This is a genomic window from Mesorhizobium sp. PL10, from assembly GCF_053714315.1.
This window is the reverse complement of the sequence record NZ_JBSKBR010000009.1, coordinates 1-56737: the sequence shown is the minus strand read 5'-3', so window position 1 is coordinate 56737 and position 56737 is coordinate 1. Positions and strand designations below refer to the sequence as shown.

The window sequence follows — 56737 nt, the reverse complement described above, 5'->3', positions numbered from 1 at the left end:
GGTAGCCCGCGATCTTGTGTACGAACAAGGTGCCGGCGACGCCGCGTGGTTGGTTGATATCCGGCAAGGCGATGTCGTCGGCGACGATCGCCATCTCGACGCGAAACCCTTCGGCGCGCGCCTTCTCGGCCGCCAGGCCGAAATTGAGCCGGTCGCCGGTATAGTTCTTGACGATCAGCAGGCAGCCTGCCGGGCCGGTCACCGCGCGGATCGCCGCCAGCACGGCTTCGACGCTTGGCGAGGCAAAGATCTCGCCCGATACCGCCGCCGTCAGCATGCCCTTGCCGACGAAGCCGGCATGCGACGGCTCGTGCCCGGCGCCGCCACCGGAGACGACGGCAACCCGGGTCTTGTCCCAGTCGGCGCGCAGCACGACCTTGATCTCGGGATAACCGTCGAGGCGCGCGAGATCGCCGGAACCGATGGTCCGCAGCAGACCGTCGAGCGCCTCGGTGACGATCGTTTCCCTGCGGTTGAAAAAGTGCTTCATCGAATTCGTCCTGTATTCGTCAATCAGAAGCCGGTGCCGTACCCTTGGCGAGACACCGAAACCTCACATCAGCCCCATTCACATCAGTCTTTGCCCATCGGCGCCGAAATAGAGCGGCGAACGGTAGCGGATCACCACTTTATCGCCTTGCGCCAGATCCGTGTCGGGGTCGGTCAGCGTCACCAGCTTCTTGGCTCCGACCGTGACATGCAGGTGGTTTTGGTCGCCGAGATGCTCGACCCAGTCGACGACGCCATCGGCATGGCCGTTTGCCGCCTTCTCGATCGACAGATGTTCGGTGCGTGCGCCGACCGTCTTGGTGCCCGCCGGCGCGCCGCCATCGGGCAGCAACCCCGCCGGCAGAAGATTGATCGCCGGCTGGCCGAGCCTTGCTGCGACATGAAGATTTGCCGGCTCCGAATAGATCGTGCGCGGCGTACCGACCTGCACCAGAACGCCGTCGGCAAGGATGCCGATGCGGTCGGCCATGGTCATAGCCTCGATCTGGTCGTGCGTGACATAGAGCATGGTGGCCCCAAGCTCCGCCTGGATGCGCTTGAGTTCGAGCCTGAGATCGGCCCGCAATTTGGCGTCCAGCGATGACAGCGGCTCATCCATCAAATAGATCGACGGCTTGCGCACCAGGGCGCGGCCGATGGCGACGCGCTGCATTTCACCGCCCGACAGCTTGGTCGAGCGGTTGTTCAGCTTGTGGTGGATGCGCACCATCTTCGCCACCTCTTCGACGCGGCGGCGGATTTGGTCCTCCGGTATTCTCCGCGCCGGCGAGCGCAGCGGGAAGGCGAGGTTGTCGTAGACCGACAGATGCGGATAGAGCGAATATTGCTGGAACACAAAAGCGGTGTCGCGCTCGGCCGGCGACAGCATCGTCGCATCGTGGCCGCCAATATGGATCGTGCCGCTGTCGGGCCGCTCCAGCCCGGCGATCAGCCGCAGCGTCGTCGTCTTGCCGGCGCCGGTCGGTCCCAGCAGGACGACGAACTCGCCATCCTTGATCTGGAGGTCGAGATTGCTGACGGCGGCGTGCTCGCCGAAACTCTTCGTCACGCCTTTGATGTGTACGTCAGCCATGCTGCGCTCTCCCTTGAGCGGCGGTGTCGTGGATCGCGGTGCGCACGGCGCGGCCCGATCCCTTGTCGAACAGCGACAGTCGCGAGCTGTTCAGCGTCAGGCCGACATGATCGCCGGCGGCGAGCTGGATTTCGGCCGGCACCCGCGCCTTGATGATGCCGTCCGCCGTCTCCACGGCCACGATCTGCGTCGTACCGAGATATTCGGTGCCGTAGATGGCGCCACGCAGCTTGGACGCATCGTCGAAGCGGATGTGTTCCGGCCTTATGCCGAGCGCCATGTCGGCAGGCGCAATGTCTTCGCGCACCTCCGGCACCGCCACCTTGGCGCCTTGCACGACGATCTCCTTGGCACCTTTCGCCAGTCCGCCGCCAAAGCCCAGAAAATTCATCGGCGGTGAGCCGATGAAATCGGCGACGAACATCGTTGCCGGGCGGTCGTAGATTTCGCGCGGGCTGCCGAACTGCTCGATCACGCCATGGTTCATGACAGCGATCTTGTCGGCCATCGACATCGCTTCCATCTGGTCGTGGGTGACATAGACCGTGGTGGCGTGGATGCGGTTGTGCAGTTCGCGAAGCTCGTGGACCATCAGATCGCGGAACTCGGTATCGAGCGTGCCGAGCGGCTCGTCCATCAGAAAACACTTTGGCCGCCGCACGATGGCGCGGCCGAGCGCGACGCGCTGGCGGTCGCCGCCGGCAAGGCCGGAGACCGATTTGTTGAGCAGATGGTCGATGCGCAGGAGCTTGGCTGTCTCCTCGACGCGTTGGCGGATTTCGGCCGCAGGCATGCCTTGCGCCAGGAGCGGGAAGCCGATGTTCTTGCGCACATTCATGTGCGGATAGAGCGCAAACAGCTGGAAGACGAAGGCGATGTCGCGCTCCCGTGCCCGGCGCATGGTCACGTCCTCGCCGCCGAGCAGGATCTGGCCACCGGTCGGCAGTTCGAGCCCGGCGATCATGCGCAATGTCGTTGTCTTGCCGCAGCCCGACGGCCCGAGCATGACGAAGAACTCGCCATCCTCGACGACGAAGCTGGAATCCTGCACGGCGACGAAATCGCCGAAGGCCTTTCTCAGGTGTTGGACGCGGATTTCGGCCATGGCTATTCCGGGAATTTGGAGACGATGATGAACATCACCGTGCCGGCGAGCATGGTGATGAAGGAGTAGGTGTAGAGCGCCAGCGCAAAGGGCTGGAACAGCATCAGGAAGCCGATGGCGATGATCGCGGTCGCGATGTTTTCCAACAGGCCACGCCTGGCCCAGCGCGGCCAGCGCGATTTGCGTTTGGTGGGTTGTGTCAGGCTCATTTGCGCACCGCGCCGAAGGTGATGCCGCGCAGCAACTGCTTGCGAAGCAGGATGGTGAAGACGAGGATCGGCACCAGGAAGATCGTCGTGCCGGCCGCCACCGCCGGCCAGTCCTGGCCGCCTTCGCCGATAATGGTCGGAATGAAGGGCGGCGCCGTCTGCGCCGTGCCCGAGGTGAGCAGGGCTGCGAAGGCATACTCGTTCCAGGCGAAGATCAGGCAGAAGATGGCGGTCGCGGCGATGCCGGTGGTGGCCTGCGGCAGCACGGTGCGCCAGAAGGCCTGCAGCCTGGTGTAGCCGTCGATCATCGCCGCTTCTTCATACTCGCGCGGGATCTCGTCGATGAAGCCTTTGAGCAGCCACACGGCAAGCGACACGTTGACCGCCGTGTAGAGCAGGATCATGCCGAGCGCTGTGTCGGAGAGGCCGAGCTCGCGGTACATCAGGTAGATCGGGATAGCGACAGCGATCGGCGGCATGAAGCGCGTCGACAGGATGAAGAACAGGAGATCGTCGGCCAGAGGCACCTTGAAGCGCGAGAAACCATAGGCCGACAGCGTGCCGAGGAAGACGGCGCAGAAGGTCGAGCCAAAGGCGATGATCAGCGAGTTGACGAAGCGCGGCAGGAAGTTGGACGGGCCGGCAATCACCATGTTGCGCTTGCGCACCGTCTCGTCGCAGAAGCCGGTCGCCGGCCCCAGCGAGTTGATGTATTCCGGCGTCTGCCGCGTGCGCGTGGTGAACAGGTTGCAATAGCCTTCGATGCTCGGCTGGAAGACGATCTTCGGTGGATAGGCGATCGAATCCGGCGGCGTCTTGAAGCTGGTGGCAAAAATCCACAACAGCGGTACGATCGAGATTAGCGCGTAGGCGACGATGATCGTGCCGGCGATGCCTTTTGCTGTTCCCGAAGGCGCGACGACGGAGTGGGCAGTGGTCAGGCTCATCTCTGCTTCACCTTGTTGAGCGCCTTGACGTAAATGTTGGCGAGGCCAAACACCGCCACGAACAGGATGATGGCGAAGGCTGAGGAATAGCCGGTGCGCCAGCTCTCGAAAGCCTGCCGTTTCAGCGTGATCGAGGCGACCTCGGTGGTCGAGCCGGGTCCGCCGCCGGTCAACAAATTGACCATGTCGAACATCTTGAAGTTCTCGATGCCGCGGAAGAGCACCGCCAGCATGATGAAGGGCAGCGCCATCGGCAGCGTGATCGACCAGAACTGCCGCCAGTTGGAGGCGCGGTCGACCTCGGCCGCCTCATAGATGTATTCGGGGATCGAGCGAAGTCCGGCGAGGCAAATCAGCATCACGTAAGGCGTCCACATCCAGGTGTCGACGATGATGATCGACCACGGTGCCAGCGAGACGTTGGAGAGCATCTGGATGTTTGTCGGCGGGATGCCTGACACAAACGAGATGACGTAGGAGAACAGCCCGATCTGCGGCTCGTAGAGGAAGCGCCAGAAATTGCCGACGACCGCAGGTGATAACATCATCGGCACCAGGATGATCGTCGTCCAGAAGGCGTGGCCGCGGAACTTGCGATCGATCAGCCAGGCCAGAGTGAAACCGATCAGCGTCTGCAGCAGGATCGTCCAGAACACGAAATGCGCCGTCGTCTGCATGGCGATCCAGATGTCCTGGTCGCCGAGGATGCGCTGGTAATTGGCAAAGCCGAGATTCTTCACCACCTCGTTCGGCCGGTTGGCGCGGAAGTTGGTGAAGGACAGATAGATCGCCCAGAACAGCGGGAAGATGTTGATGGCCAACAGCAACAGGATCGTCGGCGAGATGAACAGCCAGGCGAGACCCTTGTCGCTAATGCCCCGGACCTTGCGCGCCAACGGCTCCGAGGTCGCCCGGGCAACGTTCTCCGCAGTCCGATTGAGCATGGTGAGTCCTGCTTCGGTCACGTGGGTCGTCTCTGTCATGAATTTATCTGAACTGCGTCCCGTGCCAAGGGCGGCACGGGACGCGTCGGTCTGGCTCGGGAGGAGCCGTCGAACCGTTGTCCGGTTACATCTTGCCGTCGTCCTGGAACACTTGCGTCCAGTCCTTGACCAGGCCGTCAAGCGCATCCTTGGCAGAACCCTGGCCGGCGACGACATAGTCGTGGAAGCGCTTCTGCGAGGCCTGCAGCAGCGGTGCGTAGCTCGGCTCGGCCCAGAAGTCCTTCACGATCGCCATCGAGTCGAGGAAGGTCTGCGCATAGGGCTGGCTGGACGGGAAGGCCGGGTCTTTGACCACCGCGTTCAGGCAGGAGTAGCCGCCGAGCGACCACCATTTGGCCTGCACATCCTTGTTGGCGAACCACTTGATGTATTTCAGCGCCGATTCCTGCTTGTCGGAATAGGACACGACCGAGATGCCCTGGCCACCGAGCTGGGCGAACTGGTCGCCGTCCGGACCCTTCGGGTTGACGAAGTAGCCGATCTTGTCGCCGCCGACATTCTCGTCCTTCTGGAGGCCGGGCCAGGTGAAGGCGAAGTTCATATGCATGGCCACCTGGCCGGATTTGAAGGCGTCGACGCCTTCGCCCATATAGCTGTTCGACGCGCCGGGCGGGGTGCAGCAATCATAGAGCGCCTTGTAGAATTCCAACCCCTTCACCGATTTCTCGGAGTTGACGAAGCCTTCCATTTCGTAGGGTTTCTTCGGGTTTTCATACTGGAAGCCGAAGCTGTAGAGCACGTCCATGGCGCCCATGGTGATACCTTCGGAGCCGCGCTCGGTGTAGATCGAGGCGCCATAGACGGTCTTGCCGTCGATCTCGCGCTTCTGGAAGAACTCGGCGACCTGCTTCAGCTGGTCGAAGGTGGTCGGCGGGCCGAGATCCCAGCCATACTTTTCCTTGAATTCCTTCTGCAGTTCCGGCTTGGAGAACCAGTCCTTGCGGTAGGTCCAGCCGACGACGTCGCCCATGGCCGGCAGCGCCCAGTAGTTCGGCGTGTTCTTCGGCCATTCCGAATAGCCGACGACGGTTGCCGGCACGAAGTCGTCCATGCTGATCTTCTCCTTGTCGAAGAAGTCGTTCAGCTTGACGTAGTGGCCGTTCTCGGCCGAGCCGCCGATCCACTGGCTGTCGCCGATGATCAGGTCGCAGAGCTTGCCGTGCGAGTTGAGCTCGTTGAGGAAGCGATCGGCATAGTTGGTCCACGGCACGAACTCGAATTTCATGCCGATGCCGGTTTCCTTGGTAAAGTCCTTGGACAGTTCGACAAGTGCGTTTGCCGGGTCCCAGGCAGCCCAGCACAGCGTCAGGTCTTCAGCGTGCGCAACGTTCGAGACGGCTGTCGACGCGGTAATAGCCGAAGTCAGTCCCAACGCCAGTTTCAAGCTCGATTTCATGCCTTCCTCCCATTTGCGAAACGCGCCCGGATGGCGGTTTCAAGAGCCCCTCAACCCTCGCTCCTCCGAGGGCCCAAACATGACGGCGCGGTGCGTCGCAGATGTTTAGTAATTTGTTTAGTGATGCAATTTTTACTAAACAAGGCAAGCGAATTCGTTGCTGCGTTGCACCATCACGAAAAGAGGATTGAAATCGTTGGGAAATGATTGCCGGATGGTTCGCCCGGAAGTTGTTTAGCCGGCGTCGCTTGCAATCTTCGTCTGTGGCGTCACTGGTCGGACAGGCGGCGCGGGCGGCAGCAATGCGCGTATATCGGCGAAGGGAAATGTCGGCTCGAAGCGGAAGGCCTCGGCAAGTGAACCGGCGACGCTGTTGCATTGGCCGGCGCGAAACTCATTCTGGACGCGCGCCTTGTCGACATATTGCTCCGGTCTTTGCGACCGGTGCGCGCGGATCGCCTGCGTTTTGACATCGCGATGGGCGGAAATGTCGACATAATGCGTCGGCGCAAAGCCGGTGCCGCCCATCGTGTCGGCATGCAGCACCGGCACGGCGAAGGAAGCCGCGATGCGCACGCCGTCCGACAGCGCCCTGTGGTCGGCGTGATAGTCGTTGGGCGCATGCGTGATCACCAGATTTGCTCCGGTGTCGCGTATCAGCGCTTTCAACGAACCGATCAGCGCCGCATCGGCCACCAGTTCGCCATCGGGGAAGTCGAGAAAGTGAAGAGTCGCGCCGAGCAACGCCGCAGCGGTCGCGGCTTCCTCGCGGCGCACACGAGCCAAAACGCGCGGGTCGCCCGCGCCGCCCTTGGCACCATCCGTGGCCACGGCAAAAGTGAGGTCTGCGCCTTGCGTGGCATAGGCGGCCATCGTACCGAACATGAATATCTCGATGTCGTCCGGATGCGCGCCGAGCGCCAATACCTTCACCGCACTCTCCCCGGAAATGGAAAAACGTGACGAACGGAATCCTGCTCGCCCTCATCGCCTATGCAAGCTATTCGTGCAGCGATGCGGTTATCAAGAGCCTTGGCGGACAGTTCACCGTCTTCGAGATCGGTTTCTTCGTGACGCTGTTTTCCGGCTTCTTCCTGTTTTTCAGCCGGCCGGCCGATGAGCGCTGGCGTGGTTTCTGGCGCCCGCCAACCGCATCGCGCCAACGCACTATTCGCAGATCGTCTGGGCGGTCATCCTCGGCGCGCTGTTCTTCCAGGAATATCCCGACTGGCTGTCCCTGGTCGGCCTTGCCGTCGTGGGCGCTTCCGGCCTGCTGACCATGGTGCGCGAGGAAGTTCGGTTGGGTACGGTGCGCTGGAACCCGCTTGCCCGGACAAGACTGTGAGCGAGCGGCGGTTGCACGGTTATAGTGACCGCTGATATGCGGACGCGATGACGACAAGACCCTTGCCGGAGCTGCCGGTGTCCGCCGTACTACCGGCGCTGAGCGAGGCGCTCGGTGCTGGCAACAGCGCCGTGCTGGTGGCGCCGCCCGGGGCCGGCAAGACGACGCTGGTGCCGCTGGCGCTGCTCGATGCGCCTTGGCTGGGCGCCGGCAAGATCGTCCTTCTCGAACCGCGCCGGCTCGCCGCCCGCGCCGCTGCCCGCCGCATGGCCGAATTGCTCGGCGAAGAGCCCGGCGCAACAGTTGGCTATGCCATGCGCATGGAAAGCCGCACTTCTGCAAAGACCAGGATATTGGTCGTCACCGAAGGCGTGCTGGCGCGCATGATCCTCGACGATCCGGAACTGCCCGGCGTCTCGGCGGTCATCTTCGACGAGTTCCACGAGCGCTCGCTCGACGGCGATTTCGGTCTGGCGCTGGCGCTCGACGTGCAAGGGGCGCTGCGGCCGGATGTGCGACTGCTGGTAATGTCGGCGACGCTCGATGGCGCGCGCGTGGCCAAACTCCTGTCTGGCGCCCCGGTGATCGAAAGCGAAGGCCGGGCCTTTCCCGTCGACATCCGTTACGACGAACGGCCGGCCGGCGTTCCCGTCGAAGACGCCATGGCCAAGGCGATCCGCTCCGCCCTTGCCGAGGAGAGCGGCAGCGTCCTCGCTTTCCTGCCCGGCCAGCGCGAGATCGAGCGCACCGCCGAGCGCCTGCAGGACCGCCTCGGCGCCGACACCGACATCGTGCCGCTCTACGGCCAGCTCGACAACAGGGCGCAGGATGCCGCGATCAAGCCGGCGCCACCCGGCCGCCGCAAGGTGGTGCTGGCGACGTCGATCGCCGAGACCTCGATCACCATTGACGGCGTGCGCGTCATCATTGATTCAGGCCTGTCGCGGCTCCCGCGCTACGAGCCGGCGAGCGGACTGACGCGGCTGGAGACGGTGCGTGTTTCCAAGGCATCGGCCGACCAGCGCGCCGGCCGCGCCGGGCGCACGCAGCCAGGCGTCGCCATCCGGCTGTGGCGGGCCGAGCAGACAGCAGCGCTTCCCGCTTTCACCCCGCCCGAAATACTCGAAGCCGACCTCTCCGGGCTGCTGCTCGACTGCGCCGCCTTCGGCGTCGCCGATCCGGCGAGCCTGTCCTTCCTCGATCCGCCGCCTACGCCTGCGCTCAACGAGGCGAGGGCACTGCTCGGCGCGCTGCACGCCATCGATCCGGCCGGGCGGCTGACGGAGCAAGGCGGTGCGATGCGCAAACTCGCACTGCCGGTACGGCTGGCGCACATGGTCGCCGAAGCCGCTGGCAGGGGCCACGCGCTTGAGGCGGCGATGCTGGCCGTGCTGCTGACCGAGCGTGGCCTCGGCGGTGACGGCGCCGACCTCGAACGCCGGCTCATGCGCTTTCGCAGCGAGAAATCGCCACGCGCCATTGGGGCGAGGCAACTGGCCGAGCGGCTGGCGAAGCAGGCGGGCGGCGCCAAGAGCAGCGAAGCCGCTTCTGCCGGTCTTTTGCTCATCCACGCATGGCCGGACCGCCTCGCCAGGGCGCGCGGCGAGCGCGGCCGCTTTGTGCTCGCCAACGGTTCCGGCGCCATGCTCGACGCCGCCGATCCGCTGGCCGGCGAGCCCTGGCTGGTCGTCGCCGATTTGCAGGGCAAGGCGCAGAACGCCCGCATCACCGCGGCGGCGGCCGTCGACGATGCCGACATCCGCGCTGCATTGTCCGACAGGATAGAGACCCGCCGCGAGACGAGCTTCGACCGCGAGCGGCGCGCGGTGCGCGTGCGCGAGACCGCCAGGCTCGGCGCCATCACTTTGTCCGAGCGCATGCTGCCGGCGCCTTCCGGCGTCGATGCCGACCGCGCCATCCTGGATGCCTTGCGCGAACACGGTCTGTCGCTGTTGGAGTGGGGCAAGGAGGGGGAGACGCTTCGGCAGCGCCTTGGCTGGTTGCATCGCGGCCTCGGCGCGCCCTGGCCCGATGTTTCGGACGCCGCCCTCATCGAACGCCTCGACGACTGGCTGCTGCCGTTCCTGTCCGGCAAGGCATCCTTCGCCGCGATCGATCCGGGCACGCTGTCGTCAGGCCTGATGGCGCTGGTACCGCACGATCTGCAGCGCAAGATCGGCACGCTGGCGCCGACGCATTTCGACGCGCCGTCCGGCAGCCATGTGCCGATCCGCTATGATGGCGAATGGCCGGTGCTGGCTATCCGCGTGCAGGAGCTGTTCGGCCTTGACCGCCATCCCGCCATCGCCAACGGCACCGTGCCGCTGACGCTCGAGCTGCTGTCGCCGGCGCACCGGCCGATCCAGACGACGCGCGACCTGCCCGGCTTCTGGCGTGGCTCCTGGGCCGATGTGCGCACCGACATGCGCGGCCGTTATCCCCGCCATGTCTGGCCGGAAAATCCGCTGCTCGCCGCCGCTACGGCGCGGGCAAAACCGCGCGGCACCTAGCCTTTGTCCTTTCCCGGCTATAATCCTTTGCCATGATCAACATCCTGCACGCGCCCGACTTCCAGCAAAGCCAGCGGCTGCGCCTCAACACGCTGATCCGGCTGCGCTGGCTGGCCATTGTCGGCCAGAGCCTGACCGTGCTGTTCGTCGCCTATGGGTTGAAATTCCCGCTGCCGGTCAGCCTCTGCTTCGCGCTGATCGCCTGTTCGGCCTGGCTGAACCTGGTGCTGACCTTCCGCTATCCGGCAGCGCACCGGCTGACCCCGTTCCCGGCTTTCTTCATCCTGACCTTCGACAGCCTGCAGCTTGCGGGCCTGCTCTACATGACCGGCGGCCTCACCAATCCGTTCTCGCTGCTGATGACCGTACCTGTGGTCGTCTCGGCGACATCTTTGCCGCTTCGTCTCACAGCCATACTTGGTGGGCTGGTGACGGTGGGGGCAAGCTTGCTGGTGTTCTTCCACCTGCCGCTCCCCTGGTACGAGGGCGCGCCGCCGCCCATGCCGTTCATCTATGTCGCCGGCATCTGGATGGCGGTGTTCTCCTCGATCGCCTTCACCGCCATCTATGCCTTCCGCGTCGCCGAGGAAGCCCGCCTGCTCGCCAATGCGCTTGCCGCCACCGAACTGGTGCTGCAGCGCGAGCAGCATCTGTCGGCGCTGGATGGGCTCGCCGCTGCCGCCGCGCACGAGCTCGGCACACCGCTCGCCACCATCGCCCTTGTCTCCAAGGAAATGGAAAAGGCGCTGGGCGACGACCCGAAATTCGGCGAGGACGTCAAACTGCTGCGGTCGCAGAGCGAGCGCTGCCGCGAGATCCTGAAACGGCTGACCAGCCTGTCCTCCGAGGGCGAGGCGCATCTGTCGCGGCTGCCGCTGACCTCGCTGGTCGAGGAGGTGACGGCGCCGCACCGCGATTTCGGCATCTCGATCAAGCTGCGGCCGGGCGAACGCATCGGCCCCGAGCCGGTTGGGCGGCGCAACCCCGGCGTCATCTACGGTCTCGGCAATCTGGTCGAGAACGCCGTCGACTTCGCCCGCAAGACCGTCACTATAAGCTGGAGCTGGGACGAGCTCGACGTCACCTTCTCGATCATCGATGACGGCCCGGGCTTTCCGCCCGAAATCATCGACCGCATCGGCGAGCCCTATATGTCGACGCGCCAGGGCAACGAAACCGGCGGCGGCCTGGGTCTCGGGCTGTTCATCGCCAAGACCTTGCTCGAACGCTCCGGCGCCACGCTCGATTTCCGCAATTCGAGCGGGCTGGGTGAGGGCGCTATCGTGCAGATATCGTGGCCGCGCACCGTCTTCCTCAACCCGCAATCGGTGGGAACCTCGATGTTCGACACCGCCTGAAACATTTTGATTTGGTGCATGATCCTTTCCGAAAATCGACTGCGATTTTCGGGGTCATGCATTGGCTGAGACCGGCAAAATTGGACAATGGCGTTCAGGAACTATATCTGCGTAAAATTAAGGCAGCAGGATTTTTGAGACGATGACCGGCGAAGAAGCAATTGGTGCAATGGTTGAAGGCGAGGACACCTCGCTGCTGATCGTCGATGACGACAAGCCGTTCCTGACCCGGCTGGCCCGCGCCATGGAAACCAGGGGTTTCGTGGTCGAGACGGCCGAGAGCGTCGAGGAGGCGGTCGGCAAGGCGCGCGCCCATCCGCCGGCCTATGCGGTGGTCGACATGCGGCTCGGCGACGGCAACGGCCTCGACGTCGTCGCCGCCATTCGCGAGAAGCGCGATGATGCCCGCACGGTCATACTCACCGGCTATGGCAACATCGCCACCGCGGTGACTGCGGTGAAGCTCGGCGCCATCGACTATCTGTCGAAGCCCGCCGACGCCGACGATGTTTTTGCGGCGTTGACCCGCACCGCCGGCGAGCGCGCCGCCCCGCCTGAAAATCCGATGTCGGCCGATCGCGTGCGCTGGGAACACATCCAGCGCGTCTACGAAATGTGCGACCGCAACGTCTCCGAGACAGCGCGCCGGCTGAACATGCACCGCCGCACGCTGCAGCGGATACTGGCCAAGCGCGCGCCGCGTTAGAGACTGTTTGGAAATTCTACTCCGGCGGCCATCTGATGGCGCTTTCTGCGCTTCCGGTGCTCACGGACCCAAATGTCCGCTGCGCTCCGGTTCTCGAAACCACCACCATATGACTCGCCAGAGCGAATTTCGAAACAGTCTCTGAGAGGGCGGAGGAAACATGCGAGACGAGCGGCCGAAATCCATCCTTCGCGAATTCCTCGATGGCGAGGCGGCGGGTGGCATCATCCTGATGGTGGCGGCGGCCCTTGCGCTGATCGTTGCCAACTCGCCGCTGGCCGAAACCTATTTCGCCGCACTCCACGCCTATATCGGCCCGCTCAGCCTCTCGCACTGGATCAATGACGGGCTGATGGCGGTGTTCTTCCTACTGGTCGGCCTCGAGATCAAGCGCGAGATGCTGGACGGCCAGCTCTCGACCTGGCCGCGCCGCGTGCTGCCCGGCATCGCCGCGGCCGGCGGCATGCTGGCTCCCGCGCTGGTCTATGTCGCCATAAACCGAAACAACGCCGCCGCCGCGCTCTCCGGCTGGGCGATCCCGACCGCCACCGACATCGCCTTTGCGCTCGGCGTGCTGTCGCTGCTCGGCAATCGCGTGCCGGCGTCGCTGAAAATCTTCCTTACCGCGCTCGCCATCATCGACGATCTCGGCGCCGTCATCATCATCGCCATCTTCTACACAAGCGGGCTGTCGCTGGCCTATCTCGCCGCCGCCTTCGCCGTCATCGCGGTGCTCATCGTACTTAACCGCAGGCGGGTGACGACGCTGACGCCCTATCTCGTGCTCGGCGCCATCCTGTGGGTGCTGGTGCTGAAATCGGGTGTGCATGCGACGCTGGCCGGCGTTGCGCTGGCCCTGACCATCCCGCTCAAAGTGTCTCCCGGCAGCGGCCACGATCTCGACCATTCGCCGCTGCACCGGCTCGAACACGGTCTGCACAAAATTGTGCCGTTCTTCGTCATCCCGATCTTCGGCTTTGCCAACGCCGGCGTATCCCTGGCCGGCCTCAGCACCGCTGCTTTGGTCGAACCACTGACGCTCGGCGTTGCCGCCGGCCTCGTGCTGGGCAAGCTGGTCGGCGTCTTCGGCTCCTCGGCGCTGGCGATCCGGTTCGGCTTTGCCGACCTGCCGGTCAACGCCGGCTGGCTGCACATGATCGGCATCTCGCTGCTCTGCGGCATCGGCTTCACCATGAGCCTGTTCATCGGCCTGCTCGCCTTCGCCAGCGACGTGGCGCTGCAGGACGCGGTCAAGGTCGGCATCCTCGCCGGCTCGCTGATCGCCGCATTGCTGGGTGCCGCCGTGCTGCTGGCGGCGCCGGCGGCGGATGACGCTATGGACGAGGATTAAGGCCAGACAGACGACAGGCCGAAGGCCGCAAGTAGTTCGGGGCCGAGCGGCGGCACGTAGATTGTCAGCGAGGCGATTTTGTCGTCGGTGGGCTCGATGACATGCAGCGAGTGGGCTCGCCATACAAGGTCCTGATGGCTGCTCGCGTAGACCCCGACAGCCGGCTGGCCATTGGCCCGGGTGGCCACCGTGCGATAGCCGGCAAAATTGCCCCAGACGGTATCGAGGAAAGTGCGGATCGCCTCACGTCCCCGATACCATTCCAGCCATGGCGGCATATGATAGGTGGCGTCCTCTCTCAACAGCTCGATCAGGCCATCGAGGTTGGCGGCCTGCCAGGCCTGCATGTAACGCTCCAGCAACTGGGCCTCTTGCCGGTTGGGCCGTGACCGTTGCAGCGGACGCCCCTGAGGATATCGCTCGCCAAGCGTTGCGCGGGCCCGCTGCAGGGCGCTGTTGATCGAAGCGGTCGACCCACCCAGCAATTGTGCCGTCTCGAGCGCCGACCACCCCAGCACGTCGCACAGCAAAAGCGCGGCCCGCTGCCTGGGCGGCAGCAGCTGGATCGCGGCGACGAAGGCCAGTTGCACGGCCTCGCGCGTTTCGTAGCGCGCTTCCGGGCCGGGCTCGCCGTCAACGAGGTCCGGAAGCTCCGCGTCAGGATAAGGCTCCAGCCAGGTGAGTTCTGTCGCCGGCCCGCTTGTGGCCGGCCCGCGCGAGGGCGGACGCTCGGGTTGCTGGAGAATGCGGTGCGTCGCCGATCTCGCCTTTATGGCGTTGAGACAGCTGTTGGTGGCGATCGTGTAGAGCCAGCCGCGAACCGAGCCGCGTCCGTCGAATTGCGACCTTGCGCGCCATGCCCGCAGGAACGTGTCCTGGACCAGGTCGTCCGCCTCGTGCAGCGAACCCATCATCCGGTAGCAATGCAGCTTGAGTTCGCGGCGGTGGGCTGCGGTCAGACGCTCGAAGGCCGGCCGATCGAGGATCGGTCGGCCCAGTGGCTCAAGAGGGCCAGGAGCGTCTGTCATATGGAGCCTGCGGTGCTTAAATCGCCTTGCATCCTGGGCGCCTCAGGCCGCTGCCGCAAGTCCGCTGCCGCTGACGGTGAAGGAGCTGCCTTCCGATTTCCCGGTGGCGAGCGCAACCACCGCCCGTCCTACATCGGCCGGCGTCTGCAAGTCGGTCATGCTCGCAAGGACGTCTGCAGGCTGGATGCCCAAATAGGCTGCAAAGCCGTCCAGCCCGGCATCGCCTATCCCGGTCCCTGGCATGATGCGCGCCGGTGCGAGCGCCATAAAGCGCAGGTCCAGTCCAAGCCGATCCGACTCCTTTTGGCAATGACCGGCCAGGAAGATCTGCATGCGTTTTGCGCCTGCATACCCGCCGGCGAACGGCGGTCCGCCGCTCAAGGCTGCGCCACTGGAGATCAGCACAACCCGGCTCCCCGGCTTGAGCGGGGTGTTGAGCGCGGCCTTGCAGAACAGGAATGCCGCCTTGACGTCGGTTTCCCAGTTCACCGAGAAGTCCTCCCAGCTTTGTTCCTGCAAAGGCGCGGACGGAGCAAGGGCGCCGGCGCAGATCACCAGCAAATCCGGCTCGAGCGCGACGAAAACCGCATCGGGTGCGGTCTCGTCGGTGGCGTCGACCGCAAGCGTCTTCACAGCTGGTTTCTCCCAGGAGAGCTCTTTCAGGGCCGCCGCGCCACGGGCAACGGCAAGCACTGTCGCGCCCTCGCCGAGTGCAGCCTCCACGATCGAGCGGCCGACACCCCGGCTGCCTCCGATGACGACGACATTCTGACCTTGCAACGATCCCATGGATCACCTCTCTTCCGGTCGCCGGACCATCCAGACGTACCTGTTGATGAGGACAGCCGAGGTGAGCGGAATCATCGGTGCAGGTCAAAAATTGTCTCAAGGGATCGGCGAGCCCGCGCGGAGCCATGGTCGGGCGCCGGCGTCAGCGGCGACGCGGTCGCCTGTCCGGCGCCCTGCTATTCACTTTCACCGTCCATCGCCGGCACCGAAACACCGGCCAGTTCCGCCGCCAGCAATCGCGCGGCCCCGGCCCGCGCGATCCGCAACATCAGCGCCTTGCGCGTCGCCGCCACCATTCGGTGCTCCGGCGCATCGCGCAGGATCTCGGCGCCGTAGCCATCCGAAAGGATGAAGCCGCATTCCTCGGGGAAGATCTCCGCCGGCACGCCGGGATGGGTGGCGAAGAAGAAGCGGTCAGAATGCAGCCGGTAGTCGGGCCATTTGCGGTCGACGCGAAAATCCTCGATCGAGGATTTGATCTCGATGATCCAGATGTCGCCCTGCCGGGTCAGCGCGACGAGATCGGCGCGGCGCCCGGTGGCCAGCGACAGTTCGGGCAGCACATGCATGCCCATCTGCATCAACAGCCGCTGCACGCCACGCCGCACCAGCATGGCGCGTTCCGACTGGCGGCCGTCGATGAGGGGATTGAGGGGAATCGGGGAAATGATCGGCATGGCAGCCACCATGCCAGATTTTGTTCACGGTTTGAACCTGTTTTTGGAAGGCGATTATCGGGTTGACAAACCCATTTGAGGGAGGCCCAGGTTTTTCATCGCTGACGCCTCATCAAAGCTTCATGAACGTTTACTAATGTTCCCAATTTGGAGGGAACGTTTGGTGGAGGAGGCCAGGCCGCACAGACCGATCTATCGCTTACAGCGGATCGACGGCGACCATGTGATGACCATTGTCACCTTCTACTCGGCTGCGGAGGCCCTGACGGTGCTACAGAACCTGCCGAACGGTTACAGGCTGACGCTCGACAACCGCCAAGTGTTGCCTTCATCCGCTCGTCACGATGGTGATGCAAGTTAGCCGGTGCCGATGGGGTGTATCGGCGCAACTCCCAAGACCTCCAGCTAGCCCGGGATGCCGCCCGGGCATTCTTTTATGCAGTGCCTAGTTTCGCTTTGATCGTTGCGACAGCCGCCGTTGTTCGCGAGGGCTGCCAAGCCGTAGGGCAAAAGCCGGCGCAGTTCCCCAACGCCAAACTGCACCGGCCAAGCGAGCCAAGAAACGCCGCTCTGAATTTATCTTACCGCACATTAGCAATCTCTCAAGCAAGACTGAGTGCCCAAGGTCGATGGGCACAAAGGTGCAAGGCACGCCCTGGGGGAATAGCCGGTGCGGCCCGGGGCTATCGTTGGGGTGCAGGCCGCACCGGCCACTGCGGGTTTTGATTGGATCGTCCCTCCCGCACTGCCTAAAGTATTTACATATTAGCAATTGCGCAACTAAGCATTTTGGAGCTACCCAGCCGTAGGGAATGGCTACGGCTTTTGGGAGCGCTGGCGTCGAGCTAGTTCTTTTACCTGTTCGTTGGTGAGCTTCGGCGCCTCCCCTGAAGGGCTTTGGGTGGACGCATTCCGAACCGATGAGGATGTCCGCAGTGTTGGCGAGGTTATGCCCTTGGGGGCGCGGTGTGCCCCGTTTTGCTGATCATCGAGCTTCTGGCAATTCACCTACTGCTGGGCCGGCGCGCCTTCCACAAGGCGGGCCGTTGGCGTTAGGATTGCAGTTCCTGCTTGGGGGAGGGGCTATGTTTTCGCGAGGTGTCACGGTTGATCTAATTTTCACCGCTGCAGCGGGCGTCGCTACTGTCGTATGCGTGCTTTTAACTCAAAGGTATAAGGTCAAGCAGTCACTTCTTATCCGCCTGTTCCTCCTGATTATGATTGGGGCAATTTTGCTGGAAATGAAGGTGGCAGTCGCTTTCGATTTGATCCCGGCATCGCGCCTCACCAGGCGACTATCCGGTTTGCATACCTGGGGTGACGGCTTGATCCGAGCGCCTTCCGCGATCGCACCATATTTGATCCGGGTGCAGTCTGGTAATGATCCGCAGCGGCCCTATGTCGTGCCAGTCAGCTTCCGTTCTTGGTTATAAGACGGCAGGACTAAAGTCTTGCGCCGTTAGCGCAAAGGTCTGATGTAACCGCTTTGGTTCCGTTCTTGTCCATTGGACGTTCCGCATTTTAGCCAAACGAGATATTAGACTTTTAGCGAAGTTTTCGTCCGCGTCCGACGTCCAGTCTATTCCGGCGCCGGCCTTTCAAGCCGACGTCGGCCTGTCTCCGGCCGGCGCCGATCCTGCAATATCGTCAAGGATCGGGCAGTCCGGCCGGTCATCACCATGGCAGGCGTGGATCAGCTTCTGCAAGGTCGCGCGCATCGACTGCAGCTCGCGCACTTTCTCCTCGATGGCGCTGACATGGGCGGCGGCGATCTCGCGCACGTCGTGGCTGGCGCGGCTGCGGTCTCGGTAGAGCGCCATCAACTGGCGGCAATCCTCGATTGAAAAGCCGAGGTTGCGCGCGCGGCGCAGGAAGGCCAGCCGGTGGATGTCGTCGCTGGAATAATCGCGATAACCATTGCCGGCGCGCGCCGGCGCGATCAAGCCGATCTCTTCATAGTAGCGGATGGTCTTGGCCGGCAGGCCGGACCGCGCCGCGGCATCGCCAACATTCATCGTGGTTCCTCGATGTGGTTCCCTGAATCTGGGCCATCCGATAGGACCGCCCATTGTTTTTCCTTCACAATCCCGTGAGCCCTGTTGCCGAAATGCCATAGTTGACGGCTTACCGGCACGTAAGCTCTTGCATATAGGCATCGCGCCCTTGGCAAGCAAAGCAAATGCCAGCAAGAATGATTTCAGGAAAAGCGGCCGCAACGTGCCGCTCGATTCTGGGCGGGGCATCGGACCATTTCATGCGCATGAAGTCATTTGCAATCGTCGCTGCACTTGCGTTGTCGACCGCGATCTCGGGTTGCAGCACGATCGGCTCGCAGCTCTTCACCAACAACTACGGCGCGGTGAACGATGCAGGCTATCAGCTGCCGCGCATTCCGATCGAGAAGGTGCCGCTGAAGTATCATCGGCAGGAGGTGAACTACGACACCTCGGAAAAGCCTGGTACCATCGTCGTCGATACGCAGAACAAGTTTCTCTACTTCGTCGAAGGCGACGGCCGGGCGATCCGCTACGGCATCGGCGTCGGCCGCGAAGGTTTTGAATGGCACGGCACCGCCCACATCGCGCTGAAGCGCGAATGGCCGACATGGACCCCGCCGCGGCAGATGATTCAGCGCCAGCCGGAGCTGGCCAAATTCGCCGGCGGCATGGAGCCGGGCCTGAAGAACCCGCTCGGCGCGCGCGCCATGTACCTGTTCAACAAGGGCGGCGACATGGGCTACCGCCTGCATGGCAGCCCGGAATGGAATTCGATCGGCAAGGCGATGTCGTCGGGCTGCATCCGGCTGATGAACCAGGACATCATCGACCTCTACGACCGCACTTCGGTCGGCGCCAAGGTCATCGTGATGTAAGGACCACGATCCCGAAAGGCAGGAACCGCTTTTCGAACGAGATCATGGACTGACTTGAAATGCTTTTAGTGCGCGGACCGTCTGGGCAACAACTGACGTCCAAAAACAGAAAACCGGGCAATTCGGCCCGGTTTTTTGTTGCTCGTTCAATTGGATGAAGAGGCCTTAAGAGACCTGCTCGACCTGCTGCACTTCCGGCACGAAATGCCGCAGCAGGTTCTGGATGCCGTGCTTCAGCGTCGCCGTCGAGGACGGGCAGCCGGCGCAGGCGCCCTTCATGTGCAGGAACACGGTGCCGTTCTCGAAGCCGCGGAAGGTGATGTCGCCGCCATCCTGGGCAACCGCCGGGCGCACCCTGGTGTCGAGCAGTTCCTTGATGGTGATGACCAGTTCTTCGTCGGCCTTGTCGTAGAACTCACCGGTCTGGCTGGTCTCCGCGGCAGGGCCGGCGTTGACCATGACGGGCGCGCCCGACATGAAATGCTCCATGATGGCGCCGAGGATGGCCGGCTTCAGATGCTGCCAGTCGGGGCCGTCCTTGGTCACGGTGATGAAGTCATAGCCGAAGAACACACCGGTGACGCCGGGGATCTCGAACAGCCGGCCGGCCAGCGGCGAGGCTGAAGCAGCACTGTCGGCGTCGCGGAAATCGGCAGTGCCTTCAACAAGCACTTCCTTGCCGGGCAGGAATTTCAGCGTTGCCGGGTTCGGCGTCGATTCGGTCTGGATGAACATGGCCGTCTCCGTGCCCCAGTCGGGCAACTAGTTTGGAATAGTTCTAAATAGGCTCAATTGGCGTGACATTCAAGCGAAACGCATCGCTCAAATGGCTGGCTGGCGGAATGTTTTGCTGGCTGGGGAAAGAATCCCGGGCGGGCTTCAGGCGAGGCTGTCGATCTCCTCGTCGGACAAATTCTGCGGCACCACGGTGACCGGAATGGGGAAGGCGGCGCCCTTGCCGGCCACGGCGCCGACCAGCGGCCCTGGCCCTTCCTTGCCGGCGCCCGCGGCCAGCACCAAAATGGCGATGTCCTGGTCTTCCTCGATCAGTTTGTGGATCTCTTCGGTCGGCTTGCCCTCGCGCACCACCATTTCGGGCTCGATGCCGAGCTTCTGGCGCACCTTGTTGGCGTAACCGTCGAGCGCCGCGCGCGCCGTGGCGTTGGCCTCCTCGCGCATGATCTTCTCGACGCCCAGCCAATGCTGAAAATCGTCGGGTGTGATGATGTAGAGCAGCACCAGCGTGCCGCTGGTGCTCTGGGCCCGCTTCGAGGCGTAGGCGACGGCGCGTTCGCACTCCGGCGTGTCGTCGATGATCGTCAGGAATTTCCTGCGATGGCCGGCTTCGCGACTGAGGCGTTTGGAGACCATGTCTATCTACTCGATGGGTTCGGCCGCAATCTGCCACCGCGGCAGACCGGCGGCAAGCCACCGGCCTTATGCCAGTGTGGTGCAGTGCACTGTGACGGCTAGAGCATGATGCCGAAAAGTGTGAAGCGGCTTTCGGACGACATCATGCTCTTCTCTTTGATTTAGAGCCGGATTCAGATTTCAGGTCGATTCGACCTGAAATCATCCGGCTCTAGGCTCAACCCTGCAGCAGGCCGATAATGTCGCGCACGGTCTTCATGGTGGTCTCGGCCAGCACGCCGGCGCGCTCTCCGCCATCCCGCAGCACCGCGTCGACATAGGCGCGGTCGCCCTCGATGCGGCGCATCTCATCGGCGATAGGCGCCAGTTTTTCCACGGCAAGGTCGGCCAGCGCCGGCTTGAACACCGAAAACTGCTGGCCACCGAACTCCTTCAGCACGTCGGCTTTCGACATCTCGGCCAGCCCGGCATAGATGCCGACCAGGTTTTCCGCCTCCGGCCGGCTCTCCAGTCCGTCGACCTCGCTCGGCAAGGCTTCCGGGTCGGTCTTGGCCTTGCGGATCTTCTTCGAGATGGTGTCGGCATCGTCGGTCAGGTTGATGCGCGACAGGTCGGACGGGTCCGACTTCGACATCTTCTTGGAGCCGTCGCGCAGGCTCATGATGCGCGCCGCAGGGCCACCGATCACCGGTTCGGTGATCGGGAAGAAACCGTTCACCGTCTCTTCGCCGACCTGCATCTCGACGCCGACGCCAAGGCTGGCGATACGGCTCGAAAAGTCGTTGTTGAATTTTTGCGCGATGTCGCGGGTCAGCTCCAGATGCTGCTTCTGGTCCTCGCCTACCGGCACATGGGTGGCGCGGTAGAGCAGGATGTCGGCCGCCATCAGCGAGGGATAGGCGAGCAGCCCCAGCGAGGCATTCTCGCGGTCCTTGCCGGCCTTGTCCTTGAACTGCGTCATCTTGTTCATCCAGCCGATGCGCGCCACGCAGTTGAAGATCCAGGCAAGCTCTGCATGCTGCATCACCCGCGACTGGTTGAAGACGATGTGCTTCTTCGGGTCGATGCCGGAGGCAAGGAAGGCGGCGGTGATCGAGCGTGTCTGGTCGGCGAGGTCGTCATGGACGAGCTGTGCCGTCAGCGAGTGCAGGTCGACGACGCAATAGATGCAGTCGGACGTGTCCTGCAGGGCGACGAATTTCTTGATGGCGCCGAGATAGTTGCCGAGATGCAGATTGCCGGTCGGCTGGACGCCGGAGAAGACGAGCTGTTTGAAGGCGGTCATGGGTTCCTCATGGCTTGTGGAGGGCCGTTTCGCACGCGGCGAAAGTCTTGCGACGGCGCGCTTATGGACGAAGGCGGGGAGAGGATCAAGAGGCGGGAGATCGCCCGCGCTGACCGTCGTGTTGATTATCTTTTGTAGTCTGCTACATAGTAGTAACTACATAAATGGATGTAGGTGCCGCCATGACGATTAACATCAACAACAAGGAGGCAGATAGCCTGACGCGGGCTTTCGCCAAGGTCGAGGGCGTCGGCATCACCCAGGCGATTGTCATTGCTATGCGTGAAGCCTTGGAACGCCGCCGTAACCGCGAGACACCGCTGGAGACAGCTGCTCGGCTCCGCGCTGAATTCGGGATCGAATTGAGTGATCAGGCGCGTAAACCACTGCCGCGCTCGGTTTATGACGAATTGTCCGGCGAAGACTGATGTTCGTCGACGCAGCAGCTATCGTCGCGATACTGAGCCAAGAAGCCGAAGGCGAGCGCTGTGCGCGGGCGGTGGTGGATGCCTCGGCTCCATTCACTTCGGCAATCGCCGTGTGGGAGGCTGCAATGGCGCTTTCGCGATCGGAAAAGCTGGCAGTCCCGGTTGCGGTAAGCCTGGAGATCGTCAGCCGCTTTCTCGAAGAGCGAGCAATTGCAGTGCGGGAGCTGCCACCCGCCTCCAATGCAACAGCTCTTTCCGTCGAGGCCGCCTCGCGGTTTCGCAACAACGCCATCCGGCTGAATATGGCCGACTGTTTCCACTACGCTTGCGCGCGCTACTACGCCGTTCCGATACTGTCCACAGCAGACGAATTCCGGCTTACGGATCTGGAGACGGTTCCTTAACGGGAGGTGCCTTGCCGGCCCCGCGTTTCACGTTGCGCCTTATCATGCCGAAATCGGCGCCGCCGGTGGCAAATGCGGTGACGAAATAGAGCAGCGCCCCGCCGGCGACGAGCGCCAGAACCGTCGTCGCCTTGATCACCAGAGGTGAGCCGGGGCCGAGCCTGACGGCCAGCCAATGCTCGGCGAAATAGAGCGCGACACCCATCACGACCGCCGACAGCACCAGGCGGGGAATACGCTTCAGCAGCGGCACGTCGCGGCCCCAATGGCCGCGCCGGATCAGCACGGCGAGCAGCATCATCGCATTGACCCAGCCGGCGACGGCCGACGCCACGGCAATGCCGGGCGCGCCCATCTTCGGAAACAGCGTCAGCGCGGTCGCGACATTCACGCCGACCGAAATGGCGGCGAACATCATCGGAGTGCGCGTGTCCTCGCGGGCGAAATAGCCGGGAGTGAATGCTTTGATCAGTACGAAGGCCGGTAGGCCGAGGCCGAAGATCGCCAGGATCGCGGCAACCGTCGGTGTCGAGCCGTTGGCGGCGAAGGCGCCGCGCTCATAGACCAGCCGCACGATCGGCTCGGACATCACCCACAGTGCGGCCGCTGCCGGCAAGGTCATGAACAGCGTAAACTCGACCGAGCGGTTCTGCAGATTGGCCGCCTCGACCAGATTGCCTGATTTCAGCGCCCGCGACAGTTCCGGCAACAGCACGATCGCGACAGCGACGCCAACCACGCCGAGCGGCAATTGGTAGATGCGGTCGGCGTAAGCCAGCGAGGACACGGCGCTGTCCTGCGCCGACGCGATCGCCGTGCCGATCAGCTGGTTGATCTGGGTGATGCCGCCGGTGATCGCCGCCGGCAGCGCCAGGACCAGCAGCCGTTTGACGTTGGGCGTCAGCTTGGGCCGGCGAAAACCGAGCACGATGCCGGCGTTGCGCACCGCGATCCAGACGATGGCGAGTTGCACGATGCCCGCCGCCAGCACGCCCCAGGACAGGCTGAAGCCGACGTCATGCGCATCCATGCCGTGGTACCAGGCGTAGCCAAGCACGCTGATCAGGATGATGTTGAGGAAGGCGGGTGCGACGGCAGCCGCGAAATAGCGGCGCAGCGAATTCAGCATGCCGGCCATCATCGCCGCGAGCGACATGCAGATGAGATACGGGAACATGATCGTCGCAAGCAGGACGGTCGTCTCGAACTTGCCCGGCGTGTCGGCAAAGCCCGGCGCCACCAGATAGCGAACGATCAGCGGCATCGCCAGTTCCATGACGATGGTCAGCGCCAGCAACGCGGTGAACAAGACACCGAATACTTCCTCGGAAAAGCGCTTGGCGCCGTCGGTGCCGTGGGTCTCGATCTCCTTGGCGAACAGCGGCACGAAGGCGGCGTTGAACGCGCCTTCGGCAAACAGCCGGCGGAACGTGTTGGGAAACTGGAAGGCGGCGTTGAAGGCGTCGGCCACCGGCCCGGTGCCGAGCGCGGCCGCCATCAGCATCTCACGGCCAAAGCCGAGCGCGCGGCTCATCAGCGTGCCGGACGCAACCGTGGCGAATTTCTTGACGAGGCTCATGCGCGCGGAGATTGCCTGGGTGCCTGGGAAAAAACAGGTGATTGGGACAAAGTGATGGTCACTCGGCCGCCGCCTTGGCCTTCCCGCCGCGCTCCGGGGCAATCCCCTCAAGTGCGGCGATCAGCCTGGTGTGGATGGCGGCGGTGCGCGCTGGGCTGTCGATCTTCTGCCCGGTCAGGTCGGTGACATAGAACGTGTCGATGACCTTTTCGCCGAAGGTGGTGATGTGGGCCGAGGCGATGTCGAGTGACAGATCCGACAGCGCGCCGGTGATCTCCGACAACAGGCCCGGCCGGTCCAGCCCTTCGACCTCGATCACCGAGAAGCGGTTCGACAGCGTGTTGCGGATTTCGGCGCGCGGCGGAATCTTGAACACCTTGGCGCCGCGCTTCGGCCTGGTGCGCTTCTCGATCATCTCCGGCAGCCAGCTCTTGCCCGACAGCACGTCCTCGATCAGCCTGCCGACGCGCTCGGCGCGGCGGCGCTCATCCTCGTCGCGGTCGAACTCCCTCGAGATCAGGATGATGTCCAGCGCGCGGCCGTCGGATGTGGTGAAGATCTGCGCGTCGACGATGTTGCCGCCGGCCCCCGCACAGGCCCCGGCAATGACAGAGAGCAGGCGCGGATGGTCCTGCGCCAAAACGGTGATCTCGGTCACCGCCTCGAACTGGTGGGTCCTGACCACGGTGGCGAGCTTCTTGCCCGCCGCGTCCGCCTCGCGGATGAATTCGGCGTGGCGCAGCTGATCGGCAAGATCGACGGTCAGGAGGTAATTCTCGTAGTGCAGACCGACATAGCGCTTGCGCGCCTTGTCCGGCCAGGCGGTCAGTGCTTCGGCCAGCCGTTCGCGCGCGGCGGCCGTCCGCTGGGCGCGCGACACTTCCGAAAAGCCGCCGGTCAACAAGAGCTCGGTCTCGTAGTAGAGCGTGCGCAGAAGCTGGCCCTTCCAGCCGTTCCACACGCCCGGCCCGACGCCTCTGATGTCGCAGACGGTGAGGACCAGAAGCAACTTCAGCCGTTCGACCGACTGCACGATCGCGGCGAAATCCTCGATCGTCTTGCGGTCGTTGAGGTCGCGGGTCTGCGCCGTCATCGACATGACGAGATGGTTCTCGACCAGCCAGGCGACGGTCTCTGTGTCGGCAGCCGACAGGCCCATATGCGGGCAGATGCGCCGCGCTATCCTGGCGCCGGCCTCGGAGTGATCCTCCGGCCTGCCCTTGGCGATGTCATGCAAGAGCACGGCGACATAGAGTGCCTCGCGGCTCTTCTTCAGCCCCGGCATCAGCGTGTGCGACAGCGGATGCACCTTTTCGCCGTCACCGCGCTCGATCTCGGCCAGCACGCCGATGCAGCGGATCAGGTGCTCGTCCACCGTATAGTGGTGGTACATCGAGAACTGCATCATGGCGACGATCTTGCCGAAGTCGGGGATCAGCTTGCCGAGCAGGCCGGCCTCGTTCATGCGCCGCAGATTGAGCTCGGCGTTGCGGTCCGATGTCAGGATGTCGAGGAACAGCCGGTTGGCTTCGACGTCGCGCCGCAGCGACTTGTTGACCAGACCGAGCGAACGGGTGAGCAGCTTCAGCGCATCGGGGTGGAATTCCAGCCCGTGCTTGTCGGCGAACCAGAACAACCTGAGCAGGTTGACCGGGTCGCGCTCGAATACTGTGTCGTCGGCGACGTTGATGCGGTGGTTGTCGACGATGAAATCCGACGTGCCGGCCAGCTTGCGCTTGCGGCGCTGGAAGGTGAGGAAGATGCGGTTGAAGCCCGGCACGTGCTTGGCCTGCTCTTCCTCGAGCGCGGCGCAGAAGATGCGGGTCAAGTCGCCGACATCCTTGGCGACGAGAAAATAGTGCTTCATGAAGCGCTCGACCGCCGAAAGGCCGGGATGGGTGGTGTAACCGAGACGCTCGGCGATTTCGCGCTGAATGTCGAAATGCAGCCGTTCCTCCGGCTTTCCGGTGAGGAAATGCATGTGGCAGCGCACCGCCCACAGAAAGTCCTCGGCCTTGAGGAATTCCCTGTATTCGGCCTCGGTGAAAACGGCCTTGTCGACCAACTCCTCGCCGGTGCGCACGCGATAAAAGTATTTCGCGATCCAGAACAGCGTCTGCAAATCGCGCAGGCCGCCCTTGCCGTCCTTGACGTTGGGCTCGACCAGATAGCGGCTTTCGCCTGCCTTGGCATGGCGCTCGTCGCGCTCGGCGAGCTTGGCCTGCACATATTCAGGTCCGGTGGTGCGCACCACTTCGTGGTCGAAGCGGGTCAGCAATTCGTCGAAGAGTTTCTGCTCACCCCACAGGAACCGCGCATCCAGGATCGAGGTGCGGATGGTAATGTCGCTGCGCGACAACCTGAGGCACTCCTCGATGTTGCGGGTGGCGTGGCCGACCTTCAGTCCGAGGTCCCACAGCATGTAGAGCATGTATTCGACGATCTGTTCGCCCCACGGCGTCTGCTTGTAGGGCAGCAGGAACAACAAATCGATGTCGGACCCGGGCGCCAGCGTGCCGCGGCCATAGCCGCCGACGGCGACGACGGCCATGCGCTCGGCGGTCGACGGGTTTTTCACCCGGTAGACGTGGGTAGCGGCGAACTCGTAGAGGGCGCGGATGATCTCGTCCATGAGATGCGACAGCCGGGCAGCACAGGCCGCGCCGCTGCCGTCGTCCATCAGCATGCGTTCGGCGACCTTGCGGCCCTCGGTTAGCCGGCCCTTCAGCAACCGCAGCGCGCCGACGCGCGCGCCGGGCTCGGCGCCGTTGCGGGCCGAGGTCAGCGCCGTCATCTCGCGGCGCAGCGCCTCGCTATCGATCAGCTCGTCGAGCTTGAGGGAAATTTTTGCCATATATGCCGGTTGGTCTCGCCTTTTGCGCGGCGTCTATAGCGCGTTTTCACGGTGCTGGGTATGGGGCGGACGGACGCGTCGGCCCCGATACCTGAAGGGGATGATTTTCTCCCGCCGTAACCGGAAGAGATCGATGATTTGCCTAGCTAGTCGCCTTATCTCGATCCCAACCTTGGCCGCAATCGGCTTGTGGCGTTTCTTGCCCATCCCGCTTGCCGCCCTTTCCTCTGTGCGCTCCTGCCTGAGCAGGCTCGGCAATCGCACCGGTCCGCCGCCAAGGAACTGAGCCTGCAGGCACAAAGCCGGCACAAGCTGATAAATGACGTCGCGGGACCAGGTCGCAAAACGCGGATTGAAGACGAGGTGATCGACGGGGATGGTGATCTCATTCGTCGCCTCGATGAGGTCTCGTGCAGCCTGTCTCGACACGATGTACCCGGCCGTGCCGATATGGACGGCGTGTAGCCTGCTCGCAGAAAAACCGTGGCCACAGGCAAGTTGCTTGCGTGAAATCACGGTTCGATTGAAGAACGTTTCCAATTTGACGATGTCGGCATCGGCGGGGATCCAGCCGGCACCGGCAAGCAATTGGCCAGCCTTGTCGGCGAAGACGATGTCGTCCTCGAAGATGGCGCCATAGTCGTCATCGCCTGCCGCGATGATCGACCAGCATTGCTTATGGCTGAGCAGGCAAGCGATCTCGCCGTCGGCCATACGCAAATGCTTCTTGCCCTGCGTCATTTCGTCCAGATCGGGCCGATCGCGCGCGTCGATGGCGGTGACCCGTTCAAAGGCGACGCCAATGCGGGCGAACTCGGCCGTCACATGGGCGAGGCGGTCGCGGGACCGATCGAGATTGATAACCAGGCATTTCATTCGGGTGGGATCGATGCAGTGGGACGCGGGTGGTGGCGTCCATAACATGGGAAAGAAATTGCGTAAGCGATTTTTCCCTCCATGCCGCCCGATGGCGGCCATGATCGAAAGTCGAAATCGCCCCTTGACCTTCCAGTTACTGGAAGCACTACCTCCGCATTCAGACAGGCATGAAGGCATTTATTCGATGGCGCATTCCGAGCATCACCACCACGCGCACACGGCCGATGGCGGCTGCTGTGCGGCAAAGTCGGCAGCGCCGGCCGCCGAGGCCGTGGTGCGCGATCCTGTCTGCGGCATGCTCGTCGATCCGGCCGCCGGCAAACCGACGGCCGGGCCTGGCGGCCGTCTCTTTCACTTCTGCAGTGAGGCGTGCCGTACGAAATTCGTCGCTGCGCCCGAAAAATACCTGACCGCCACCGACCCTGTCTGCGGCATGAGCGTCGACCGCGCCACTGCGAAGCATTTTTCTCGCCACGAAGGTCAGGGTTTCTATTTCTGCTCGGCCGGCTGCCAGGCAAAGTTCGAGGCCGAACCGCAGAAATATCTCGGCGACAGGCCGGCGCCGTCGCCAATGCCCAAAGGCACGCAATACACCTGCCCCATGCATCCCGAGATCATCCGCGACAAGCCCGGCTCGTGCCCGATCTGCGGCATGGCGCTGGAGCCGATGGGTGTTCCCACCGGCGATGAGGGCCCGAACCCCGAACTGATCGACTTCACCAGGCGCTTCTGGGTCAGTGCGGTGCTGTCCGTGCCGCTGCTGATCGTCGCAATGGCGCCGATGTTCGGCCTGACCGTCCAGGCCTTTGTCGACGAGCGCACGATGGTCTGGCTAGAACTGGCGTTGGCGAGCCCGGTGGTGCTGTGGGCGGCGCTTCCCTTCTTCCATCGCGGCTGGGACTCGGTCGTCAACCGCAGCCCCAATATGTGGACGCTGATTTCGCTGGGTGTTGGCGCTGCCTATCTCTACAGCGTCGTCGCCACGCTGTTTCCGGATATCTTTCCGCACCAGTTCCGCGGCCATGGCGGCAGCGTGCCGGTCTATTTCGAGGCAGCGGCGGTCATCGTCGCGCTGGTGTTCCTCGGCCAGGTACTCGAATTGCGGGCACGTGAGAAGACCGGCTCGGCCATCCGCGCCCTGCTCGACCTGGCGCCGAAGACGGCACGGCTGATCGGTGACGACGGCTCCGAGACCGACGTGCCGCTCGATACGGTCAAGGCCGGCGACCGGCTGCGCATCCGTCCGGGCGATGCCGTGCCGGTCGACGGCGTCGTAACAGAAGGCCGTTCTTCCATCGACGAATCGATGATCTCGGGCGAGCCGCTGCCGGTCGAAAAGACGCAAGGCGATGCCTTGACCGGCGGCACGCTGAATAAGAACGGTTCGCTGATCATGCGTGCCGAAAAGGTCGGCGCCGAGACCACGCTGGCCCGCATCGTCGAACTGGTCGCTAAGGCGCAGCGCTCGCGCGCCCCAATTCAGGGCCTGGCCGACCGTGTCTCCTTCTACTTCGTGCCCGCCGTCGTGCTGGTCGCGCTTGCCGCCTTTGGCGCCTGGGCGGTCTTCGGCCCCGAGCCCAGCCTGATCTTCGCCATCGTCTCGGCAGTCTCGGTGCTGATCATCGCCTGTCCCTGCGCGCTCGGACTGGCGACGCCGATGTCGATCATGACCGCGACCGGACGCGGGGCGCACGCCGGCGTGCTGATCAAGGAAGCCGCCGCGCTCGAACGTTTTGCCTCAGTCGACACGCTGATCGTCGACAAGACCGGCACCTTGACCGAAGGCAAGCCTCGCTTGACCGATGTCGTCGCTGCCGAAGGCCTCTCGGAGAATGAGTTGCTGACGCTCGCCGCCGGCCTGGAAAAGGGCTCGGAGCACCCGCTTGCCGAGGCCATCGTCGGCGGCGCCGGTGAGCGTGGCCTGACAATCGAAAAGGCCAGTGGCTTCGAAGCCGTCACCGGCAAGGGCGTGTCCGGCACGGTCTCGGGCAGGAAGGTCGCACTCGGCAACGCCGCCATGATGGCCGATCTCGGCATCGATACCGCTTCCCTGTCGGCCAAAGCCGAGGCTCTGCAGGCCGAAGGCAAGACCGCGATGTTCGTTGCCGTGGACAACAGGCTGGCCGGCATCGTCGCCGTCGCCGATCCGGTCAAGGCAACGACTGCCGAGGCGATCCGAGCGCTTCATGACAGGGGCCTGCGGATCATCATGGCGACCGGTGACAATGAGCGCACGGCGCGCGCCATCGCCAAAAGCCTCGGCATCGACGAAGTGCGCGCTGGCCTGCTGCCGGAACAAAAGGCTGCCCTTGCCGAGGAACTGCGCGCGAACGGTGCCGGCGTCGCCATGGCCGGCGACGGCGTCAACGATGCGCCGGCCTTGGCCGCCGCCGATGTCGGCATCGCCATGGGCACCGGCGCCGATGTCGCCGTCGAAAGCGCGGGGATCACGCTGGTCAAGGGCGACCTCAACGGCATCGTTCGGGCGCGAACGCTCGCCCAGGCGACGATCCGCAACATCCGCCAGAACCTGGTCTTCGCCTTCCTTTACAATGTGCTTGGCGTGCCGGTTGCCGCCGGTGTGCTGTATCCGCTCACCGGCACGCTTTTGTCGCCGATGTTGGCGGCCGCAGCGATGAGCCTGTCTTCGGTTTCCGTCATCGCCAACGCATTGCGGCTCAGGACGTTGAAACTCTGAGCAAAGCCCCAAATACGAAGTCCAATCAACAGGAGATCATGGATGACCTTGGCTAAAAAGATCGTGCTTTTGCTGATGGCGGCGGGAATGCTGCTCGCGGTTTTCCTCGAAAGCGTTCCGGCGCAATCCGAGGAGATGAAACACGACATGGGCGCGATGGCGACAGACGCGACCAGTCCATCGACCGAAGGTTACAAGGCGGCGATGGACAAGATGCATGCCGACATGATGGCCTCGGAATATACCGGCAATGCCGATGTCGATTTCGTGCGCGGCATGATCCCGCATCATCAGGGCGCGATCGACATGGCCAAGGTGGAACTAGCCAACGGCAAGGATCCTGAAATCCGCAAGCTGGCGGAAGGCGTGATCGCCGCGCAGGAAGCCGAGATCAAGCAGATGCAAGCCTGGCTCGCCGCTCATCCGGCGAAGTAGGGCAGCAGCGAGCGGGAGCGAGACTCCAGGATCAATTCTGGATTTCCCCTTGCGTTTATGATGCCATGCGCGTCGACCGCGCCAGCCCGGGAGCCCCCATGCCCACGACGATAAGAACCACCACGCTGCCTTCGGGCGAGGCCGTCCAGGTGCTGGGACAGGGTACGTGGAAGATGGGCGAGGATGCCCGTCGCCGTGCTGGTGAGGTCAACGCCCTGAAGCTTGGGTTCGATCTTGGCATGACGCTGATCGACACCGCCGAAATGTATGCCAGTGGCGGCGCCGAGGAGGTGGTGGCGGAGGCCATTGCCGGCCGCCGGGACGAGCTCTTCGTCATCTCCAAGGTGCTGCCGTCGAATGCCTCGCGCGCCGGCGTGGCGCGGGCCTGCGAAAACAGCCTGAAGCGGCTGCGCACCGACCGCATCGATCTCTATCTCCTGCACTGGCCGGGCAGCGTTCCCTTGGCTGAGACGGTCGACGCTTTCGAGGCGTTGAAGAAGGCCGGCAAGATCCGCCACTGGGGTGTCAGCAATTTCGACACCGACGAGATGGAGGAGCTGACCGGGCTGCGCTCGGGCGACAACGTCCAGACCAATCAGGTCCTTTACAATCTGTCGCGGCGCGGCCCCGAATTCGACCTTGCCCCATGGAGCCACCAGCGCGGCATCCCGCTGATGGCCTATTCGCCGGTGGAGCAGGGCGCCTTGGCGCGCAATTCCAGGCTTGATGCTGTTGCCGCCCGCCACAACGCCACGGCGGCGCAGATCGCGCTGGCTTGGGTGATGGCGCAGCCCGGCGTCATTGCCATCCCGAAGGCCAGCAGCCAGGACCATGTCCGTCAGAATGTCGCTGCGCTCGACATCAAGCTTACCGGCGAAGACCTCGCCGAACTCGACCGCGCCTTCCCGCCGCCGACCCGCAAGCGTGGGCTGGAGATGATCTAACCGGACGACAATTCCAGCGCCGCCCGCGCCCGTTGCAGCGCGCGCGAAAAGACCGCCGTGTCGTCGAAGGCGTGCGCCAGCGTCAGCGCGCCCTGGATGGCGCCGACCGTTTCTTCGGCGAGTTCGTCCACCTTGGCCGGCTCGTGGCCGATACGGGCGAGCGCTTGCGCCAGGCACGCTACCCAACGGCTGAAATAGCTTTTGATCGCCTTGGCAAAGAGGTCGCGCGACTCGTCCAGCGCGAAGGCGCCGATCAGGCAGACCCGGCGACCGGAGCGGAAATAGCTGTCGGTCGCCGTGAGCATGCGCTCGATGCCGGCGTGCGGGTCGGCTTTGTCCTGCAGCGGCACGAAGACATTCTCCTCGAACCAACCGTCTATATGGGCGATGACGGCCGCCGCCATCTCTTCCTTCCCTAAGGGAAAGAAGTGATAGAGGCTGCCTTTGCCTAAGCCGGTCGCCGCGCCGATCAACGCCAGGCTCGCCCCTTCATAGCCGTGCTCGCGGAAAACCTCGCCGATTGTGGCCAGCAGGTCGGCGCGATCGGGCGCGATCCTGCGCATGCGCTTAGTCTTTCCGCTCGAGCATGATCTTCACTGAAAACCGCGACACACTTCTCGGGATCATGCTCTAGAGTCCGAGTTCGGTCAGGCCGGGATGGTCGTCGGGCCGGCGGCCGAGCGGCCAATGATACTTGCGCTCGGCCTCAGTGATCGGCAGGTCGTTGATGCTGGCGACGCGCCGGCGCATCAACCCGGCCGCGTCGAACTCCCAATTCTCGTTGCCGTAGGAGCGGAACCAGTGGCCGCTGTCGTCGCGCCATTCATAGGCAAAGCGCACCGCGATGCGGTTGTCGTGCCAGGTCCAGACCTCCTTGATGAGTCGATAGTCCAACTCGCGCGCCCATTTGCGCTTCAAGAAGCCGACGATCTCGCCGCGGCCCGAGACGAATTCAGCCCGGTTCCGCCAGGTGCTGTCCTCTGTGTAGGCGAGCGAAACACGCTCGGGGTCGCGGCTGTTCCAGGCGTCCTCGGCCAGGCGCGCCTTTTGCGCTGCCGTTTCGGCCGTGAATGGCGGCAAGGGCGGACGGCTCATAAAATTCTCCCATCGGCAAAGGCGATGGTGAGAATTGTACCGATTGGTACAATCGAGTCAAGTTTCGACGCGCGCTAAGGCTTTCCCGCCAGCCCCTTCAGTCTGTAGAGCGCTTCCAGCGCTTCGCGCGGCGTCATCTCATCCGGGTTGATCTCACCGAGTGCGGTGCCCAATGCGTCGCTCTTCGCGGGCTTTGGCGCCTCTCGCTTCACCGCCACCGAAAACAGCGGCAGATCGTCGACCAGCCGGTTGGCCTTGCCTGAGACTTCGCCTTCCTCAAGCTGGTGCAGCACCTCCTTCGCGCGGCCGACCACCGCTTCCGGCAAGCCGGCAAGACGGGCCACCTGCACACCGTAGGAGCGGTCGGCGGCACCCTTGCCGACCTCGTGCAGGAAGACGACGTCGCCTTCCCATTCCTTGACCCGCATGGTGACATTGGAGAGGCGAGGCAGCTTGCCGGAGAGCGCCGTCATTTCATGGAAATGGGTGGCGAAGATCGCGCGGCAGCGGTTCTTCTCATGCAGGTACTCGACGGCCGCCCAGGCAATCGACAGGCCGTCGAACGTTGCGGTGCCGCGACCGATCTCGTCCAGGATCACCAATGCTCGTTCGCCGGCCTGGTTGAGGATCGCCGCCGTCTCGACCATCTCGACCATGAAGGTCGAGCGGCCGCGCGCCAGATCGTCCGAGGCGCCGACGCGCGAAAAAAGCCGGTCGACGACGCCGATATGGGCCGACGTTGCCGGCACGAAGGAGCCGGTCTGGGCCAGGATAGCAATCAGTGCATTTTGCCGCAGGAACGTCGACTTGCCGCCCATATTGGGGCCGGTGAGCAGCCAAATGGCGCCGGTCTTGGCACCGCCTTGCGGCGACAGATCGCAATCATTGGCAACGAACGGCCCTTCGCCCGAACGGCGCAGCGCCTGTTCCACCACCGGATGCCGTCCGCCTGAAATGTCGAAGGCAAGGCTGGAATCGACCAGCGGCCGGCACCAGGCTTCGCTCTCCGACAAAAGCGCAAGCGCCGCCGACACGTCGAGCACGGCCAGCGCATCCGCACCTGCGCGGATATTCTGCGCCTCGCCGACAACCTCAGTCGTCAGCGTGTCGAAAGCGGCAAGCTCGATGCTGAGCGCCCGGTCGGCGGCATTGGCGATCTTGGTCTCGAGTTCTGCAAGCTCGGTCGTGGTGAAGCGCATGGCGTTGGCCATGGTCTGGCGATGGATGAAGCGCGCTTTGGCGCCGTCGCTGCCGGTCATGATCGAATGGTGGTTGGCGGTCACCTCGATGTAATAACCCAGCACATTGTTATGTCGGATTTTCAGCGAGCGAATGCCGGTCTCCTCAATCAGCGAGCGCTCTAGCCCGGCTATCACCTTGCGAGACTCATCGCGCAAGGCCCGCATCTCGTCGAGCTCGGGGTGGTAGCCGCCGCGCACGAAGCCGCCGTCGCGCCGGAGCAACGGCAACTCGTCGCCGAGTGCTTGCGTGAGATGTTGGGCGAGTGCCGCGGGCAGCGCCCGGATGGCGGCGAGTGCGTTCGCCAGCTCCTCCGGCAGGGTCGTTGCTGCGAAGATTTCGGCGATCGCACCGGCCGCCTCGAAACCGGCGCGCAACGCGCCGAGGTCGCGCGGACCGCCGCGGTTGAGCGCCAGCCGCGACAGCGCCCGTGGCATGTCGGCGACGCTCTTCAGGCTGGCCCGCACCGCCTGGGAAATCTGAGTCTCGGCGCGGAAGAACGACACCGAATCGAGCCTGGCGCCGATCGCCGCCGGATCGGTCAGTGGCGCCATCAGCCGGTCGGCAAGCAGCCTCGCGCCGCCGCCGGTCACCGTGCGGTCGATGGCCTTGAACAGCGAACCCTCGCGGCTGCCGGACAACGTGCGCAAAAGCTCCAGATTGCCGCGTGTCGCCGGATCGATGAACAGCGTCGATCCCTGCTCCTCGCGTTCGGGGCGCGACAGCGGCGGCCGCTCGGCCTTCTGTGTCTTTTCGACATAGGCGATCACGCCGGAGATCGCCGACAGTTCGGCGCGCGAGAAGGCGCCAAAGCTATCCGGCGTCGCCACCTCGAAGAAGCGCGCGATGCGGCCCGCGGCCGAGGCCGAATCGAACAGCGATGGCGGCTGCGGACTGGCGACGCGGCCGATGACGTCGAACACCGGCTTCAACTCGGGATCGTAAAACACCGGCTCGGCGACGATCAGCTCGCGCGGATCGACGCGAAACACATCGGCCAGCAGCCGGTCGGCCGTAGTTTCGGCAACGCGGAAGATGCCGGTCGAGATCTCGATCCAGGCCAACGCAAAGGCGTGATCGCTGCTGCCGCCCTTCACCCGTCCCAGCGCCATCAGGAAGCTCGATTCCGACGGTGCCAGCAATTTGTCCTCGGTGATGGTGCCGGGCGTCACCAGCCGCACAACATCGCGGCGCACCACTGATTTGCCGCCGCGCTTCTTTGCTTCCGCCGGATCCTCGATCTGTTCGCAGACGGCAACGCGAAAACCCTGGCCAATCAGCTTCTGCAGATAATCGTCGGCCGCGTGCACCGGCACGCCGCACATCGGAATGTCGTGGCCTTGATGCTTGCCGCGCTTGGTCAAGACGATGCCCAGAGCCCGGCTCGCCTTCTCCGCGTCGTCGAAAAACAGTTCGTAGAAATCGCCCATGCGGTAGAACAGCAGCGAATCCGGGTTCGCCGCCTTGATCTCGATGAACTGCTCCATCATCGGCGTCACGGCGGCACTGGCTGGTGCCGGTGTGGTTGTCTCGTTGGCATCGGGGTCGGTTGGCATGTGCATATTCATGCGGGGACGCTAGCAGATGTAGCGGTGCGGTTTAATGCCGGGCACTCGAAAAGCAGGGGAAAGCGCTTTCATGCCGCCACCTGGCATCGGATTGCCTGACGCCACGATCCGCAATACTGGTCGCAGTGACGGAGGGCTTATGGACAAGGACGGGCACGAGACCCCCGAGGAGATGGTAGCCTCGACCGCCTCGCCCTATGAGCGCCTGCGGATCAAGGCGGCATTGCTCGGCAATCGCACCGTGGGCAGGCTGCGTGATGCGACGCGCAAGCGGCTTCCCTTCCTGCTGCCCGTCGACGGCTTGCTCTCCGGTCTCGATGGCGGCCGACAGGTTGCGGTCCACATGCTCAGCCATGACCCGCTGGTGATCTACACGCCGATCGGCGGTCCGCGGCCGCTGGCCTCCGTCGTGGCCATTGGCCGGCGCCTGGCTTCGCGGCGTGCTGCCTTTCTCATGATGCCAAGCTGGACGCTCGAGCGGCCACACACCGTGGCGAAACTAGGCAGGGATCTGGCCTGGTATCGCGAACGCTTTCCGCTGCACGAGCTGATCTTCCTTTGCAACACCGAGGAGGAGCGGCGCCTGGTCAGCGCGGTTGGCGGCAACGCAATCTTCTCCAACCACAATCTGATGGTCTCCGAGCACATTTTTCGGCCATTGCCGGATGTCCCGGTCGCATTCGACGCCGTCTACAATGGCCGCATCTCGCACACCAAGCGACATTATCTTTCCTTCGACATCGAAAGGCTGCTCCACATCACCGTGTCGATCGGCGAATTGCCGCCGGCGGGCGACCGTGCCTTCATCCGGCGGCTCCAGGCGCAATCGCCATTGCATCGTATCGCCAATCCGATCGTCAACGGGCTGACCGAGCGGCTGGCTCCGCAGGAGGTCAATCGTGCCTACAACCAGGCCGCTGTCGGCCTCTGTCTGTCCGCCGTCGAAGGCGCGATGTGCTCAAGCATGGAATATATGATGGCCGGCTTGCCTGTGGTGAGCACACCAAGCCTCGGCGGCCGTGATGTCTTTTTCGACCCGGACTATTGCATCGTCGCCGAGCCGGAGCCGGCAGCGATCCGCCGCGCGGTCGAAACGCTGCGCGACCGGGCCATTCCTCGCGAGGAGATCCGCAGCCGCACCATGGCCAAGATATGGCCGCAGAGGCGCGAACTCATGGAGTTCCTGTCGGCGCTGCAGGAGCGGATGGGAAGCAAGGAGCCGCCGCTTTCGCAATGGCCCTTTCCCGGGACAAGGACGCTGCGCCGATGGGCAAGCGCGCGCCAGCATGCGCGTGAGATCATAGAGCACGTCTCGACGTGACATCCCTCATGGAGAGCCTCGTCGGCGTTGAGCCAGCTTTGCCGTGCTTGGCGGTTTACAGCCGTGGCCTGTGGCCTTAGTCCTTTGTCTAGATAAAGAGCGCCCGTCTCAAGGGTGCGGCACCGGCGAGGAAATCAAGAGCATCATGGCCAAGAAAACCGAAAACAGCGGCCCGTCCGTCAGCGCCCAGGAGGCGCTGGAATTCCACGCCATGGGCCGTCCCGGCAAGCTGGAGGTCGTCGCCACCAAGCCGATGGCGACGCAGCGCGATTTGAGCCTCGCCTATTCGCCGGGCGTTGCGGTTCCCGTTCTGGCCATCGCCGAGGACCCCAGCCGCGCCTTCGACTATACGACGCGCGGCAACATGGTCGCCGTCATTTCCAACGGCACCGCGATTCTCGGCCTCGGCAATCTCGGTGCGCTCGCGTCCAAGCCGGTGATGGAAGGCAAGGCGGTGCTGTTCAAGCGCTTCGCCGATGTCGATTCCATCGATCTCGAAGTCGACACCGAGGATGCCGATGAGTTCATCAATTGCGTGCGCTTCCTCGGGCCGTCCTTTGGCGGCATCAATCTGGAAGACATCAAGGCGCCGGAGTGCTTCATCATCGAGCAGCGCCTGCGCGAATTGATGGACATCCCGGTCTTCCATGACGACCAGCACGGCACCGCCATCATCTCCGCCGCCGGGCTGCTCAACGCGCTGGAGATCACCGGCCGCGACATGAAGACCACGAAGATGGTCTGCAACGGAGCCGGTGCCGCCGGCATCGCCTGCATCGAACTGATGAAGGCGATGGGGTTTGCGCCGGAAAACATCATCCTGTGCGACACCAAGGGCGTGGTCTTCCAGGGCCGCACCGAGGGCATGAACCAGTGGAAGTCGGCGCATGCGGTCAAGACCGATACGCGCAGCCTGGCCGAGGCGCTGGATGGCGCCGATGTCTTCCTCGGCCTGTCGGCCAAGGGCGCGCTGACCACCAAGATGGTGCAGTCGATGGCCAAGAACCCGATCATCTTCGCCATGGCCAATCCCGACCCGGAGATCACGCCGGAGGAAGTGGCCGAGATCCGCACCGACGCTATCATGGCCACCGGGCGTTCCGACTATCCGAACCAGGTCAACAATGTGCTCGGCTTCCCTTACATCTTCCGCGGTGCGCTGGATGTCAGGGCCACCACCATCAATGACGACATGAAGATCGCTGCCGCGCGTGCGCTGGCCGAACTGGCGCGCAAGGACGTGCCCGACGATGTCGCCGCCGCCTATCAGGGCAACCGGCCGAAATTCGGCCCCAACTACATCATCCCGGTGCCGTTCGATCCGCGCCTGATCTCGGCCATCCCGCTCGCGGTGGCCAAGGCCGCGATGGAGTCGGGCGTCGCCCGCAAGCCGATCCTCGATCTCGACCGCTATGCGCAGGAGCTGTCCGCCCGCCGCGACCCGATCGCTTCGACCTTGCAGCGGATCTACGACCGCGTCCGCCGCCAGCCCAAGCGCATTGTCTTCGCCGAGGGCGAGGAGGAGCAGGTGATGCGGGCCGCTGTCTCCTATGTGAACCAGAAGCTGGGCACCGCGATCCTGCTCGGCCGCGACGACATCATCAAGGAGAACGCCAGGCACGCCGGTATCGACTTGAACAAGCAGGGCATCGAGATCATCAATGCCAGGCTGTCGCGCCGCAACGGCATCTACACCGACTATCTCTATGAGCGCCTGCAGCGCAAAGGCTTCCTGTTTCGTGACTGCCAGCGGCTGATCAACAACGACCGCAATCATTTCGCCGCCTGCATGGTGGCGCTGGGCGACGCCGACGGCATCGTCACCGGCGTCACCCGCAACTATTCCACCGCGCTCGACGATATCAGGCGCATCATCGATGCCAAGCCCGGCCACCGCGTCATCGGCGTGTCGATCGTGCTCGCGCGCGGCAGGACCGTGCTCGTCGCCGACACCGCCGTGCACGACATGCCCAATGCAGAGCAGATCGCCGACATCGCCGAGGAAGCCGCAGGCTTTGCCCGCCGCATGGGTTACGAGCCGCGGCTCGCCATGCTCGCCTATTCCACCTTCGGCCATCCGCAGGGCGAGCGCTCCGAGCGGGTGCAGGAAGCGGTACGCATCCTCGACAAGCGGCGTGTTGATTTCGAGTACGACGGCGAGATGGCCGCCGATGTGGCCCTGAATGCGCGCGCAATGGCGCAATATCCGTTCATCAGGCTGACAGGCCCGGCAAATGTGCTGATCATGCCGGCGTTCCACTCGGCCTCGATCTCGACCAAGATGCTGCAGGAGCTCGGCGGCTCGACGGTGATCGGCCCGCTGCTGGTAGGGCTGAACAAGCCGGTGCAGATCGTGTCGCTGAACGCGAAGGACTCGGACATCGTGAACATGGCGGCGATCGCGGCCTATACGGCGGGGACTTGAGAGACACGCAAAGCCGGTGATGGCCAGCGGGGGGGCGCAGACTCAGGAGCGCACCCGGCTCTTGGCATAACATATTGATAAGATTCAGCTGATATAGGGAACCTCTTGCCGACTTGCCGTTACGGCATCTTCGGTGCGTTCAGACCGCCAAACGGGGGTGCGGCCATGAAGCATGACGGGGTTTCTGCATCCATGGTCGGCCAGGGGGTCTACCACGACGAGCGCCTGGACGCGCTGCTCAGCATCACCGGCCGCATGGACGGTTATCTCTACCGCTGCCGCAACGACCAGTCCTACACCATGCTCTATATCAGCGACGGCATCTTCACCGTCAGCGGCTATCGGCCAAGCGATTTCATCCACAATGCCGTGCGCGACTATGTCTCGGCCATCCACCCGGATGACCTTGCCGGCGTCTACGCCGCCGTCGACGCCGCGCTGGAGGCTCGTTGCAACTGGAATGTCGACTACCGCATCGTGCCTGAAGCCGGCGAACCGCTTTGGGTGCGCGAGATCGGCGGCGGTGTCTGGGACGATGCCGGCGAGCTCGAGTTTCTCGAAGGTTTCGTCGTCGACATCAGCGACCGCAAGGTGGTCGAGGACCTCAATGCCGAGCTTTTGCTGGAGCTCAAGGCCGCCAATGAGGAGCTCTCGGTGCAAAAGCGCGAGATCGAGCTCGCCAAGCAGCAGAGCGACCATTCGGCCAACCATGACGCGCTGACCGACCTGCCCAACCGGCGCGCCTTCCACAATGAGTTGAGGTCGGTGGTGGCCCGCTGCGGTGCCACCGGCGAGGCGGCCGGTCTTCTGTTCATCGACCTCGACCGCTTCAAGGAAGTCAACGACACGCTCGGCCATGAGGCCGGCGACGCGCTGCTGCAGCGTGTTTCGAACCACCTTCGCACCATCCTGCGGAGCGATGATTTCGTGGCACGGCTCGGTGGCGATGAATTCGCCTTCCTGTTTTCGGGGCAGGCGGACCAGGCCAGGCAAAAGGCCGAGCGCGTCGCCGAGCGCATTCTGGAGAGGCTGCGCATCAAGGTGCCGGCGCCGAACGGCGACATCCAGGTCGGCTGCACTGTCGGCGTCGCCATGTATCCGGCGGAAGCCGGCGATTGCGACGCCCTGGTCGCGTTGGCCGACCGGCTGATGTATGTCGGCAAAAAGAGCGGGCGCAACCGGCTGGTCATGGCCGAAGAAATGGCGTCGTCGCCGTCGGGGGCGGGAGCTCGCAAGACCGCTTAGAGCACCCGAACAAGGGGATTGCTGATGCTTCGCGCGGAACCGCGGCAAGTGGTGGGCGAGCCAGGGATTCATGAAGGTGGCGCTGAAATGAAAAAGGCCCGCGGCAATGCCGCAGGCCCCTCGGTTAGGATATCAGACTCGATCAGAACGAGCGCTGGAAGCGAAGAATGCCGCCGACGTTGCTCTTCTTGGTGGCCTTGGTCCAGTTGTTGAAGTCGGCGTCGCCGAACTTGCCGGCATTAAGGTAATCGACTTCAGCCGTGACCGTAAAGCCGGGCACAACGGTATAGGCAACGTTGGCAGCGATGCCGAGGTTCTTCCAGTCGTCATAAGACACCTGGGCGTTGAACGCGGTCTTTTCGTTGAACTTGTAGGTGCCGCCGCCCCAGATTGCCCAGTTGCCGCCCCACTGCTTGTAGAAGCCGCGACCGCTGGCCGGGAAAGCGTAGGTCGTGTCAGTCAGGTTGTCGTCGGTGCCGTAGCCACCCATGACAAAGAGCGTGAACTCCTTGCTGACATTGACGTCCAAACGAACCTTGCCGGCCACTTCCTCGTAGTTGCTGTCATAGGCGACGACGCCCGACACCGAACCCCAGTCGCCCTTGTACTTCAAGCCGCCGACGACATGCGGAACGTAGCTGTCGATAGTGCCTACACCGCTGACACCAGCCGAGCCGGCGCCCGCGCCTTCTTCGAGCGAAATCACTCCGGAGAACCCGTTGCCCACGTCAAAGTAATACTGGACGACGTTGCTTTCCTGCCCGCCGTAGGGGACCAGCGTATCCTGGATGACGGCGCCAGCGTAGTTGGTGAACGTATCGAAGGCCGTGTCGTCCTTACCGACGCGCAGGCCACCGAGCTGGATATAGGCGTAGCGCAGCGAGACGGTGGCGGCATTGCCAGCCGCATTGATGTCGCCTTGAGGTTCGCCATCCGCGCCAACATCAGCCTGACGGTTGCCGAAGTTGAAGCGGGTCTCCGTGAAGGTCTTCAAGGTGCCGAGTTCGGTTTCCTGGCCGGTCCAGGTCCTCAGCGTGAAGCGAGTGTTCTTGCGCCAGGTGTCGTTGCTGTTGCCATCCTCAACGTCGTCGCTGGTCGCACCGTCGAACGAGCCGACGTCGCCGCCGCCGATGTCATAACGGACATAGCCGCCGATGCGCAGGCAGGTTTCGGTGCCGGGGATGTAGAAGTAGCCGGCGCCGTAAACGTCACAAATCTTGACGTATTCGGCCGGTTCCGGCTCGGCGACGACGACCGCGTCGGCGGCGCGCGCGCCGGATACTGCGATCAGGGCCGCAGCGGAGCCGAGAAGAAGGCTCTTGATGTTCATTTTCTTGAATCTCCAGTCAAAGGTTCAAATCAGGTCGGACATGGCTCTGAGGCCTGCCGCTTCACCCCATGCTGAAAGCCGCGCTTCGCGCCGTGCTCTCGCCCTCGACATGACCCAGACAGCGGCGGCGATCAACAGAGATTGTGTCGTAAAAACGGTTTTTCGACTCTTCAAAAAGTATTGTTGCGCAATTATCACGTCACGGTTCTGACATGATGGCACATATGGCACAAACGAGACATAAGAGACACGGATATATGAAGATATAAAGTATAATCGCGCCAAAATGGCGGTTATGACTGCTTGTGAATTTATTTAACCGGCTATTTTCCTCTGCGGATCAATCCACCAGGGCCGCGCTACGGCGCGACATCCGGATCGACGGTTGAGGTGGAAAAATCAGGTCCGCGAGAAATCGCGCGCGGCCGACACGACCTCCTGCACCATGTCCTGCTTGAGCATCTCGATCGGAATGCGGCCGCCAAGTTCCGGTGCGGCGTGGTTCAGCCAGAACCAGGCAAGCCTTGGATTGGCGATCGCCGACAGCACCTCGCTTATCCCCGCGGCCGGCCTGCCGTCGACGAACTGGGCCAGCGGGAAGACATGCTTGCGGCCGCCCTTGCGCAGCGCAATGACCTCGCCCCGCCTTTGCCAGCGATGCAGCGTCGAGCGTGGGATACGGAAGTTCTCTTCCAGATAGGTCGACCCGGCGACCTCGCCCGCCCAGTCTTCGATCAGCATCGACTGCAGCGACCGCTCTCCGGGCAGGGAAGATGTAGCCTTGTCTGGAGCGGCTGCCGACGCCGTTTTGTCAGCGCCAGTTGCCGCGTTGTTGGGCGCCGTGCCCCGGCACGCGGCCTTGTCCGCCATCGACTGGACGAATTCGGTGGCGAGCGAGCCCCATTCGTCCCTGACGGTATCGATGGCCAGCCGCTGCGTCTGCGAAAGGAAAGTCAGCGCGGCCGCGGCGCTGCCGGCAATGGCGCCGGCTGAAGCCAGAGCCTGCGGGTCCAGGGCTATGCCGTGCTGGACCAGTGCCTGCTGGACCGCCTCGGCGACCAGCCCTGCCAAGGCTTCCTGTGAGATCCCGTCCGTCGGATTGTAAAATTGGGTCATGCATCTGTCTTGCTGGCCACGCGCTCCTCCCAGCTTGCGGCCGGTTGTTGAACGGCTAGAGCGGAGAGCACAAAGCGCGGCGGCGACAGCCGCAGCGACCCGAACGGTTGCTGTCTTGCATTTGACACCCCAACTGTCTGCGGGGCGTCCCGAATGTCAGCCGCGAGACGCCTCACTGTGCGTGTAGGTCTGCTCTGTGACAAGCGCACGACAGAGATGTCGTTTGACGCCTCTTCCGAGGTGACGCAGCGGGACTACAGCAGCCCGGCCAGTTGGGCCGCGCTGCGCAGGTTCTGCCGCGGCCGTGGCCCGAGCTGCTGGATCACCAGTCCGGCGGCGAGCGAGCCGAGGTCGCCGCAATCCTTCAGGCTGCGGCCGGCCGTATAGCCATAGAGGAAGCCGGCTGCATAGAGGTCGCCGGCGCCGGTCGTGTCGACCAGTTCGCGGATATTCGTCGCCTGGATGGTGACGGTCTCGTCGCCGCGAACGATGACCGAACCTTTTTCGGAGCGGGTGACCGCGGCTATTCTGCAATCCAGGCGGATCGCCTCCAGCGCCTCGTCGAAGGATTTGGTCTGGTAGAGCGACTTGATCTCGTGGCTGTTGGCAAAGACGATGTCGACGGTGCCCGAACGCATCAGCTCGAGGAACTCGTCCCGGTAGCGGTCGACGCAGAACGAATCCGACAGCGTCATCGACACTTCGCGTCCGGCCTCGTGCGCAAGCTTCGCGGTCTGCCGGATCGCCTCCTTGGCGCGCGGCGGATCCCACAGATAGCCCTCGAAATAGGTGACCTTGGCGCCGGATGCCTTGTCGGCCTCGACGTCCTCAGGGCCGAGTTCGACGCAGGCGCCGAGATAAGTGTTCATCGAACGCTCGCCGTCGGGGGTGACGAAGATCATCGAGCGCGCCGTCGGCGGCTGTCCTTCGAGCGGCCTGGTGTCGAAAGCGACGCCCTGGGCATGGATGTCATGGGCATAGATTTCGCCGAGCGGATCGTTCGACACCTTGCCGAAGAAGGCGGCGCGGCCGCCGAAGCTGGCGACGCCCGCCGCCGTGTTGCCGGCGCTGCCGCCCGAGGCCTCGATCGCCGGGCCCATGCGGCTGTAGAGCAGCTCGGCGCGCCTGGTGTCGATGAGGTTCATCGCACCCTTGATGATGCCGTTGGTCTCGAGAAAAGCGTCGTCGCACTGGGCGATGATGTCGACAATGGCATTGCCGATGCAAAGCACGTCATAATCCGGCATCAATGTCTCCGCCCAAAGCATGATGCCGAAAAGTGTGAAGCGGTTTTCGGGCGAACATCATGCTTTATTTCTTAGATTTAGAGCCGGATTCAGATTTCAGGTCGAACAGACCTGAAACCATCCGGCTCTAGGGAACCGAGCCGGCTTCTTGCCGCGCCCGCGCGGGTCTACAGCATCACCCCGAAAAATGGCAAACGATTTCCGCTTTTTGCCGGTGTGGCGGGAGGCGGCGCGGCGCGGGCGTGCGCGGGGCGAGGCTCCATCACAGTTCGACCGTGGCCGAAGCATTTCACCGTCACGTCGCCTACAAGCATGGCCTCAAATCAAGTCCTGGAAGCACCCGCCATGCCCACAAAAATCGACATGACCACCGAACTGGCGCTGCTTGGCCTGCTGGCCGCACTGTGGGGCGCGTCCTATACCTTCATCAAGATCGGCGTCGAGACGATCCCGCCGATAACCTTCATCGCCGCCCGGACCCTTATCGCAGGCGGCATCCTGCTCGCGCTCATCCGCTGGCGCGGCCTCTCCATGCCGAAGGACAGCGCGACTTGGTGGCGGTTCATGGTCCAGGCCTGCCTCAACAGCGTCGTGCCGTTCACGCTGATCGCCGCCGCCGAGCGCTCCATCGATGCCGGTCTGGCCACCATCCTCAACGCGACATCGCCGATCTTCACCTTCCTGCTGACCGCGCTCATCACCCGCCACGAGCCGGTGACCGCACGCAAGCTGTTCGGTGTCGGCGCAGGCATAGCCGGCATTTGCCTGATCGTCGGCACCCAGGCGCTTGGCGGTCTCGGCCATCAATTGTGGGCGCAGCTTGCCGTCGTCGCAGCCACGGTCTGCTATGCCGGGGCCGCCATCTTCGGCCGCGGCTTCAGGGGACTCGATCCGATGCTGCCGGCCGCCGGTTCTATGCTGTGCGGCGCAGTCATCCTCGTTCCCTTGAGCCTGGTGGTCGACCAGCCGTGGACGCTGGCGCCATCGACTGCCTCAATCCTGGCCTTGCTGGCGCTGTCAGTGTTTTCGACGGCGCTGGCCTTCTGCATCTTCTTCCGCCTCATCCACACGCTGGGCTCGGTCGGCACCACATCGCAGGCCTATCTGCGTGTGCCGATTGGGGTCGGCATCGGCGCCCTGTTCCTTGGCGAAAGCCTGGGGCCGACGGTATTTTGGGGGATGGGTTTCGTCGTCATCGGTGTCGCGGCAATGACCATCCCCGCGCGCTCGCGGGTGCTGGCGCGCTAGCTGCCTTGCGGCCCGTGCAGTCTCAGCCTATCTCGGAGGTGTCCGTTTCGACCCGAGGCTGGAGTCGCCCGTGATTTTCGACGCTGCGCGCGCCGCCCTGAGCCGTTTGTTCTCTCCCGAATTCCGCGCGGTTTTCCTCAAAACGCTCGGACTGACCGTACTGGTGCTTGTGGCTTTGTGGCTTGCGCTGACAAGTCTTGTCGACTGGCTGGCCTTGCCGTGGCTTCAGGCACTGTTGCCCAGCCTGCCGTCCTGGGCCGGTTGGCTGGGCGGCATCGTCGCGGCCATCGTGCTCGCCTTCGGCATGGCGCTGCTGATCGCGCCGGTGACGGCAATCGTCGCCGGCCTGTTTCTCGACGACATCGCCGAAGTGGTGGAGCGCACCGATTATCCCGCCGACCCACCCGGCCGACCTGTGCCGGCGCTGCAGTCGCTGGCGCTGGCGATAAAATTCTTCGGCGTCGTCGTCCTGGGCAACATCATCGCCTTGCTCCTTCTGCTGGTGCCAGGCGTCAACATCGCCGCCTTCTTCATCGTCAACGGCTACCTGCTCGGGCGCGAATTCTTCGAATTCGCCGCCATGCGCTTTCGGCCCGAGGCCGAGGCCAAGGCGCTGCGCCGCAAATATGCCGGCACGGTGTTCCTCGGCGGACTGTTGATTGCCGCCTTCCTCGCCGTGCCGCTGCTTAACCTGCTGACGCCGCTCTTTGCCGCCGCCATGATGGTGCACCTGCACAAGGCGATCGGCGCGCGGGAGAGCGCCAGGCGATAGGTCTTTCAACGCAGAAGAAAACCGCGCCCCAACTCGTCGTCCGGTTCGACAGTGAACTCGGCTCGACTGGAATAATAGGCGCGGCCGCCGACACGAGCGATGATCGCGTCATGCGGGCCGGCCTTGGTCGTGCGCGCCACCGCGCCGGAAAAGCGCGAGCCGGCGATGCTTTCGAATGTCCGCGTCTGATCCAGAGCGATTTCGCCCTTGGCGCGCATCGCCGCCAGCCGCGCGGTAACGCCGGAGCCGGTGGGCGAACGGTCGACCTCGGCATCGGCAAAGACGCAGACATTTTTCGTCGTCTCGCCGGAAAACGCATCGCGCCCGTCGGTCAGGATGGTGCCGTAAAGGAAAGCGAGATCGGCATGGTCGGGATGCGACAGCGGGAAGTCGGCCTTCAGCCGCTCGGTCAGAGCGGTTGCCGCGTCGACGAAATCGCGCACGCGGTTGCGGCCGAACTCCAGGCCGAATTGATGGCAGTCGGCCAGCGCATAGAAGGCGCCGCCATAGGCAATGTCGAAGATGATCCTGCCATATCCCGCCAATTCGATCTGTTGGTCACGGGCAAACAGGAATGCCGGCGCGCTCTCGAACGACACGGCGCCGGCCTTGCCGTCCCTGCCTCCACCGAAGCGACGACCAGGCCGCATGGCGCCTCGATGTTGACGGTCGTGATTGGCTCCTGTTTCGCCACCAGCCCTTCGTCGATGGCATAGCGGCCGAGCGCGACGATGGCGTGGCCGCACATCGTCGAATAGCCCTCATTGTGCATGAACAGCACGGCGAGGTCTGCGCCGGGCAGGTCGGGTTCCACCAGCAGCGCGCCATACATGTCGTAGTGGCCGCGCGGCTCGAAGATCAAAAGCTTGCGCAAATGGTCGAGATGGTCGCGCACATAGGCGCGCTTCTCCAGGATCGTGCCCTTGGGGATATCAGGATAACCGGAGGTGACGATCCTCAGCGGCTCGCTGCCGGTGTGCATGTCGACGACGGTGAGCGTCATGCGCCGGGACCCGTTCAGGTTGGAGACTTGGAGAACAGCGCCTGCAGCTTGCCGAATGGCATGGCGGCGCGGGTAAAGCCGAACGTGCCGTCCTGCTGGATCTCGCGCGCTGCCGTTTCCAGCATTCCGAAGGCGAAATTGGTCAGCCACGGCCCGAGCGAAACGCGCTTGACTCCGGCCATGGCGAGATCCGCGATGGTGAAGCCAGGCATTGCCATGATGTTGACCGGCCGGTTCACGGCCGAGCAGACTTTCTGGATCGTCTCGATATCTTTGAGGCCCGGCGCATAAAGCACATCGGCGCCGGCCTTCTCGAAGGCCTGCAGCCGTTTGATCGTGTCGTCGAGGTCATTCTTCCCCCACAGGAAATTCTCGGCCCGCGCGGTGAAGACGAAATCGTGCTTGAGCGCCCGTGCGGCTTCGGCTGCCGCGGCGACACGCTCGACGGCATGTGAAAAATCGTAGATCGGCTTGTCGGGGTCGCCCGTATGGTCCTCGATCGAGCAGCCGGCGAGCCCCGCCGCTTCGGCCGCAAAAACCGTCTCTGCGGCACTCGTCGCGCTGTCGCCCTTGCCCTTCTCGAGATCGGCCGAGACCGGCAGGCTGGTTGCCGCCGTCACCTCGCGGCAATGGTGGATCATCGCCTCGAACGTCACTGCGCCGTCGGGCAGGCCGCGCGAAAAGGCAAAGCCGGCGCTGGTCGTCGCCAGCGCCTTGAAGCCGAAGGATGCCAGAAGCTTGGTCGTGCCGACATCCCATGGGTTGGGCATGACGAAGGTCGAGGCGTGCAGGTCGCGAAAGATCTTGCCCTTGTCCATGGTGCTTCCCTTATGTGGAATTGTGCGGCGGATTCTACCGCGCCGATTTGCGCCGGGCAAACGAATGCGGTTGGCTCAGAAGCGTTTGGCGTTCTCTGCTGCCAGTTTGTCCAGCGCGTCGGAATCCTTGACATAACGCGACGTCTTCCCGTCCCAGTGGTAGGTGACGGAAATGGTCTGCGATGCCGGCGGCGGCGTTGCCTCGTCGCAGCTTTCGCCGTTCGGCACGGTGGCATCGGTTACCGTCACCTTGATCGCGGCATAAGGCTGGCCGTCAGCGATGGTTTGGAACGCGACATCCTGCGTGCGTTTGTAGGCGCAGAGGTTCTCGTCGAAGGTATAGATCATGTCGACCAGTTCGAATTTGTCGTCCCGCACCATGACCAGCGGCGTGATCACATAGCCCTGGCTCGAGTTGAAATGCGTGCTCATGGTGATGAGGACGTCATCGTCTGCACCGACAGAAAGCTTGCCCGGGTCGCGAAAATAAGTGCTGCGGTCGACGGCGACGTTGACCGCGTCGAGCAGCGCCGGCTTGGCCGCAATGTCGTAGAGCGCCAGCACCGCATAGCCTTCGGCGCTATCTGGAGAGTCGCCGAGGTCGTAGAGCATCGCCAGCCGGTCCTTGCCGCCGGTCCTGATCGCAAGCACGGCAGCGTTGGGCAGGCTCGATGTTTCCGGCGGCGAGCCGCCGCTGTCGGGCCCTTCGATGTGGCGCATCTCGATCGGCAAGCCGCCGTGATAAAAGCCGTCAGCGTTCAACAACAGGTCTGGAATGACCAGCTTTGCCAGGTCGAGATAGGTGACGGTCTTATGGCCGGGGACGGCACTGTCCAGCTCGGGAAAGCTGACAGCCTGCGCGCTTGCCGCCGCCCAAATCCATGGCAGTAGCAGGCAAGCAAGGATCAGTCGAAGCAAATTGGAAGTCATGAAGTAGCGCCCCTCGAAGCGGGTACGCTAGCACGGGCAACGCAATCGCACAGCCGGGTCACCGCGCTGAAATCAGATCAGTGGATCGGCACCAATCCGGGCAGTTCGCGCATGTCGTCGAACAGGACGCCACCGGCGTCGGCCAGGCCATCGCGGTCGGAATAGGGATCGCCATGATAGGAGTAGACACGCATGCCGGCGGCAATGCCTGCCTGTGTTCCAGCGACGCTGTCCTCGATGACGATGCAGTCGGCAGGCGCGAAGCCCATCGTTTTTGCCGCATGCAGGAACAGATCCGGAAACGGCTTGCCGCGGCTGACCATGGTTGCCGAGAACATTGCATGCTCGAACAGCGGCAGCAGGCCGGTCTGGCCGAGCGTGATGTGCATCTTCGAGATGCGCGCCGACGTGGCGACGCAATAGGCGATGCCGGCCGCGCGCACCACTTCGATGAAGTCGCGGACGTAAGGGATCGCCTCGACGCCGTGCGAGAACAGATCCGGCAGACCTGCGTTCCAGCGATCGACGAAATCGGCGCCGAGCCGGACGTCGGTCGAAGCTTCGATCTCTATCTGCACCGAAGCCATGCTGCGGCCGGAGAAATGCTTGCGGCAATATTCGAAGGTGGTGGCGAAGCCCGCCGCACTCAACCACCCTGCCAGCCGCCGGTTGGCGAGGTTCTCGGTGTCGACGAGGATCCCGTCGCAGTCGAAGATGACCAGTTTTGGAAGGTCCAGCATTCAGGCGGTGCCGGTCGATCCGAACCCGCCCGAGCCGCGCGTCGTTGCGCCGGCCAGGCTGCGCTCCTCGACCGTCGCCTGCGTCACCGTGGCAAACACGATCTGGGCAATGCGCATGCCGCGCGTCACCGCGAAATCCTCGTCACCGAGGTTGACCAGCAGCACCTTGACCTCGCCGCGATAGTCGCTGTCGACCGTGCCTGGCGAGTTGAGGACGGTCAGCCCGTGCTTGAAGGCAAGGCCGGAGCGTGGCCGTACCTGGCCTTCCATCCCTTCGGGAATTTCCAGGATCAGCCCGGTCGGCACCAGGGCGCGCTTGCCCGGCAGGATCAGCAGCGGCCGGTCATCCGGCACCGCGGCGCGCAGATCCATGCCGGCGGCACCGGTGCTTTCATAGGCGGGGAGGGGAAGCCCTTCACCATGCGGCAACCGAACGAAGCCGACAGTGGGACCAATGACGGAGGAATTTTGGAGGGCTGCGCGCATAAAATCGATCCTATCGGCGCGAACCGCGATTCAGTCAACTCGCCCGCCACGCTATCAACGCCTTTCTTTGCGGCGTCACGATGACTAACGCAATTCGACCGGAACGACCGTCGTCTCCTTGATCTCCTCCATGACGAAGGAGGCTGAAACATCCGACAGCGCCACCTTGGCGATCAGCCGCTGGTAGAGCCGGTCATAGGCTTTCATGTCGGCCACGCGTGCCCGCACGACATAGTCGAGATCGCCGGACATCCGGTAGACCCCGGTGATCTCGGGAAAGCCGGTTACCGCCGCGCGAAATTTCTGCAGCCAGTCTGGATCGTGGTTGGAGGTGCGGATCAGGATGAACACCGAAAGCCCGAGCCCGAGCTTGTCGGCATCGACCAGCGCCACCCGTCCGGTGATGACGCCGTCCTCCTCCAGCCGCTTGACACGGCGCCAGCAGGCGTTGCGCGACAGCGCGACTCTTTCGGAGAGCTGGTCGACCGACAGCGTGCCGTCGCGTTGCAGCTCAGCCAGCAGTCTCCGGTCAATCTCATCGATTTCTGCGGCCATGTTGGGATGAATGTCTCAAATTTGTGCTGTTTGCAAGGACAAATTGAGACCGATGAACCTTCTGCCTGTGGCACGATACTCAATATCGGGGCTTATCCCGGCAGAGGGATCACCATGACGACGCTGTTTTCGAAGCTTTTCACCTCTCACCCGGCCAAGGTGGGCGAGACCTATTTCAGCCATATGGCTTTTGCCGCCTGGTTCTGCTCGCGCCTCTTGATGGCTGCCGGTGCAGCGCTTGTTCACGCTTTCTTGCCGTTTCTCTTCGAAACTACGGCAAGCCGAATCGTTCGCGAACTCTATGAGCGGACGCACAACAGAGGCTCACACGCGGTCAAGGAGCCCCAGGCTCTCGTGGATCGCGCATAACAGACGGTAAAAGCGATGTGCCGATGGGCGGCCTATCTGGGTGAAGCGGTCTTCCTCGAAGACATCGTCACCGCGCCCTGTCACTCGCTGATCGCCCAGAGCCATTGCGCCCAGGAAGCCAAGTCGCCGACCAACGGCGACGGCTTCGGCCTCGCCTGGTATGGCGACCGGCCCGAGCCCGGCCTCTACCGCGACATCCTGCCGGCCTGGTCGGACCCCAATCTGAAGAGCCTGTGCCGGCAGATCAAATCCGGCCTGTTCCTCGCCCATGTCAGGGCATCGACCGGCGGCGCCACCAGCCGCATGAACTGCCATCCCTTCATCTGCGGCAACTGGTCGTTCATGCACAACGGCCAGCTCGGCGGCTTCGACAAGATCCGCCGTGCGCTGGAGAATTCGCTCTCCGACGCCGTCTTCGATCAGCGCGAAGGCACCACCGATTCCGAACTCTTTTTCCTGCTGATGATCGACGAGGGTCTCACCAGTGACCCGCAAGGGGCTGTGTCGCGCGCCGCCGCCCGCGTCATCGAGGCATCGCGCCGCGCCGGTTTTGAGCCGGCCTTGAAGCTCACCGCCGCCTTTTCGGATGGGCAGGCGCTTTATGCCGTGCGCTATGCGACCGACGCCCACGCACCGACGCTCTACACCTCGGTTCGCAATGGCGGCCGTTGCATCGTTTCCGAACCCTTCGACCGCGAAGGCAGCGACTGGCAAGCGATCCCGCCCGCGAGTTTCGTCACCATTGCAGGTGATGGCATGGCCATCCGGCCGTTTGTTCCGGCTGCGACGAAGCTGGCCCTGGTCGGCTGAGCCACGGAAACAGGGTAGGCCGCATTCCTTCGCGCCCCCTTCTGTCCTGCCGGACATCTCCCCCGCACGGGGAGATCGGGTTTTGCGGCGGCTTTCGCCAACCTCCACCGTTTGAAGGAATAGCGCCGTCGGCAACGCTGCCAATCTCCCCACCCGTGGGGGAGATGTCCGGCAGGGGAGAGGGGGCGCCGTGGAGCGCCAACCTCAATCGAACCGGCAGGCGCAATTTCGATCAAGCACTATCGAGTTTCAAATGCTGAACTTGGCTTGAAGCCGCACCGCTGTCCGCCATTTGGTGAAGCGGCACCGCCAAACCGGAGCATTCGTCATGGACCTCGTCTTCTCCTCAACCACCGACCTCGCCGCCGCAATCGCGGCGCGAAAGATCTCCGCCGTGGAAGTGCTGGACGCGCATCTGGCCCAGATCGGCCGGCACAACGAGGCAGTCAACGCGGTCATCAATCTCGATAGGGAAGGCGCCCTCGAGCGCGCAAAGAAGGCCGACGCGGCATTGGCGCGCGGCGATGCGCTTGGTCCGTTGCATGGTGTGCCTTTCACTTTGAAGGACATGCATGAAACGGCAGGCATGAAGACCACCGTCGGCTTTCCGCCTTTCGCCGACCATGTGGCAAAAGCAGACAGCCCGGTCGTTGCCCGATTGAAAACTGCCGGCGGCATTCTGATCGGCAAGACCAATGTCGCGACCATGCTGGGCGACTGGCAGTCGGACAATCCGCTGTTCGGCCGTACCAGCAATCCGTGGGATCTCTCGCGCACATCAGGCGGCTCCAGCGGTGGCGCCGCGGCGGCGGTGGCGACCGGAATGACGCCGTTCGATGTCGGCACCGACATGCAATCATCAGTCCGCCTGCCTGCCGCTTTCTGCGGCGTCTACGGGCTGAAGCCGACCGAGCACCGTGTGTCGCTGGCGGGCGCCTTTCCCGATCCGGGCGGAACGGCGCGCAGCGTGCGGCTGATGTCCTGCCTCGGTCCGCTGGCGCGCTCCGTCGACGATCTGGCGTTGATCTACAAAATCATCGCCGGCACGGATGGAGCCGACACCGACCTTGCGCCGGTGCCGGTCGAGACCATGCCAAAAATCAATCTCACGACATTGCGCATCACTGTGGCGCCGTCCTTTCCCGGCTTTCCTGTCGCCCGAGACATCAGCGCTGCCGTCGACACCCTGGCGAAGCAGCTTCAGGCGGCAGGTGCGACCGTCGAGCCGGCAAAACTGCCGACGCTCGATCTGCATGACGATCTGGAGCAGGGCGGCGCGCTGATCGGCATGATGCTGGAGGCCGCGCAGCCAGAGCCGCCTGAGCAGCCGACGCCAGTCTCCCGCTGGTTCGAGGCACTCGCCCGCCGCGACCGCTCCATCCTTGCCTGGGATAGTTTCTTCGAAACCTGCGATGTCTTGCTGTGCCCGGTCGCCATGACCACGGCCTTCCCGCATTGCGAACCCGGCACGCCCATCGACGTCGACGGCCAAGAGCAAAGCTACTGGATGCTGCCGGCCTATGGCGCGGTCTTCAATTATTCCGGCCACCCGGCCCTGACGATACCCTGTGGACCGGACCGCGACGGCCTGCCCATCGGCCTGCAACTGGTCGGCAAGCGCTGGTCGGAGGCAGAGATGCTTGGTGTCGCCAAGGCGATCGAACCGTTCACTGGCGGCTTCAGGCGTCCGCCGAGCTACTAGCTAGCAAAGCGCTCCAGCCCGTACGGCGCCAGCAATGGGTCGCGTTCGCCATCGAGGACCTCGCGGGCGGCGAACAGACCTACCGCAGGCGCCAGCGTGATGCCTGAATGCATGACCGTGATGTAAAGGCCATCCATGCCTTCGGCGCGGCCGATGATCGGAAAGCCGTCGATCGGCGTCGGTCGGTAGCCGACCGTGTGGAAACCAAGCTCCAGCCCGTCGCCACCGCGCAAGGCTGCCTTCGCTGCCGCAAACAGTTCACGCGCCGTGGCGTCGGGGTTGTCGCCGGGATCGCCGCCGGCGAAATCCGAACCGGCAATGATGCGGCCCTCGGCCGTCTGGCGCATATGCAGCTTCTCGGCATGCACCAGGCCGTTGACCAGCTTTTTGTATGGCCGCGAGTGGACGATCAGGCCGGGCGGCGTCTCGAGCGGCAGTTTGATGCCGGCGGTGGCGGCGATGACCGGGGCGCCGGTGCCGGCGGCGATCACCACCTCGTCGGCGGCAACCCGCTGGCCGGAAATCTCCACGCCGGAAACCTTGCCGTTGGAATTTACCAGGGCGGCAACGGCTCCGGTCGTGATTTTCGCGCCGTTCCGTTCGGCATCGGCCAGCAGCGCCTTGGCCGCAGCGACCGGTTCGGCCACGCCCTCTTCCGCGACATAAACGGCGAATTCAGGAGGCTCGACGAGGTTGGGCTCGATTTGCGCCGCCCGGTCGCGGCCGACGCGTTCGATGCCGTAGCCCCATGACGAGTGTTCGGCCGCGTAGGCTTCGAGCCGGTCGGCCGGCAGATCAAAGCACAGCCCGCCGCACCAGGCGAGAGGCAGCCCGGGCCGCTCGTTTGCCAGCCTTTTCCACTCGGCCATGGCGCGGATGCGCAGCCGGAAATAGATTTCGGGGTTGCCCCAGCTCGCGTTGATCCAGGCAAAGGAATTGGGCGTGGCGACGCCACCGGCGCCGCTCTCGGAAACCACAGTGACCCGCGCACCAGCCTTTGTCAGATGCCAGGCGATGGAAGCGCCGATGATGCCGGCGCCGATGACGATCACTTCTTTCGCACTGCTCATGCCACGACCTCGCTGATGCCGTTCACTGATGCCACTGCAGGCCTGCCACCTCAAGCATGTCCAGCCCGCTGGCCCAAAACCGTCGACAGGCTGGCAATGCGCTGCTAGAAGCCCGCGCCACAGACAGGATTCCATAAATTGGCAGAAGACATCGAACAGGCGGTATCGCGCCGCCGCACTTTCGCGATCATCGCGCACCCCGACGCAGGCAAGACGACGCTCACCGAAAAGCTGCTGCTGTTCGGTGGCGCCATCCAGCTTGCCGGCGAGGTCAAGGCCAAGAAGGATCGCATCCAGACCCGGTCCGACTGGATGAAGATCGAGCGCGAGCGCGGCATTTCGGTCGTCACCTCGGTGATGACCTTCGAGTATGAGGACAATGTCTTCAACCTGCTCGACACCCCCGGCCACGAGGATTTCGCCGATGACACCTACCGCACGCTGTCGGCGGTGGACTCCGCCGTCATGGTCATCGACGCCGCCAAGGGCATCGAGCCGCGCACGCTGAAACTGTTCGAAGTCTGCCGGCTGCGCGACATCCCGATCATCACCTTCGTCAACAAGATGGACCGCGAAAGCCGCGATCCCTTCGAGATCCTGGACGAGATCGAGCAGAAACTGGCGCTGGACACCGCCCCCATCACCTGGCCGATCGGCAGGGGCAAGACCTTTTCCGGCACCTATCACCTGGCGCTGAACGCCGTGCGCAAGGGCGACGCGGAGAAAGACCGCACGCCCGTCAACGGTCCCGATTCCAACCGCGTCGCCGGCCTTTTGCCGGAAAACGAGCGCGAAGCCTTCATCGAGGAGCTGGAACTCGCGCGCGAAGCCTGCCGTCCGCTCGATATCGATTCTTTTCGCGAAGGCCATCTGACGCCGGTCTATTTCGGCTCGGCGCTGCGCAATTTTGGCGTGCGTGACTTGATCGAGGCGCTTGGCGCCTTCGGCCCGCCGCCGCGCGCGCAGGAGGCCGATGTCAGAAAAGTCGAGGCGACCGAGGAGAAGATGACCTCCTTCGTGTTCAAGATCCAGGCCAACATGGACCCCAACCATCGCGACCGCATCGCTTTCGTGCGCGTCTGTTCGGGCAAGCTCGAGCGCGGCATGAAGGCCAAGCTGGTTCGCACCGGCAAGCCGATGAGCCTGTCGGCGCCGCAGTTCTTCTTTGCCCGCACCCGCGTCACCGCCGACGAGGCCTTTGCCGGCGACGTCGTCGGCATCCCCAATCACGGCACGCTGCGCATCGGCGACACGCTGACCGAGGGCGAGGAAATCCTGTTCCGTGGCGTGCCCAACTTCGCCCCGGAGATCCTGCGCCGCGTCCGGCTCGGCGACGCGATGAAGGCCAAGAAACTCAAGGAAGCGCTTCACCAGATGGCCGAGGAAGGCGTCGTGCAGCTGTTTTCGCCCGAGGATGGGTCACCGGCAATCGTCGGTGTCGTCGGCGCGCTGCAGCTAGACGTTTTGAAGGAACGCCTGAACTTCGAATACACGCTGCCGGTCGAATTCGAAATGTCGCGCTTTTCCGTCTGCCGCTGGATTTCGGCCGACGACAAGGCCGAGACGCTTCGCTTCATCGAAGCGCATCGCGGCGACATCGCCCGCGACCTCGACAATGATCCGGTGTTCCTGGCCCAGCACGCCTTCTCGCTGAACTACGAAGCCGAACGCTGGAAAGCCATCCGCTTCGCCACCATCAAGGATTATCAGGTGCGCGACAAGGCGGCGTAGGAGCATCCTTCCCCTTCTCCCCCTGTGGGCCTGTTGCGCAGTTGCTGACCAGGTAGCGTTGAGCGTTGAAAGCAGGCGATTGCTGCTTGTGTCTTTGGAATTGGCGTCTGGTTTTCTGATTTTGGTGGCGGCTTGGCCCTGAGCGGCCGGATTGCAGGCGC

50 protein-coding genes and 2 pseudogenes (1 of these 52 cut by a window edge) are annotated in these 56737 nt (G+C 63.7%); 21 read left to right on the top strand and 31 right to left on the bottom strand.

Annotated elements, in window-relative coordinates; translation table 11 throughout:
• The 8 genes from ACWGTO_RS16240 to ACWGTO_RS16205 all read right to left on the bottom strand — a co-directional run.
• On the bottom strand, positions 1-490 hold the 5' end (the start) of the coding sequence (locus tag ACWGTO_RS16240) for a dihydroxyacetone kinase subunit DhaK (protein ID WP_454575832.1). It extends 1154 nt beyond the left edge of the window; 490 of the gene's 1644 nt are visible here — the first part of the coding sequence; the start codon lies at positions 488-490; its stop codon lies beyond the left edge, outside the window.
• A 78-nt stretch (positions 491-568) separates the two neighbouring features.
• The gene (locus tag ACWGTO_RS16235) at positions 569-1582 is read right to left on the bottom strand and encodes an ABC transporter ATP-binding protein (protein WP_454575831.1); all 1014 of its coding nucleotides are present in this window, start codon (positions 1580-1582) and stop codon (positions 569-571) included.
• Positions 1575-2687, bottom strand: coding sequence for an ABC transporter ATP-binding protein (locus tag ACWGTO_RS16230; protein WP_454575830.1), 1113 nt, complete (start codon positions 2685-2687; stop codon positions 1575-1577). The genes ACWGTO_RS16235 and ACWGTO_RS16230 overlap by 8 nt, the downstream gene beginning before the upstream one ends.
• 2 nt (positions 2688-2689) lie before the next feature.
• Positions 2690-2896, bottom strand: a complete 207-nt coding sequence (locus tag ACWGTO_RS16225; RefSeq protein WP_112560587.1) for a hypothetical protein — start codon at positions 2894-2896, stop codon at positions 2690-2692.
• Positions 2893-3843, bottom strand: coding sequence for a carbohydrate ABC transporter permease (locus tag ACWGTO_RS16220; RefSeq protein WP_112560588.1), 951 nt, complete (start codon positions 3841-3843; stop codon positions 2893-2895). The genes ACWGTO_RS16225 and ACWGTO_RS16220 overlap by 4 nt, the downstream gene beginning before the upstream one ends.
• Positions 3840-4787: a carbohydrate ABC transporter permease gene (locus ACWGTO_RS16215; protein ID WP_454576021.1), complete on the bottom strand. Its 948-nt coding sequence runs from the start codon at positions 4785-4787 to the stop codon at positions 3840-3842. Before ACWGTO_RS16215 ends, ACWGTO_RS16220 begins: the two co-directional genes overlap by 4 nt.
• A gap of 124 nt (positions 4788-4911) precedes the next feature.
• Positions 4912-6243: an ABC transporter substrate-binding protein gene (locus ACWGTO_RS16210; RefSeq protein WP_454575829.1), complete on the bottom strand. Its 1332-nt coding sequence runs from the start codon at positions 6241-6243 to the stop codon at positions 4912-4914.
• Positions 6244-6477: 234 nt separating this feature from the next.
• Positions 6478-7176, bottom strand: a complete 699-nt coding sequence (locus tag ACWGTO_RS16205) for a PIG-L deacetylase family protein (RefSeq protein WP_454575828.1) — start codon at positions 7174-7176, stop codon at positions 6478-6480.
• A gap of 26 nt (positions 7177-7202) precedes the next feature.
• Here ACWGTO_RS16205 and ACWGTO_RS16200 point away from each other — a divergent pair.
• From ACWGTO_RS16200 to nhaA, 5 genes and pseudogenes are all read left to right on the top strand, one after another.
• Positions 7203-7588 (top strand): annotated as a pseudogene (locus ACWGTO_RS16200) (hypothetical protein).
• Positions 7589-7635: 47 nt separating this feature from the next.
• Positions 7636-10098 (top strand): ATP-dependent helicase HrpB, encoded by a 2463-nt coding sequence (gene hrpB, locus ACWGTO_RS16195; protein ID WP_454575827.1) that lies wholly within the window; start codon positions 7636-7638, stop codon positions 10096-10098.
• A gap of 32 nt (positions 10099-10130) precedes the next feature.
• A complete protein-coding gene (locus ACWGTO_RS16190; RefSeq protein ID WP_454575826.1) occupies positions 10131-11456 on the top strand; it encodes an ActS/PrrB/RegB family redox-sensitive histidine kinase in 1326 nt (441 codons plus the stop codon).
• Positions 11457-11598: 142 nt separating this feature from the next.
• Positions 11599-12162 (top strand): ActR/PrrA/RegA family redox response regulator transcription factor, encoded by a 564-nt coding sequence (locus ACWGTO_RS16185; RefSeq protein ID WP_454575825.1) that lies wholly within the window; start codon positions 11599-11601, stop codon positions 12160-12162.
• A gap of 160 nt (positions 12163-12322) precedes the next feature.
• The gene (gene nhaA / locus ACWGTO_RS16180; protein ID WP_454575824.1) at positions 12323-13513 is read left to right on the top strand and encodes a Na+/H+ antiporter NhaA; all 1191 of its coding nucleotides are present in this window, start codon (positions 12323-12325) and stop codon (positions 13511-13513) included.
• Here nhaA and ACWGTO_RS16175 read toward each other — a convergent pair.
• The 3 genes from ACWGTO_RS16175 to ACWGTO_RS16165 all read right to left on the bottom strand — a co-directional run bounded on the left by ACWGTO_RS16175 (position 13510) and on the right by ACWGTO_RS16165 (position 16007).
• Positions 13510-14541: an RNA polymerase subunit sigma-70 gene (locus ACWGTO_RS16175; RefSeq protein WP_454575823.1), complete on the bottom strand. Its 1032-nt coding sequence runs from the start codon at positions 14539-14541 to the stop codon at positions 13510-13512. The two genes, nhaA and ACWGTO_RS16175, sit on opposite strands and share 4 nt — an antisense overlap.
• A gap of 42 nt (positions 14542-14583) precedes the next feature.
• Positions 14584-15330, bottom strand: a complete 747-nt coding sequence (locus ACWGTO_RS16170; protein WP_454575822.1) for an SDR family NAD(P)-dependent oxidoreductase — start codon at positions 15328-15330, stop codon at positions 14584-14586.
• A gap of 176 nt (positions 15331-15506) precedes the next feature.
• Positions 15507-16007, bottom strand: coding sequence for an MmcB family DNA repair protein (locus ACWGTO_RS16165; RefSeq protein ID WP_454575821.1), 501 nt, complete (start codon positions 16005-16007; stop codon positions 15507-15509).
• 160 nt (positions 16008-16167) lie between these two features.
• On the opposite strand from ACWGTO_RS16165, the gene ACWGTO_RS16160 reads away from it, so the two are divergent.
• A complete protein-coding gene (locus ACWGTO_RS16160; RefSeq protein ID WP_454575820.1) occupies positions 16168-16368 on the top strand; it encodes a hypothetical protein in 201 nt (66 codons plus the stop codon).
• A gap of 1237 nt (positions 16369-17605) precedes the next feature.
• Here ACWGTO_RS16160 and cueR read toward each other — a convergent pair.
• Complete coding sequence (gene cueR, locus ACWGTO_RS16155; RefSeq protein ID WP_454575819.1) at positions 17606-18022, bottom strand: Cu(I)-responsive transcriptional regulator; 417 nt, start codon at positions 18020-18022, stop codon at positions 17606-17608.
• A gap of 239 nt (positions 18023-18261) precedes the next feature.
• On the opposite strand from cueR, the gene ACWGTO_RS16150 reads away from it, so the two are divergent.
• Positions 18262-18879 carry a L,D-transpeptidase gene (locus ACWGTO_RS16150; RefSeq protein WP_142867562.1) on the top strand — a complete coding sequence of 206 codons (618 nt, stop codon included), beginning with the start codon at positions 18262-18264 and terminating at the stop codon, positions 18877-18879.
• A 165-nt stretch (positions 18880-19044) separates the two neighbouring features.
• Here the strand turns inward: ACWGTO_RS16150 and ACWGTO_RS16145 are convergent, their stop codons facing one another.
• From ACWGTO_RS16145 to trpS, 3 genes are all read right to left on the bottom strand, one after another.
• Entirely contained in the window at positions 19045-19614 is a 570-nt protein-coding gene (locus ACWGTO_RS16145) for a NifU family protein (RefSeq protein WP_112560600.1), read from the bottom strand.
• 144 nt (positions 19615-19758) lie between these two features.
• Complete coding sequence (locus tag ACWGTO_RS16140; RefSeq protein WP_023672856.1) at positions 19759-20250, bottom strand: universal stress protein; 492 nt, start codon at positions 20248-20250, stop codon at positions 19759-19761.
• Positions 20251-20467: 217 nt separating this feature from the next.
• Complete coding sequence (trpS, locus tag ACWGTO_RS16135) at positions 20468-21535, bottom strand: tryptophan--tRNA ligase (protein ID WP_454575818.1); 1068 nt, start codon at positions 21533-21535, stop codon at positions 20468-20470.
• A gap of 182 nt (positions 21536-21717) precedes the next feature.
• Here trpS and ACWGTO_RS16130 point away from each other — a divergent pair, with 182 nt between their 5' ends.
• Together ACWGTO_RS16130 and ACWGTO_RS16125 are read left to right on the top strand one after the other, a co-directional pair.
• Complete coding sequence (locus tag ACWGTO_RS16130) at positions 21718-21963, top strand: type II toxin-antitoxin system VapB family antitoxin (protein WP_454575817.1); 246 nt, start codon at positions 21718-21720, stop codon at positions 21961-21963.
• Positions 21963-22367 (top strand): type II toxin-antitoxin system VapC family toxin, encoded by a 405-nt coding sequence (locus ACWGTO_RS16125; RefSeq protein ID WP_454575816.1) that lies wholly within the window; start codon positions 21963-21965, stop codon positions 22365-22367. Before ACWGTO_RS16130 ends, ACWGTO_RS16125 begins: the two co-directional genes overlap by 1 nt.
• Here ACWGTO_RS16125 and murJ read toward each other — a convergent pair.
• From murJ to ACWGTO_RS16110, 3 genes are read right to left on the bottom strand one after another with little or no spacing between them, the layout of a single operon-like run.
• Positions 22342-23946: a murein biosynthesis integral membrane protein MurJ gene (murJ, locus tag ACWGTO_RS16120; protein WP_454575815.1), complete on the bottom strand. Its 1605-nt coding sequence runs from the start codon at positions 23944-23946 to the stop codon at positions 22342-22344. The two genes, ACWGTO_RS16125 and murJ, sit on opposite strands and share 26 nt — an antisense overlap.
• A gap of 58 nt (positions 23947-24004) precedes the next feature.
• Positions 24005-26800: a [protein-PII] uridylyltransferase gene (locus tag ACWGTO_RS16115; RefSeq protein WP_454575814.1), complete on the bottom strand. Its 2796-nt coding sequence runs from the start codon at positions 26798-26800 to the stop codon at positions 24005-24007.
• Positions 26801-26833: 33 nt separating this feature from the next.
• Complete coding sequence (locus tag ACWGTO_RS16110; protein ID WP_454575813.1) at positions 26834-27778, bottom strand: glycosyltransferase family 25 protein; 945 nt, start codon at positions 27776-27778, stop codon at positions 26834-26836.
• 85 nt (positions 27779-27863) lie between these two features.
• Between ACWGTO_RS16110 and ACWGTO_RS16105 the strand changes: the two genes are divergently transcribed.
• The 3 genes from ACWGTO_RS16105 to ACWGTO_RS16095 all read left to right on the top strand — a co-directional run bounded on the left by ACWGTO_RS16105 (position 27864) and on the right by ACWGTO_RS16095 (position 31756).
• On the top strand, positions 27864-30377 hold the full coding sequence (locus tag ACWGTO_RS16105; RefSeq protein ID WP_454575812.1) for a heavy metal translocating P-type ATPase: 2514 nt from the start codon (positions 27864-27866) through the stop codon (positions 30375-30377).
• 42 nt (positions 30378-30419) lie between these two features.
• Positions 30420-30812, top strand: coding sequence for a CopM family metallochaperone (gene copM, locus ACWGTO_RS16100; RefSeq protein WP_454575811.1), 393 nt, complete (start codon positions 30420-30422; stop codon positions 30810-30812).
• A 98-nt stretch (positions 30813-30910) separates the two neighbouring features.
• Complete coding sequence (locus ACWGTO_RS16095; protein ID WP_454575810.1) at positions 30911-31756, top strand: aldo/keto reductase; 846 nt, start codon at positions 30911-30913, stop codon at positions 31754-31756.
• On the opposite strand, the gene ACWGTO_RS16090 is transcribed toward ACWGTO_RS16095, so the two are convergent.
• The 3 genes from ACWGTO_RS16090 to mutS form a co-directional block, all read right to left on the bottom strand.
• The gene (locus ACWGTO_RS16090; RefSeq protein WP_454575809.1) at positions 31753-32319 is read right to left on the bottom strand and encodes a TetR/AcrR family transcriptional regulator; all 567 of its coding nucleotides are present in this window, start codon (positions 32317-32319) and stop codon (positions 31753-31755) included. The two genes, ACWGTO_RS16095 and ACWGTO_RS16090, sit on opposite strands and share 4 nt — an antisense overlap.
• 67 nt (positions 32320-32386) lie before the next feature.
• Entirely contained in the window at positions 32387-32851 is a 465-nt protein-coding gene (locus ACWGTO_RS16085; protein WP_454575808.1) for a nuclear transport factor 2 family protein, read from the bottom strand.
• A gap of 74 nt (positions 32852-32925) precedes the next feature.
• Positions 32926-35658, bottom strand: a complete 2733-nt coding sequence (gene mutS, locus ACWGTO_RS16080; protein WP_454575807.1) for a DNA mismatch repair protein MutS — start codon at positions 35656-35658, stop codon at positions 32926-32928.
• 139 nt (positions 35659-35797) lie between these two features.
• Between mutS and ACWGTO_RS16075 the strand changes: the two genes are divergently transcribed.
• From ACWGTO_RS16075 to ACWGTO_RS16065, 3 genes are all read left to right on the top strand, one after another.
• The gene (locus ACWGTO_RS16075; RefSeq protein ID WP_454575806.1) at positions 35798-36979 is read left to right on the top strand and encodes a glycosyltransferase; all 1182 of its coding nucleotides are present in this window, start codon (positions 35798-35800) and stop codon (positions 36977-36979) included.
• Between the two features lie 145 nt (positions 36980-37124).
• Positions 37125-39404 carry an NADP-dependent malic enzyme gene (locus ACWGTO_RS16070; RefSeq protein ID WP_454575805.1) on the top strand — a complete coding sequence of 760 codons (2280 nt, stop codon included), beginning with the start codon at positions 37125-37127 and terminating at the stop codon, positions 39402-39404.
• Positions 39405-39569: 165 nt separating this feature from the next.
• Entirely contained in the window at positions 39570-40649 is a 1080-nt protein-coding gene (locus tag ACWGTO_RS16065) for a diguanylate cyclase domain-containing protein (RefSeq protein ID WP_454575804.1), read from the top strand.
• A 142-nt stretch (positions 40650-40791) separates the two neighbouring features.
• On the opposite strand, the gene ACWGTO_RS16060 is transcribed toward ACWGTO_RS16065, so the two are convergent.
• The 3 genes from ACWGTO_RS16060 to ACWGTO_RS16050 all read right to left on the bottom strand — a co-directional run bounded on the left by ACWGTO_RS16060 (position 40792) and on the right by ACWGTO_RS16050 (position 44342).
• Positions 40792-41979 carry a porin gene (locus tag ACWGTO_RS16060; RefSeq protein WP_454575803.1) on the bottom strand — a complete coding sequence of 396 codons (1188 nt, stop codon included), beginning with the start codon at positions 41977-41979 and terminating at the stop codon, positions 40792-40794.
• A 399-nt stretch (positions 41980-42378) separates the two neighbouring features.
• Positions 42379-43095 (bottom strand): antitoxin Xre/MbcA/ParS-like domain-containing protein, encoded by a 717-nt coding sequence (locus ACWGTO_RS16055; RefSeq protein ID WP_454575802.1) that lies wholly within the window; start codon positions 43093-43095, stop codon positions 42379-42381.
• Between the two features lie 254 nt (positions 43096-43349).
• Positions 43350-44342 carry an adenosine kinase gene (locus ACWGTO_RS16050; RefSeq protein ID WP_454575801.1) on the bottom strand — a complete coding sequence of 331 codons (993 nt, stop codon included), beginning with the start codon at positions 44340-44342 and terminating at the stop codon, positions 43350-43352.
• Between the two features lie 345 nt (positions 44343-44687).
• On the opposite strand from ACWGTO_RS16050, the gene ACWGTO_RS16045 reads away from it, so the two are divergent.
• Positions 44688-45590, top strand: a complete 903-nt coding sequence (locus ACWGTO_RS16045) for a DMT family transporter (RefSeq protein ID WP_454575800.1) — start codon at positions 44688-44690, stop codon at positions 45588-45590.
• A gap of 70 nt (positions 45591-45660) precedes the next feature.
• The gene (locus ACWGTO_RS16040) at positions 45661-46362 is read left to right on the top strand and encodes a sulfate transporter family protein (protein WP_454575799.1); all 702 of its coding nucleotides are present in this window, start codon (positions 45661-45663) and stop codon (positions 46360-46362) included.
• Between the two features lie 5 nt (positions 46363-46367).
• On the opposite strand, the pseudogene ACWGTO_RS16035 reads toward ACWGTO_RS16040, so the two are convergent.
• The 6 genes and pseudogenes from ACWGTO_RS16035 to ACWGTO_RS16010 all read right to left on the bottom strand — a co-directional run bounded on the left by ACWGTO_RS16035 (position 46368) and on the right by ACWGTO_RS16010 (position 50894).
• Positions 46368-47365, bottom strand: a pseudogene (locus ACWGTO_RS16035) (proline racemase family protein).
• Between the two features lie 14 nt (positions 47366-47379).
• Positions 47380-48183, bottom strand: a complete 804-nt coding sequence (locus tag ACWGTO_RS16030; protein WP_454575798.1) for an isocitrate lyase/PEP mutase family protein — start codon at positions 48181-48183, stop codon at positions 47380-47382.
• 75 nt (positions 48184-48258) lie between these two features.
• A complete protein-coding gene (locus ACWGTO_RS16025) occupies positions 48259-49113 on the bottom strand; it encodes a hypothetical protein (protein WP_454575797.1) in 855 nt (284 codons plus the stop codon).
• Between the two features lie 77 nt (positions 49114-49190).
• Positions 49191-49850: an HAD family hydrolase gene (locus ACWGTO_RS16020; RefSeq protein ID WP_454576020.1), complete on the bottom strand. Its 660-nt coding sequence runs from the start codon at positions 49848-49850 to the stop codon at positions 49191-49193.
• A 3-nt stretch (positions 49851-49853) separates the two neighbouring features.
• Positions 49854-50339, bottom strand: coding sequence for a dUTP diphosphatase (dut, locus tag ACWGTO_RS16015; protein ID WP_181056436.1), 486 nt, complete (start codon positions 50337-50339; stop codon positions 49854-49856).
• 84 nt (positions 50340-50423) lie between these two features.
• Positions 50424-50894: an Lrp/AsnC family transcriptional regulator gene (locus ACWGTO_RS16010; protein WP_454575796.1), complete on the bottom strand. Its 471-nt coding sequence runs from the start codon at positions 50892-50894 to the stop codon at positions 50424-50426.
• Positions 50895-51008: 114 nt separating this feature from the next.
• Between ACWGTO_RS16010 and ACWGTO_RS16005 the strand changes: the two genes are divergently transcribed.
• The 3 genes from ACWGTO_RS16005 to ACWGTO_RS15995 all read left to right on the top strand — a co-directional run bounded on the left by ACWGTO_RS16005 (position 51009) and on the right by ACWGTO_RS15995 (position 53775).
• A complete protein-coding gene (locus ACWGTO_RS16005; RefSeq protein ID WP_454575795.1) occupies positions 51009-51263 on the top strand; it encodes a DUF6356 family protein in 255 nt (84 codons plus the stop codon).
• A gap of 15 nt (positions 51264-51278) precedes the next feature.
• Positions 51279-52073 carry a class II glutamine amidotransferase gene (locus ACWGTO_RS16000; RefSeq protein WP_454575794.1) on the top strand — a complete coding sequence of 265 codons (795 nt, stop codon included), beginning with the start codon at positions 51279-51281 and terminating at the stop codon, positions 52071-52073.
• Positions 52074-52401: 328 nt separating this feature from the next.
• Positions 52402-53775, top strand: coding sequence for an amidase (locus tag ACWGTO_RS15995; protein ID WP_454575793.1), 1374 nt, complete (start codon positions 52402-52404; stop codon positions 53773-53775).
• Here the strand turns inward: ACWGTO_RS15995 and ACWGTO_RS15990 are convergent.
• Positions 53772-54845, bottom strand: a complete 1074-nt coding sequence (locus tag ACWGTO_RS15990) for an NAD(P)/FAD-dependent oxidoreductase (protein WP_454575792.1) — start codon at positions 54843-54845, stop codon at positions 53772-53774. The two genes, ACWGTO_RS15995 and ACWGTO_RS15990, sit on opposite strands and share 4 nt — an antisense overlap.
• Before the next feature lie 138 nt (positions 54846-54983).
• Between ACWGTO_RS15990 and ACWGTO_RS15985 the strand changes: the two genes are divergently transcribed.
• Positions 54984-56576 (top strand): peptide chain release factor 3, encoded by a 1593-nt coding sequence (locus ACWGTO_RS15985; RefSeq protein WP_454575791.1) that lies wholly within the window; start codon positions 54984-54986, stop codon positions 56574-56576.
• Positions 56577-56737 lie beyond the last annotated feature (161 nt).

Coding starts and splice junctions, on each gene's coding strand:
- ACWGTO_RS16235 (WP_454575831.1), bottom strand. CDS start 1,582: ATGGCTGACGTACACATCAAAGGCGTGACGAAGAGTTTCGGCGAGCAC.
- ACWGTO_RS16230 (WP_454575830.1), bottom strand. CDS start 2,687: ATGGCCGAAATCCGCGTCCAACACCTGAGAAAGGCCTTCGGCGATTTC.
- ACWGTO_RS16225 (WP_112560587.1), bottom strand. CDS start 2,896: ATGAGCCTGACACAACCCACCAAACGCAAATCGCGCTGGCCGCGCTGG.
- ACWGTO_RS16220 (WP_112560588.1), bottom strand. CDS start 3,843: ATGAGCCTGACCACTGCCCACTCCGTCGTCGCGCCTTCGGGAACAGCA.
- ACWGTO_RS16215 (WP_454576021.1), bottom strand. CDS start 4,787: ATGCTCAATCGGACTGCGGAGAACGTTGCCCGGGCGACCTCGGAGCCG.
- ACWGTO_RS16210 (WP_454575829.1), bottom strand. CDS start 6,243: ATGAAATCGAGCTTGAAACTGGCGTTGGGACTGACTTCGGCTATTACC.
- hrpB (WP_454575827.1), top strand. CDS start 7,636: ATGACGACAAGACCCTTGCCGGAGCTGCCGGTGTCCGCCGTACTACCG.
- ACWGTO_RS16190 (WP_454575826.1), top strand. CDS start 10,131: ATGATCAACATCCTGCACGCGCCCGACTTCCAGCAAAGCCAGCGGCTG.
- ACWGTO_RS16185 (WP_454575825.1), top strand. CDS start 11,599: ATGACCGGCGAAGAAGCAATTGGTGCAATGGTTGAAGGCGAGGACACC.
- nhaA (WP_454575824.1), top strand. CDS start 12,323: ATGCGAGACGAGCGGCCGAAATCCATCCTTCGCGAATTCCTCGATGGC.
- ACWGTO_RS16175 (WP_454575823.1), bottom strand. CDS start 14,541: ATGACAGACGCTCCTGGCCCTCTTGAGCCACTGGGCCGACCGATCCTC.
- ACWGTO_RS16170 (WP_454575822.1), bottom strand. CDS start 15,330: ATGGGATCGTTGCAAGGTCAGAATGTCGTCGTCATCGGAGGCAGCCGG.
- ACWGTO_RS16165 (WP_454575821.1), bottom strand. CDS start 16,007: ATGCCGATCATTTCCCCGATTCCCCTCAATCCCCTCATCGACGGCCGC.
- cueR (WP_454575819.1), bottom strand. CDS start 18,022: ATGAATGTTGGCGATGCCGCGGCGCGGTCCGGCCTGCCGGCCAAGACC.
- ACWGTO_RS16150 (WP_142867562.1), top strand. CDS start 18,262: ATGCGCATGAAGTCATTTGCAATCGTCGCTGCACTTGCGTTGTCGACC.
- ACWGTO_RS16145 (WP_112560600.1), bottom strand. CDS start 19,614: ATGTTCATCCAGACCGAATCGACGCCGAACCCGGCAACGCTGAAATTC.
- ACWGTO_RS16140 (WP_023672856.1), bottom strand. CDS start 20,250: ATGGTCTCCAAACGCCTCAGTCGCGAAGCCGGCCATCGCAGGAAATTC.
- trpS (WP_454575818.1), bottom strand. CDS start 21,535: ATGACCGCCTTCAAACAGCTCGTCTTCTCCGGCGTCCAGCCGACCGGC.
- ACWGTO_RS16130 (WP_454575817.1), top strand. CDS start 21,718: ATGACGATTAACATCAACAACAAGGAGGCAGATAGCCTGACGCGGGCT.
- ACWGTO_RS16125 (WP_454575816.1), top strand. CDS start 21,963: ATGTTCGTCGACGCAGCAGCTATCGTCGCGATACTGAGCCAAGAAGCC.
- murJ (WP_454575815.1), bottom strand. CDS start 23,946: ATGAGCCTCGTCAAGAAATTCGCCACGGTTGCGTCCGGCACGCTGATG.
- ACWGTO_RS16115 (WP_454575814.1), bottom strand. CDS start 26,800: ATGGCAAAAATTTCCCTCAAGCTCGACGAGCTGATCGATAGCGAGGCG.
- ACWGTO_RS16110 (WP_454575813.1), bottom strand. CDS start 27,778: ATGGCCGCCATCGGGCGGCATGGAGGGAAAAATCGCTTACGCAATTTC.
- ACWGTO_RS16105 (WP_454575812.1), top strand. CDS start 27,864: ATGGCGCATTCCGAGCATCACCACCACGCGCACACGGCCGATGGCGGC.
- copM (WP_454575811.1), top strand. CDS start 30,420: ATGACCTTGGCTAAAAAGATCGTGCTTTTGCTGATGGCGGCGGGAATG.
- ACWGTO_RS16095 (WP_454575810.1), top strand. CDS start 30,911: ATGCCCACGACGATAAGAACCACCACGCTGCCTTCGGGCGAGGCCGTC.
- ACWGTO_RS16090 (WP_454575809.1), bottom strand. CDS start 32,319: ATGCGCAGGATCGCGCCCGATCGCGCCGACCTGCTGGCCACAATCGGC.
- ACWGTO_RS16085 (WP_454575808.1), bottom strand. CDS start 32,851: ATGAGCCGTCCGCCCTTGCCGCCATTCACGGCCGAAACGGCAGCGCAA.
- mutS (WP_454575807.1), bottom strand. CDS start 35,658: ATGAATATGCACATGCCAACCGACCCCGATGCCAACGAGACAACCACA.
- ACWGTO_RS16075 (WP_454575806.1), top strand. CDS start 35,798: ATGGACAAGGACGGGCACGAGACCCCCGAGGAGATGGTAGCCTCGACC.
- ACWGTO_RS16070 (WP_454575805.1), top strand. CDS start 37,125: ATGGCCAAGAAAACCGAAAACAGCGGCCCGTCCGTCAGCGCCCAGGAG.
- ACWGTO_RS16065 (WP_454575804.1), top strand. CDS start 39,570: ATGAAGCATGACGGGGTTTCTGCATCCATGGTCGGCCAGGGGGTCTAC.
- ACWGTO_RS16060 (WP_454575803.1), bottom strand. CDS start 41,979: ATGAACATCAAGAGCCTTCTTCTCGGCTCCGCTGCGGCCCTGATCGCA.
- ACWGTO_RS16055 (WP_454575802.1), bottom strand. CDS start 43,095: ATGACCCAATTTTACAATCCGACGGACGGGATCTCACAGGAAGCCTTG.
- ACWGTO_RS16050 (WP_454575801.1), bottom strand. CDS start 44,342: ATGCCGGATTATGACGTGCTTTGCATCGGCAATGCCATTGTCGACATC.
- ACWGTO_RS16045 (WP_454575800.1), top strand. CDS start 44,688: ATGCCCACAAAAATCGACATGACCACCGAACTGGCGCTGCTTGGCCTG.
- ACWGTO_RS16030 (WP_454575798.1), bottom strand. CDS start 48,183: ATGGACAAGGGCAAGATCTTTCGCGACCTGCACGCCTCGACCTTCGTC.
- ACWGTO_RS16025 (WP_454575797.1), bottom strand. CDS start 49,113: ATGACTTCCAATTTGCTTCGACTGATCCTTGCTTGCCTGCTACTGCCA.
- dut (WP_181056436.1), bottom strand. CDS start 50,339: ATGCGCGCAGCCCTCCAAAATTCCTCCGTCATTGGTCCCACTGTCGGC.
- ACWGTO_RS16010 (WP_454575796.1), bottom strand. CDS start 50,894: ATGGCCGCAGAAATCGATGAGATTGACCGGAGACTGCTGGCTGAGCTG.
- ACWGTO_RS16005 (WP_454575795.1), top strand. CDS start 51,009: ATGACGACGCTGTTTTCGAAGCTTTTCACCTCTCACCCGGCCAAGGTG.
- ACWGTO_RS16000 (WP_454575794.1), top strand. CDS start 51,279: ATGTGCCGATGGGCGGCCTATCTGGGTGAAGCGGTCTTCCTCGAAGAC.
- ACWGTO_RS15995 (WP_454575793.1), top strand. CDS start 52,402: ATGGACCTCGTCTTCTCCTCAACCACCGACCTCGCCGCCGCAATCGCG.
- ACWGTO_RS15990 (WP_454575792.1), bottom strand. CDS start 54,845: ATGAGCAGTGCGAAAGAAGTGATCGTCATCGGCGCCGGCATCATCGGC.